At 43.4% G+C, this 57,671-nt stretch carries 55 protein-coding genes and 2 rRNA genes (1 of these 57 running past the window's edge); 3 read left to right on the top strand and 54 right to left on the bottom strand.

Annotation, left to right across the window (positions count from 1 at the left end):
* From G344_RS10610 to ftsL, 29 genes are all read right to left on the bottom strand, one after another.
* Positions 1–1,638: the 5' portion of an acyltransferase family protein gene (locus tag G344_RS10610; RefSeq protein ID WP_051245730.1), read on the bottom strand. 213 nt of this gene lie to the left of the window's left edge; only the first 1,638 of its 1,851 coding nucleotides appear in the window; its start codon is at positions 1,636–1,638; its stop codon lies off the left edge, out of view.
* 155 nt (positions 1,639–1,793) lie between these two features.
* Positions 1,794–2,075: a hypothetical protein gene (locus G344_RS0103705; RefSeq protein ID WP_028255021.1), complete on the bottom strand. Its 282-nt coding sequence runs from the start codon at positions 2,073–2,075 to the stop codon at positions 1,794–1,796.
* Between the two features lie 13 nt (positions 2,076–2,088).
* The gene (locus tag G344_RS0103700) at positions 2,089–3,036 is read right to left on the bottom strand and encodes a zinc-ribbon domain-containing protein (RefSeq protein ID WP_028255020.1); all 948 of its coding nucleotides are present in this window, start codon (positions 3,034–3,036) and stop codon (positions 2,089–2,091) included.
* Between the two features lie 141 nt (positions 3,037–3,177).
* A complete protein-coding gene (locus tag G344_RS0103695; RefSeq protein WP_244869486.1) occupies positions 3,178–3,459 on the bottom strand; it encodes a helix-turn-helix domain-containing protein in 282 nt (93 codons plus the stop codon).
* 208 nt (positions 3,460–3,667) lie between these two features.
* Positions 3,668–4,030 carry a hypothetical protein gene (locus tag G344_RS0103690; RefSeq protein WP_028255018.1) on the bottom strand — a complete coding sequence of 121 codons (363 nt, stop codon included), beginning with the start codon at positions 4,028–4,030 and terminating at the stop codon, positions 3,668–3,670.
* A 107-nt stretch (positions 4,031–4,137) separates the two neighbouring features.
* The gene (locus tag G344_RS0103685) at positions 4,138–5,082 is read right to left on the bottom strand and encodes a zinc ribbon domain-containing protein (protein ID WP_028255017.1); all 945 of its coding nucleotides are present in this window, start codon (positions 5,080–5,082) and stop codon (positions 4,138–4,140) included.
* A 354-nt stretch (positions 5,083–5,436) separates the two neighbouring features.
* A complete protein-coding gene (locus tag G344_RS0103680) occupies positions 5,437–6,435 on the bottom strand; it encodes a ferredoxin (protein ID WP_028255016.1) in 999 nt (332 codons plus the stop codon).
* Positions 6,436–6,455: 20 nt separating this feature from the next.
* Positions 6,456–7,271, bottom strand: a complete 816-nt coding sequence (locus tag G344_RS0103675; RefSeq protein ID WP_028255015.1) for a hypothetical protein — start codon at positions 7,269–7,271, stop codon at positions 6,456–6,458.
* A 16-nt stretch (positions 7,272–7,287) separates the two neighbouring features.
* Positions 7,288–8,754, bottom strand: a complete 1,467-nt coding sequence (locus G344_RS10605; protein ID WP_038154883.1) for a hypothetical protein — start codon at positions 8,752–8,754, stop codon at positions 7,288–7,290.
* Positions 8,754–9,734 (bottom strand): helix-turn-helix transcriptional regulator, encoded by a 981-nt coding sequence (locus G344_RS10600; protein ID WP_051245728.1) that lies wholly within the window; start codon positions 9,732–9,734, stop codon positions 8,754–8,756. The genes G344_RS10605 and G344_RS10600 overlap by 1 nt, the downstream gene beginning before the upstream one ends.
* Positions 9,735–10,112: 378 nt before the next feature.
* The gene (locus G344_RS0103660; protein WP_028255014.1) at positions 10,113–12,023 is read right to left on the bottom strand and encodes a SpoIVB peptidase S55 domain-containing protein; all 1,911 of its coding nucleotides are present in this window, start codon (positions 12,021–12,023) and stop codon (positions 10,113–10,115) included.
* Between the two features lie 13 nt (positions 12,024–12,036).
* Positions 12,037–12,339: a DUF2118 domain-containing protein gene (locus G344_RS0103655; protein WP_028255013.1), complete on the bottom strand. Its 303-nt coding sequence runs from the start codon at positions 12,337–12,339 to the stop codon at positions 12,037–12,039.
* Positions 12,340–12,403: 64 nt separating this feature from the next.
* Positions 12,404–13,795 carry a phosphodiester glycosidase family protein gene (locus tag G344_RS0103650; RefSeq protein ID WP_028255012.1) on the bottom strand — a complete coding sequence of 464 codons (1,392 nt, stop codon included), beginning with the start codon at positions 13,793–13,795 and terminating at the stop codon, positions 12,404–12,406.
* Positions 13,796–13,988: 193 nt separating this feature from the next.
* Positions 13,989–15,176: a rod shape-determining protein gene (gene mreB, locus G344_RS0103645; protein WP_275114265.1), complete on the bottom strand. Its 1,188-nt coding sequence runs from the start codon at positions 15,174–15,176 to the stop codon at positions 13,989–13,991.
* A complete protein-coding gene (gene murA / locus G344_RS0103640; protein ID WP_028255010.1) occupies positions 15,157–16,419 on the bottom strand; it encodes a UDP-N-acetylglucosamine 1-carboxyvinyltransferase in 1,263 nt (420 codons plus the stop codon). Before murA ends, mreB begins: the two co-directional genes overlap by 20 nt.
* A gap of 261 nt (positions 16,420–16,680) precedes the next feature.
* A complete protein-coding gene (gene glpX / locus G344_RS0103635; RefSeq protein ID WP_028255009.1) occupies positions 16,681–17,646 on the bottom strand; it encodes a class II fructose-bisphosphatase in 966 nt (321 codons plus the stop codon).
* Between the two features lie 63 nt (positions 17,647–17,709).
* Positions 17,710–18,354 (bottom strand): fructose-6-phosphate aldolase, encoded by a 645-nt coding sequence (gene fsa / locus G344_RS0103630; RefSeq protein WP_028255008.1) that lies wholly within the window; start codon positions 18,352–18,354, stop codon positions 17,710–17,712.
* Between the two features lie 82 nt (positions 18,355–18,436).
* Positions 18,437–19,711 carry a serine--tRNA ligase gene (gene serS, locus G344_RS0103625; RefSeq protein ID WP_028255007.1) on the bottom strand — a complete coding sequence of 425 codons (1,275 nt, stop codon included), beginning with the start codon at positions 19,709–19,711 and terminating at the stop codon, positions 18,437–18,439.
* 149 nt (positions 19,712–19,860) lie between these two features.
* Complete coding sequence (gene lysS / locus G344_RS0103620; RefSeq protein ID WP_028255006.1) at positions 19,861–21,405, bottom strand: lysine--tRNA ligase; 1,545 nt, start codon at positions 21,403–21,405, stop codon at positions 19,861–19,863.
* A 34-nt stretch (positions 21,406–21,439) separates the two neighbouring features.
* Positions 21,440–21,913, bottom strand: coding sequence for a transcription elongation factor GreA (gene greA / locus G344_RS0103615; RefSeq protein ID WP_028255005.1), 474 nt, complete (start codon positions 21,911–21,913; stop codon positions 21,440–21,442).
* A gap of 124 nt (positions 21,914–22,037) precedes the next feature.
* On the bottom strand, positions 22,038–23,033 hold the full coding sequence (gene dusB / locus G344_RS0103610) for a tRNA dihydrouridine synthase DusB (RefSeq protein ID WP_038154880.1): 996 nt from the start codon (positions 23,031–23,033) through the stop codon (positions 22,038–22,040).
* Positions 23,017–23,784: a type III pantothenate kinase gene (locus G344_RS0103605; protein WP_028255003.1), complete on the bottom strand. Its 768-nt coding sequence runs from the start codon at positions 23,782–23,784 to the stop codon at positions 23,017–23,019. The genes dusB and G344_RS0103605 overlap by 17 nt, the downstream gene beginning before the upstream one ends.
* A gap of 21 nt (positions 23,785–23,805) precedes the next feature.
* The gene (locus G344_RS0103600) at positions 23,806–24,780 is read right to left on the bottom strand and encodes a biotin--[acetyl-CoA-carboxylase] ligase (protein WP_028255002.1); all 975 of its coding nucleotides are present in this window, start codon (positions 24,778–24,780) and stop codon (positions 23,806–23,808) included.
* Positions 24,781–24,930: 150 nt separating this feature from the next.
* Complete coding sequence (gene ftsH / locus G344_RS0103595; RefSeq protein WP_028255001.1) at positions 24,931–26,844, bottom strand: ATP-dependent zinc metalloprotease FtsH; 1,914 nt, start codon at positions 26,842–26,844, stop codon at positions 24,931–24,933.
* A gap of 141 nt (positions 26,845–26,985) precedes the next feature.
* Positions 26,986–27,522, bottom strand: coding sequence for a hypoxanthine phosphoribosyltransferase (hpt, locus tag G344_RS0103590; RefSeq protein ID WP_028255000.1), 537 nt, complete (start codon positions 27,520–27,522; stop codon positions 26,986–26,988).
* On the bottom strand, positions 27,516–28,913 hold the full coding sequence (gene tilS / locus G344_RS11420; protein ID WP_051245726.1) for a tRNA lysidine(34) synthetase TilS: 1,398 nt from the start codon (positions 28,911–28,913) through the stop codon (positions 27,516–27,518). The genes hpt and tilS overlap by 7 nt, the downstream gene beginning before the upstream one ends.
* Positions 28,906–29,799 carry a Ppx/GppA phosphatase family protein gene (locus G344_RS0103580; RefSeq protein WP_028254999.1) on the bottom strand — a complete coding sequence of 298 codons (894 nt, stop codon included), beginning with the start codon at positions 29,797–29,799 and terminating at the stop codon, positions 28,906–28,908. The genes tilS and G344_RS0103580 overlap by 8 nt, the downstream gene beginning before the upstream one ends.
* 77 nt (positions 29,800–29,876) lie before the next feature.
* Positions 29,877–30,365 (bottom strand): S1 domain-containing RNA-binding protein, encoded by a 489-nt coding sequence (locus G344_RS0103575; protein ID WP_028254998.1) that lies wholly within the window; start codon positions 30,363–30,365, stop codon positions 29,877–29,879.
* A gap of 107 nt (positions 30,366–30,472) precedes the next feature.
* Complete coding sequence (gene ftsL, locus G344_RS0103570) at positions 30,473–30,787, bottom strand: cell division protein FtsL (RefSeq protein WP_051245724.1); 315 nt, start codon at positions 30,785–30,787, stop codon at positions 30,473–30,475.
* Positions 30,788–30,969: 182 nt separating this feature from the next.
* Between ftsL and G344_RS0103565 the strand changes: the two genes are divergently transcribed.
* On the top strand, positions 30,970–31,923 hold the full coding sequence (locus G344_RS0103565) for an L-lactate dehydrogenase (protein WP_028254996.1): 954 nt from the start codon (positions 30,970–30,972) through the stop codon (positions 31,921–31,923).
* A gap of 156 nt (positions 31,924–32,079) precedes the next feature.
* Here the strand turns inward: G344_RS0103565 and folK are convergent, their stop codons facing one another.
* The 6 genes from folK to G344_RS0103535 form a co-directional block, all read right to left on the bottom strand.
* Positions 32,080–32,571, bottom strand: a complete 492-nt coding sequence (gene folK, locus G344_RS0103560; protein ID WP_028254995.1) for a 2-amino-4-hydroxy-6-hydroxymethyldihydropteridine diphosphokinase — start codon at positions 32,569–32,571, stop codon at positions 32,080–32,082.
* Positions 32,572–32,579: 8 nt separating this feature from the next.
* Positions 32,580–32,942, bottom strand: a complete 363-nt coding sequence (folB, locus tag G344_RS0103555; protein ID WP_028254994.1) for a dihydroneopterin aldolase — start codon at positions 32,940–32,942, stop codon at positions 32,580–32,582.
* Between the two features lies 1 nt (position 32,943).
* Positions 32,944–33,777: a dihydropteroate synthase gene (gene folP, locus G344_RS0103550; RefSeq protein WP_028254993.1), complete on the bottom strand. Its 834-nt coding sequence runs from the start codon at positions 33,775–33,777 to the stop codon at positions 32,944–32,946.
* Entirely contained in the window at positions 33,755–34,336 is a 582-nt protein-coding gene (gene folE / locus G344_RS0103545) for a GTP cyclohydrolase I (RefSeq protein ID WP_028254992.1), read from the bottom strand. The genes folP and folE overlap by 23 nt, the downstream gene beginning before the upstream one ends.
* 39 nt (positions 34,337–34,375) lie before the next feature.
* Complete coding sequence (locus tag G344_RS0103540; protein ID WP_028254991.1) at positions 34,376–35,932, bottom strand: ABC-F family ATP-binding cassette domain-containing protein; 1,557 nt, start codon at positions 35,930–35,932, stop codon at positions 34,376–34,378.
* Positions 35,933–36,033: 101 nt separating this feature from the next.
* Positions 36,034–36,834 carry a hypothetical protein gene (locus G344_RS0103535; RefSeq protein ID WP_028254990.1) on the bottom strand — a complete coding sequence of 267 codons (801 nt, stop codon included), beginning with the start codon at positions 36,832–36,834 and terminating at the stop codon, positions 36,034–36,036.
* A 186-nt stretch (positions 36,835–37,020) separates the two neighbouring features.
* Between G344_RS0103535 and G344_RS0103530 the strand changes: the two genes are divergently transcribed.
* The gene (locus G344_RS0103530; RefSeq protein WP_028254989.1) at positions 37,021–37,866 is read left to right on the top strand and encodes a pyridoxamine kinase; all 846 of its coding nucleotides are present in this window, start codon (positions 37,021–37,023) and stop codon (positions 37,864–37,866) included.
* Between the two features lie 112 nt (positions 37,867–37,978).
* Here the strand turns inward: G344_RS0103530 and nadE are convergent, their stop codons facing one another.
* The 4 genes from nadE to G344_RS0103510 form a co-directional block, all read right to left on the bottom strand.
* Entirely contained in the window at positions 37,979–38,749 is a 771-nt protein-coding gene (gene nadE, locus G344_RS0103525) for an NAD(+) synthase (RefSeq protein ID WP_028254988.1), read from the bottom strand.
* A 15-nt stretch (positions 38,750–38,764) separates the two neighbouring features.
* Positions 38,765–40,219 (bottom strand): nicotinate phosphoribosyltransferase, encoded by a 1,455-nt coding sequence (locus tag G344_RS0103520; RefSeq protein WP_028254987.1) that lies wholly within the window; start codon positions 40,217–40,219, stop codon positions 38,765–38,767.
* Between the two features lie 184 nt (positions 40,220–40,403).
* Complete coding sequence (locus G344_RS0103515; RefSeq protein ID WP_028254986.1) at positions 40,404–40,997, bottom strand: HDIG domain-containing metalloprotein; 594 nt, start codon at positions 40,995–40,997, stop codon at positions 40,404–40,406.
* A 209-nt stretch (positions 40,998–41,206) separates the two neighbouring features.
* Positions 41,207–41,644 carry a MarR family winged helix-turn-helix transcriptional regulator gene (locus G344_RS0103510; protein ID WP_028254985.1) on the bottom strand — a complete coding sequence of 146 codons (438 nt, stop codon included), beginning with the start codon at positions 41,642–41,644 and terminating at the stop codon, positions 41,207–41,209.
* 398 nt (positions 41,645–42,042) lie between these two features.
* Here G344_RS0103510 and G344_RS0103505 point away from each other — a divergent pair, with 398 nt between their 5' ends.
* A complete protein-coding gene (locus tag G344_RS0103505) occupies positions 42,043–42,561 on the top strand; it encodes a DUF805 domain-containing protein (RefSeq protein ID WP_028254984.1) in 519 nt (172 codons plus the stop codon).
* 99 nt (positions 42,562–42,660) lie between these two features.
* Here the strand turns inward: G344_RS0103505 and G344_RS0103500 are convergent, their stop codons facing one another.
* The 15 genes from G344_RS0103500 to G344_RS0103430 all read right to left on the bottom strand — a co-directional run.
* Positions 42,661–43,845 carry a hypothetical protein gene (locus G344_RS0103500; RefSeq protein WP_028254983.1) on the bottom strand — a complete coding sequence of 395 codons (1,185 nt, stop codon included), beginning with the start codon at positions 43,843–43,845 and terminating at the stop codon, positions 42,661–42,663.
* Between the two features lie 161 nt (positions 43,846–44,006).
* Complete coding sequence (cydD, locus tag G344_RS0103495) at positions 44,007–47,660, bottom strand: thiol reductant ABC exporter subunit CydD (protein ID WP_051245723.1); 3,654 nt, start codon at positions 47,658–47,660, stop codon at positions 44,007–44,009.
* A gap of 131 nt (positions 47,661–47,791) precedes the next feature.
* Positions 47,792–48,811, bottom strand: a complete 1,020-nt coding sequence (gene cydB / locus G344_RS0103490; protein ID WP_028254981.1) for a cytochrome d ubiquinol oxidase subunit II — start codon at positions 48,809–48,811, stop codon at positions 47,792–47,794.
* Positions 48,802–50,193: a cytochrome ubiquinol oxidase subunit I gene (locus tag G344_RS0103485; RefSeq protein ID WP_028254980.1), complete on the bottom strand. Its 1,392-nt coding sequence runs from the start codon at positions 50,191–50,193 to the stop codon at positions 48,802–48,804. Before G344_RS0103485 ends, cydB begins: the two co-directional genes overlap by 10 nt.
* Before the next feature lie 23 nt (positions 50,194–50,216).
* Positions 50,217–50,675, bottom strand: coding sequence for an RrF2 family transcriptional regulator (locus G344_RS0103480; RefSeq protein ID WP_028254979.1), 459 nt, complete (start codon positions 50,673–50,675; stop codon positions 50,217–50,219).
* A 262-nt stretch (positions 50,676–50,937) separates the two neighbouring features.
* Positions 50,938–51,939, bottom strand: coding sequence for an inorganic phosphate transporter (locus G344_RS0103475; protein WP_028254978.1), 1,002 nt, complete (start codon positions 51,937–51,939; stop codon positions 50,938–50,940).
* Positions 51,932–52,561, bottom strand: a complete 630-nt coding sequence (locus G344_RS0103470) for a DUF47 domain-containing protein (protein ID WP_028254977.1) — start codon at positions 52,559–52,561, stop codon at positions 51,932–51,934. Before G344_RS0103470 ends, G344_RS0103475 begins: the two co-directional genes overlap by 8 nt.
* Before the next feature lie 78 nt (positions 52,562–52,639).
* On the bottom strand, positions 52,640–53,137 hold the full coding sequence (locus G344_RS0103465; RefSeq protein ID WP_028254976.1) for a MogA/MoaB family molybdenum cofactor biosynthesis protein: 498 nt from the start codon (positions 53,135–53,137) through the stop codon (positions 52,640–52,642).
* A gap of 179 nt (positions 53,138–53,316) precedes the next feature.
* Positions 53,317–53,646, bottom strand: a complete 330-nt coding sequence (locus tag G344_RS0103460) for a nitrous oxide-stimulated promoter family protein (protein ID WP_028254975.1) — start codon at positions 53,644–53,646, stop codon at positions 53,317–53,319.
* Between the two features lie 145 nt (positions 53,647–53,791).
* The gene (locus G344_RS0103455; protein ID WP_028254974.1) at positions 53,792–54,265 is read right to left on the bottom strand and encodes a GNAT family N-acetyltransferase; all 474 of its coding nucleotides are present in this window, start codon (positions 54,263–54,265) and stop codon (positions 53,792–53,794) included.
* 42 nt (positions 54,266–54,307) lie between these two features.
* Positions 54,308–55,504 (bottom strand): M20 metallopeptidase family protein, encoded by a 1,197-nt coding sequence (locus tag G344_RS0103450; protein WP_028254973.1) that lies wholly within the window; start codon positions 55,502–55,504, stop codon positions 54,308–54,310.
* A gap of 166 nt (positions 55,505–55,670) precedes the next feature.
* Positions 55,671–56,120 (bottom strand): peptide-methionine (R)-S-oxide reductase MsrB, encoded by a 450-nt coding sequence (msrB, locus tag G344_RS10590; protein WP_051245721.1) that lies wholly within the window; start codon positions 56,118–56,120, stop codon positions 55,671–55,673.
* A 325-nt stretch (positions 56,121–56,445) separates the two neighbouring features.
* Entirely contained in the window at positions 56,446–57,207 is a 762-nt protein-coding gene (locus G344_RS0103440; protein WP_028254972.1) for an EFR1 family ferrodoxin, read from the bottom strand.
* A 159-nt stretch (positions 57,208–57,366) separates the two neighbouring features.
* Positions 57,367–57,483 (bottom strand): 5S ribosomal RNA (gene rrf / locus G344_RS0103435).
* Between the two features lie 94 nt (positions 57,484–57,577).
* A 23S ribosomal RNA gene (locus G344_RS0103430) occupies positions 57,578–57,671 on the bottom strand; the annotation flags it as partial.

The following is a 57,671-nucleotide window of genomic DNA, read 5'->3' as shown; positions in this document are numbered from 1 at the left end:
TTCCCATTCTAACTTCGGTCCGTACACGTTTACCCAGAAAATCATCCGATCCGGTCCCAAGTAATTGACTAAGTCCTTCGTTTCATGTTCGTAGTAACCCGTAATCGGACCATTTGTGCCAAGACCGATAACAACAACATGGCCCAAACGATTCTGCTCCGCCAATCCTCTGGCAATATCAAGACCGGCCCCCACATAGCGCGATACCTTGGCATCAATATAGACACCGGGCAACACCTTGCGCATCGCCGGCGAAGCACCGAGCATGACCGAGTCGCCGATAGCCGACACACCGGTTAACGACGCTTCTACCTCAGACTGTTCCTCTGCCGTAAATTGCCGCGCCTTTTCATTTTCTGCCTGTTGCTCTTCTGCATTGGCTTGTAATCGCGCTTGTAACTCACTCATGTCTGCCGCCTTTTCATCGGATGCACTAAACACAGCCACCACCCCAAAGCACATCACCACACAGGCTACGGCTGTAACGAGCCGCATAGACACCCCGCGCAGCCAACTGCAAAAGGATCGAAGCGTAAATCCTTGGCTAAGTTTGCCTACCACGGAATCCGACCATACCGTCAAGGCAATAATCAGTGCGATGATACAACCGTTATACACAAAGGGATTGCCTACATACTCTGCCACCTTACACTGTTGGAATAAGTAGAGTACCGGATACTGCCAGAGGAAAATACCATAGCTTCGTTTCCCCAGCCAAGCGACCGCGGGCCAATTAAGGAAGCGGGCGACTGCTAAACGATCATATTCGCATAGCAGTATGAGCAGTCCAAAGCCAAAGGTAGCCGCCAACATCATGTATTGATATACGATGGGATTTTTGCCATCCAGCAAAGCATAGCAAGCAATCACTCCGGCCAACAACGCCAAAAATACAATAGAATTAATAGCTTGCCGAACCCGCGACCACTCATCCCCCTGCGTGTGCATGGAACGACGTATCCCCAAAAACGCGCCGAAGAGCAGCGCATATATCCGTGTATCGGTTCCGTAATACAGCCGCGTTACGTCATCTCCCGGATGATACTGAATGGTCATCAACAAAGAAGATCCTAAGGCAACAAACGCCAACACGGCCATGGCTACCCGATAGCTTAGCCGCCGACACAGCCATATAAATATACCGAATAGTATCGGCCAAATGATGAAATATTGCATTTCGATGCCCATAAACCACAAGTGGGTAAACGGCGACACATTAATGAGCCGCGTAAAATAATCGGCATCTTGTGCAATTTGCCAAAAGTTATTATAGCCGAATACAATCGACATCAATTCGGGGCGAATGCCATTAAGACTATTGGGCAATAACAATCCATTCACGCCTACCGTCACCAACAGCATAATGAGAAGCGGCGGATAAATGCGGCGAATACGATGCCACAAATATTGTGTAATACTATACGCATGCTGTCTTAGCCTGTTGCTGTCCGAAAAGGCCAATAAATAACCGGTAATGACAAAAAAGAGCGACACCCCCATGTACCCGCCCGGTACATCCTGCGGCAACATATGAAATAACGTTACCCCAATAATCGCTATCGCTTTTAATCCGTCAATACCGGATAATTTACCACGCCTGCGTTTCTTTAACCGCTGCTGATTTGAATTGCTGTCCATACCTATACTACCTACTTCACTTCGTCCTACTACTACAATCGTTTTACATACTTGTCCATTATAATCCTATCTACTTATTTTTTCTACACTGTTTATCTAAAGTGGGGAATATATTTTCGCCTCAGCTTCTACAACTTGCCTTACCTAACTATCGCCTACCGAGATGCATCATACGTAATCAAGCCATACAAACTCATGCCTATCATAAAAGCCGTGGACATCACGCCAATGATACTAACACCTACATACGCATCTGCTACTGCCATCATCTGCTGAAGTACACCCATGCATCCTTCGCTTGGCATCACCAACATCACGGCTATCACTACAGACCAAACAAGTGCCATTGCCAAGTATGACATGGCCCACCTTTTATTATTTCTTACCAAATGATAGCCGTCACTCCATCCAGTCACTAAAAAATTCTTTACCGCCATGATATGCTCCTTTCTACAATTTAATTCCATTTCTATCCGCCTCTAAAAACAGCGGTCGTATTTGAGAAACAACTAACCGAGCCAGATCAACATTCTTTTTCTCATTAATATACGCATGGAATCGATCCGGATTGGCTCCTCTGGCACTAAAATAACTTTTCAAGACACGGCTGCCATCACTGTTTCTATCATAAAAAGCACACACCTTAAAATCATGTTCGCCATTACCTCCCCAAGTACCTAACTTACTATCGGCACCTTCCGCATCACCGTGTATCCTTAATCTAAATACAAGTCGTTTGGATCTACCACTAGGCCCTGTGAGTATACCATAAAACTCTTCGGTCGAATCAAAACTAATTTTCCCGGCACGATGCGCCTTGTGATCAACAAAAGCATATACATATGTGTTTCCTCGCTGCAGTAGTGCCAAGTAACCATCTGGGCTAAGCCCTAACGTAGTAGCTACTACCTTTCCCGGAATTTCCCAAAGGCCCAGTTCTACTTGCACCTCTGCCGGTGTTTGCGCTCCCGTAGCTGCTATTCGTTGTGCTTCCGCTAGCTTTGACTCCTGTTCTTTTTTTGCTTCTTCCGCCTTTTTGGCCTCCTCGGCTTTCTTAGCCTCTTCTGCCTTCCTAGCTTCTTCTGCTTTAGCTGCTTCTTCTTGTGCCGCCAAGGCTGCCTCTGCTTCCAACTGCTTCACATGCATATAATAGGAGCCTCCGCCAATACCACCGCCGAGCACCGCTACCACCGCTATAACAGCAATCCACTTTTTCTTTTTAGGCCACTGCTGCCACTTCTCTATTATGGAAATGGATTGGATTCCTTTCTTAAACGTTTCAAATTTAGACAGTGACCTCTCCTGAAGCTCTTCTGTTAACACCTTGGAACCGCACTCGCTACAAAACTTTTGATTCACCTCTAACGGTGCGCCACATTGTTTACAAAACTTTGCCATACTAATCCCTCCTCGCTCATATTCTACTATGTTATAAGGACATCCATCTGTCCCTGTAAAATTTTTATATAAAAAGAAGCTACAACAGCTGTCATTCTGTTGTAGCTATCTATATCTCACAGCATTCTTCTATCGGTTCTGTTAGTCACCACCATGCCATACACGCTTTTCCTCTTCCGTAAACATCAACAGTACATACGCCTCTATGCCCAGACCAACGGCTATGTCCAATAATAAAGAAAGCGATATATTGTTATTATACTTGCCGCGCTCGATTCGTCCGATAGTATTCGTACTGACGTTGACACGTGCCGCTAATTGTTCTTGTGTCAGCTGCTGTGCCTTTCTATAATAGGTGATCTTAGCCCCAATCTGTCGAAATAATATTTCTTTATTACTATTACTGTCAATACGTTTTACCACCTTCACAAGCCTTCTTTCTACTCACTAATCTTTACTATTTAATTGTGACATAAAATCAAGTTAGTCAACATTGATAACTACGTCGGTAATCTTACTAAATAGTCCTTGTCCCCAATCTATGATGTTGTATCACTTTGTTTATTCATACATAGTTCATATTAGTATTGTATACAAGCAGGCCGACACAGTGGTGTCCCGGTAAAATTATTTACTTCCTTTCATATTCTGCTGAGATGAGCCGATAACTTTCCACATTATTATCGAGTACCAATCGACTCAGTACAAAATTTTGATTTACTCTAATGTTCTCAGCGTACAAGTTAAGATCCGATACCTTCGCACCATTTTCGGCATACAATTCTGCCGTTACCTTAACACTCTTTAAATTCTCTTTCGTATTGTTGTGCAACACTACATACACAGTTTGATTCCCTGCCCAGTCTTCCTGCAACTCATTTTGAACAATAGTAAACGGTGGATCCTTCATGACCGAACTAAATTTATACGTATCCGTTTTATAACTGGATACCGCTGCCAACAAAAGCAGAATAACCCCTATGACTTTCCACATAATTACCTCCACCTTTCATAATAAGCAACCATTATAAGAATAACTCTCCATACCATATATTGAATAAAATAGATTATATTAAAAATCCATATCTTACTTATAGAAGACTACAATAAATGGGCACCTTTATTCGTAATTTTCACTTCCTTCCATCCTAGAGCTGCAAGAATAATTTTGTCTTCTATAGGTTCTCCTAGAAATATTCGTATACCGTTTAATACTCCAAAGCTTTTAAAAGAGTCATAAAGGTACATAATAAACCCCGACATTATTAAGAACCCTTCTACTTGTTTTGCATCTAAAATATTTATAACAAACGCCACTAAGCAAGACATAAGTAATACTCTGCCGCAGATAATCAATATTAGCTTAAAATAGCTACTCCGTATGATATTAAGATATTCATTTTTAAAAAATTTCACATAAGAATTTAATCGCTGGATTAAAATAGTCTTCTCTTTTTTCGGGTAATAATTTAGACGATTAAACGTATCTAGAAATATATAACAATCCTTAATATTTAAATCATCTTCATCATTTTTATTAATATGATCAGAGCGAGCAATAGCTTTTAACGTATTTCGTGAAGACAAACTCGAAACATAATATGCAACCTCTTCATATCTCGTTTGTACTAACACCTTTTGATTCTCAAGATTATTTTTTTCTTCTTCTGTCAAAAAATTTCTACTTATTGAATGATAAAGTGACATACATTTATCATATACTATGCATAACGCCAGTATCTGTTCAAAGGATATTACACCTTCTTTTGCTTCTTCCTTTAAAAATTCAATGCCATAAATAACATCATTCCGCTTAGTCAATATATCATATAGATTATATTCGTCTTTCACTGTTATCTCATTTTGTTCACTACTAACTGCTATACAGTCCTCCCTAATAGGTACTTGGTTGTCTATCATGGATTTCTCCATATCATTTGTATGTATTTTTAAATCATCTTCTTCCGAAAATTTTTTGCCACACATTACACAAAATTTACTATCTTCATCATTTTTATATCCACATGATTTACAAACCTTTTCCACGTATAGCCCTCCCCTTAATAAATTAAATTATCCCTGTAAGTTTATTTTTATAAAGGCTTATTCATTGTCGCTCGTTAACACTTCTTATTATATTTAGTTTAATTGTGTCATAAAAAAAATTATATTAACAGGGATAAGTCTGTCGATATTCCTACTAATTTCTCCCCCTTCCATAATATCTAACACTTTCTTTTATTATTTTTCACATCCATCGCTTCTCCCTTGCTCCACATGATTACTGTAGAAAATACCAAAGGAGCCACAACTCTAATTGTAGCTCCTTCAGTATTTTTCATACTCCTTTAAAAATAGATACTATCCACTATAATCTTTTAATTGATTACAACTACCTATTCATAACAATCTTTCTAATTCCTTAGCTTTTTTTTGTAGCTCATTCTTAAATTGTGTTTCATATATTTTCAAGAGGCTGTTAACCTTTTCTTCTGGTTCTAAATCATATTTAAAAAGAGACATGATGGCATCTGCTAAATCAGTACAAAACTCATCGACACCCGATCCATAGAATGCCCAATAAGTTCCTTTTCGACTAAAAAATCCTCCGTCCGAATATCCATCTACTTCTAAGTCTGATAAGTAATAACTTTTATCTGAAAGCCACCCTTTCACTTCAGACATTACGCTTACATCGCCCTTCCAAAAATTAAAGTCTTCTACACTCTGAACTATATATTTATCTGGATAACAAGAAAATTCTTGCCATTCTTTTGTCAACTCATTATCCGGAAGTATATTTTTAATTTCTTCATACGTCTCACCCAGTTTTTTTCTAGCTGAAATATTATATATATAATATGCTGATTCATTACTATCTTCACGCGTATAATATGGTTTCATATGTTTTACAGTATAGTCAACCAAAACTTTTCTCACCACATTACGCCAAGCATTTTCTGAATAACAATAGCGTTCAAAGCATTCTTTAGCATTCGATCTTGCCTTACTTTCTGACGTTTGCCTACGCGTACCTCTATACATGCATTCATTTGATAATGATCGCGCTAGTGACTCTACCTCTTCTTTATCGGGTGGTCCAAATACACCTCTATCAAGCATAGTAACGCTTTGTTTTTCTATCCATAAATTTAAATCATCAATAATTTCACGAATACCCTCGTGACCTTTTTTAGTTGTTATCTGTTTATTTTCAATTAACAGTGCTTTTGTCGGACAAGAGGACACTACCTTTTTCACTCTCTCTTTATCTACATTTTTTATTGCCACGCCGTAGATAGGCTCCGCATTACCATCATCGTTTTCTTGAATATACATATTCAGTTGAAAGCATAGCCCACATCCATTGCATCTCTCGTTTACCTTAATATACTGCATAATACTCCTCCTATATAGTCTTATAAAAATTGATTGAGCTCTTTTAACTTACTAAGATAAACCTCTCCCGTTTTAATCATACAAAGAGCTTCTTTTGCAACTTTCCCATTTTTATCTAATACTGGAATTTTTATACTGTCTGCTACCGCTTTTGCAATATTAACACATGTCATAAGAACATGTTTATCATAGTCATTATATTGCTGAACATCTGTTCCATTGTTACTTATAATCCGCTTAGCTTCTTCTATCGACAAGGTAAATAGTTGATTTAATCCTACCAATAGATTAGCAATACGATCAGCCCGACTAATAATGGCATCTAATACAGTCTCCATATTTTTAGCCTGTTCACAAGCTACATTCGCCATTCTGTTTTGGCTACGAGCTGCTGAAAGATATCGTTCTGAATCTTTAACCATAGCTCCACTTCCATATAATAGAAGTTCACCTAAAGCCGCCATATCAGAAACTCCTTTCGTGAGTGATATACTCATAGAGTTTAAGTTATTAATTTCTTGAATGTCAGATATAGTTAATATCGGCAAGTTATTATTAGTATTATTAGTATTTTTAATATTTACTTTTTGTATAACTCCATATACCTCACTAAATTCTGGTACAGTATACTCGATAATCGCTTCCTTTTTTCGAATCACATTTTTTAAACGTTTTTCTAGTTTTTCTCTCTTTTTTTCTAATGCGTTTTCTGCTTCTGCTGATCTTTTAAACGCTTTCATATATTTTTGTCTTGCTTCTTCATCTAAATTACAAGATGTGTTAATATCTCGTATTCCTTTAATAACCATACCGGTAACCAATATTTCTGTTAACATAGAACCCCCCCTTTTTTTAAAAGGATAACTCTAAAGCAGTATCTAACCGCCGTTCATACTCCTCAATAGACTCAAACAATACTTTTCCACCTACTAAACTAAGAAGTACATTCAAACCTTCATTTACCTTATTAAAATCTGTATTTTCACCTGTCACTCCATCCATAAGCAATGAAAATCCCTTAGACACTGTACAATCAAATTTTTCATTATCAGCTTTTACTAAATAAATAAAGCGTTCTCTCTGTTGAGTCATCACTTTCATAGCTTCATCAGCAACTTTTCTGATAGCCGCTTCTTTATGTTTGTATGCTTTTGCTTCTTGAACTGCCATATATACTGTTGATATAGCCCCACAAACCACAGAAGCCAATACTGCCCCTATCACCTCTCCTGCCAATGTTCCTATAGTACCTCCGGTAACTGTTCCTAAACCAGGCAATAAGATAGTTCCGACCATACTTCCTAATGTAGCACCTATTTCTGCTCCCAGAGAGCTACCTACCATAGCTCCAGCAACCATGGTTCCTGATACACCTACTTCCTGAACAAACTCTCTAATACCAATCTCCCCATTAATTAAACGAACTGCTGAGTCCTTTACTAAATATCCCAAGGCTATAATTTTTGCAGGGCCATTATTCGCAATGATTTTATTGATTATAGGATTATCAGATAACTTTACCAATCCTTGCACACCCGTAAGTGCAACTTTTTGAGCACCACCAACAACAGCTACTTCTACGGAAAGTTTTGAGAAATCTGCTACACCTTCTTTCAATGTTTTTTCTCCTGACATTATCATTCTAAGTTCTTTCGCTGCTGCAATAGACAATGGGCCCTTGCTTGCCCCTAATGCCGAGACCACACCATGGCTAAACTCTTGACCAATATTTTCTGCAGTTCGTAATGTAAACTGTGTTGCAATGCTAACGTCTGCCTTTACTTTTTCTCTGGCCATAATCCCCCGAGACTTTAAAGACATATCTGAATGAGAATCAAAAATTAACTGCCAATCACTCTTATCCCCCTTTGATGTATTATCTTTTTTTGATAGAATTCGATAATTACTATCGGAATTCATAACCTCTCTAAAGTCTTTATCTGATAAAAATGGATTATATTTAACTATATCATGCGTATCTTTTAAGGCATTAATATGATCTGTTTCCGCCGTATGACTAGCCCATGCTGTTGATTTGTTTTTACCATCAGGTGCTTTCATCTTGTATTTTCGTTGCGCAGCTGCTTGACTTTTATGCAATACCTTATTACTTAAAGGGTCATGATATACTTTTTTCTCACCAAATATTTTTTCTTTAAATTCTTTCTTCCTTTTAGTAGAATCCCAAAGAACATCTCTATTGGTTTTAGAATATTCTTTTGTTATCCCCAGATCATCGTTAGCTTTCATCTTTTCAGAGCTTTCTACAATTGCGCCAATCTTCTCATAATCATATTTTCTTTCCTTCTCTTCACTCATTATTCCCCCTCCTCATACATAGCACTGAGCTTCCTAATCTCTTCTTTCATTTCCTCCACAAATTCCGGTGGTTCTAACGCCTTCACCTTAGTCCCCTGTGCCAATAGGTACATGATGATACCGGATCCGATAGTTTCTGCTTCAATAATACTTGTATCCCCATCCTTATCAACAACACGCGCCGTAGCCAAGCGGTCGAGTATGGCTTGTACCGAAGGGCCTGTATAAGAAAATTTAATTTTTCTTTGCTTTCCGGAAAACATAAATTGTATCTTATTACGTAGCTCGCCCTCATCAAAGGTACGTTCTCTTGGCAATGTAAAAAATTGTCGATGTTCCACAATATCCACAATACGATCAATGCGATAAAACAATGGCATCCAGTCCTCGGTATCACATCGGTAGCCGATAAGATAGAAATAATATTCCGAGAACATCACCGCAATCGGTCTAAGCCTGCGTTCCACTTTTTCTCGCTGCATTTTATAATAGCTAATCGTTATTTCCCTCTTATCATAAATACATCGCGTCAACTGCCACAGCGTATCAATAACACTTTTACAATCATGATTGACCTCGTTATAGTGAAAGATTTCTTTTAGAATAATTTCTTCCAACAACTTACGATCACTTACTGTCGTAAAGTGCTTGAGCTTTCCAATGATTTCCAGTAACTCCGTATGACTAAAGGCACGACTACCGATAAGTATCTTAATGATTGCCAAAAGTTCCTTGCTGAGTAAAAAATTATTAAACTCCAATCGATGTGATTTTGTCTTTGCCATATATTTCAATTCGACATTATCTACCAGATCTCGATTCTCAGCTAAAAAATTTCGTATATCACTAATGTCGCGAGAAATACTCTTCGAAGTAACACCATAGTCCTGTGCTAAGCTATGTACTACTATGTCTTCACCTCGCATAGCTCGAAAAAATATATCCAACAACCTATATCGTTTTGCATCGCTTACGCCCATTCGGTTTGCCTCCCTTCTTTGTTGATTGCATTATAGCAAACTAAACGGACACCCCTTTGTCCTATATAATAATTCAGCTACCAATGTTGGCTATCTACTCCATCTATATTCGTAAGATCCCCCCTATTATATTGTTTTCACCTTTTTGACAAACGACTATATATGTGTTTTTATCATTTTTATAATTTCATTTTATCATGATTACTAAAGGCATACTACCTACTTCACCAATAAATTTCATCTTCTCTTCATGTATTCTGTATGCAAAAAAGGCAGGTCAGTTCATTAGAACCAACCTGCCTCATCCGTTAGTATAATTTTCTCATAAGTATTTCAAATCGCATACTACTAACGGCGTAAGAAAAATAACGCATTAGGTTATTTTTCTGCTACAGTTTTTATTTTCTCTTTATCCTTTGCTTCCTGTACTGCTTCCTTTACTGCCTGCATGACATCCTTCTGATGTTCCTTCTTACGCTTGGCCAATTCTTTATCACGGTCTGCGGGGGACATAATGTGTAACACAAATTGTCCATCGCCGCGGATAACGTATTCCGTGTCCACTTTTGCTTCCTGCGGTTCCTTATCGTCCCCCAGTACGTCAGACACATCCGTCTTGGCTTTTGGCTTTTTCACGTCGCCCGGTAACGGAGTTTCTTCGATGTCTTCAATCTTCGCTTTCTTGCCGTTGCTATCACTGCCGTCATCAACCATGCTGACGCCATCCTGCAAAATTTCTACCACCAACTGATTGTTCGTGTCCGTCTTGCGCAAGTCATTATAGAATTCATCAAAATCTTTATAGGTTTTTAAGCGACGAATAATTTCGTCCGTCAAATTATATTTCTGCTTCTCCAATAAATACGGAAGCGGCACTACGCCACCGCCGCGCACTTCCAGCGTTGCCTTGCCCAGCGGCTGATCCTTGGGAATGGTGTAAAAAATTTCTTTTTCCACCGGCTCGCCTCTAAATGGCTGCAGCTTTACATTAACCACAATGGTATCTCCCGGCGAAGCCACGCCCGGCGATAAGGTTGCATCACCGATAACAGCCGTCTTCGTATCCTTGGTTACGTCCGCCTGTACGGCGATATCTGCAATTTCATACGCCTTAAAGCGATTATTCATCAGCACATCCAGCAGATTATAAAACTCATCCACACCTTTTAGCGTAATGGATTCGGAAGAGTAAAACATATTGCGACGCTCCAACGGTTCGATGGTGGCATCTCGCGGCGTAATGCGCACGTTAACCGTCGCCGATCCTTCACCGCTGCGGTCTACTGTTTTGTTCATAAGGCTGTACAGAGATGTAGCTGCCAAGGCCGGTGTCATCTCGTTGGCCTCAATGACTTTCAGTACCGACCGGCGCGATTTTCCCGTGTCGAGGTCGCGCACATCGACGGTAAGAGGAATCCCTTTGGCTACGACACCTTCCTTACCGGCAATGCCGGCACCGCGGTCTTCCGTAACCGATCCCACTTCGGCTCCCATGGACCCCAATTTAAATCCGGAGTCCACACTTTTTACTACCGTAAAAATATGAGCATTGTGCATGAAGTAGTCAACACTTCCGCGTTTTAAGAAGGGATGTCCAAAGGCCACGATATGATCGTTGTCTACATAGGTAACTGTACCGATGGCTCCCAGCTTCATATCGCCGGATACCAGCAAGGCCGCTACGGATCCGCCTGCTTCCAGCGGTTTCTTTACACCGTCACCGTCTGCAGCTGCCGTATCGTAAGTGCTGTAACCGTACTCCGGCAATTTTGATTTCATATAATCTAACGATGTTTTATCAAAGCCGTACGCCATAAGCGGCGTTCCTAAGGGGATTAATCGTTCATCGCGCCACGGATTGGCAACTTGCTTTTCATAGGGAATGTTCCACAGCGATACCATATCCGCAATCGGTGTAATCATGCCGATAGTTCCATCGGCAAAGCCCCATCCGTAGGCTACCGCTCCGGCCAGTTTACCGTCTAGATACACGGGACTGCCACTCATGCCGTGAACAATGCCGCCGGTTTGATCAATCACCGGTCCGGAAAATTTGGCAAGAATCAAATCGCCGGATGGGCCTCTATCTTTCATAACGCCCAGCACTTTCACATTAAAGCTGGTAATGGCATCACCGTCTACTACTGTTTTTGCATATCCTTCCATGCCGGTATGCACCGAGTCCACAGGCATAAAGTCTATCGCCTCGGCACCTGCGGTTACAGACCAACAAAAAAGGAGCGCCAGTACGCCTTTCCCGTACCGACGCATTGAACGAAATGACTTCATTCAAATCTCCTCTCTACTTACCATCGACAACCGCAACCACTTGGCCGCGCTGTATCGAATCATTTGCTTTTACATTTACCTGGGTAACTACACCGTCTACATTAGAACGAGCCGCTACCATAGGACCTGTAATTGTCTGTACCGTCACCAGTGTGTCACCTTCCTGTACGGACGTGCCCACGGAAACGGCGGAAACAACCTTACCGGTTAATACTGTTTCTTGATTTACATTTGCTGCGGAGGCCACAGATGCACTTCCGGCTAATATAGCAAAGCTAAGTGCCACCGGCAGTAATGCGAGTACTCTTTTTTTCATAAATACCTCCTCCTTTGTTCTCATTATATCATACAAAATTATTTTTCAATAGAAGAAACTATCCTTAGCCAACGGTAAGCACCTCTTGGTATTCCGTCGGCTGATTGGCAACGTATTCATGTACATAGGCGCCGTCACCGAATATATCGACTGCGCCCTGACCGATGAGTTCCATAGCGTTCACCGCTCCCAGCGAGCGCAACAGTTCCGCCCCTTCCGCTGCCGTAACACCTACCGAGTTGACATGACGGTCTACGGCCATAACCAATAGGCTGCCGTCACCGACTGTGCCTAACAGGGTACGCGCTTGCAGTATATCCGGTCCCTTCGCCATAATGCGTCCGTTTTCCAGTACCGCTGTACCGCCACGATACCATCGTGAACCGGCGGGCCCAACCGTTGCTATCGGCGCTTGCTTGGTAATCACTAAAGGCATCCCTACCAAGACCGACTCCAACAATTTTGCTTTGTCGCCGTGTCCGGACAGTACGATGCTGCCGGGAGTCAGCGGCGCATTTTGCTTGTAGGCACCAATGACAATGTTATTTTTTACGGCCACTTCAAAACCATATTGATTGGTTCCCGTCGACGGTCCGTTATCTACAGTATACGCAATCAGTTCGTTTTCATGCCGTTCTCGGTTGATTCCGTTAATCGTATATTCCATGCCATTGATTCGTGCATGCAGTACCGGCTCTTCACTATGTATGCTGTAGCCGCTGCCCGGTGTAAAGCAAAGCTCCGCCTGTGGTCTTAGGTCGTTTTCCTTTAGCGCACCGGTTGTCACCGCTTGGCTGCCTGCCGATAACGCTGCCTTGGCCCCGATATATACCGGCTGCGGTGTTGTCATCGCTTGGCCATCGCCTCGCACCACTACAACCTGCGGCTTAGCGGCCGCCACCTGTTGCAATGATTTTGCCGGCACAACGGTTTCCGACCGAAACGGTGTGTCCGCCGTGACTGTCACAACGCTTGCTTCCACCCGTCCTTCATCCGAGCTGGTGTGCCATTTTGTCAAAGCCACGCCGTCCGTAAGATGACGAACCAACTTTTGATCGTAATCCGTAAATAAATCCACTATCATCCGATCAGGATTGGCCAGCGTAATAATATGATGTTTTATACTTCTGTCTGCTTGCATCTCGATTGCCGTGCCGCCGGATTCCGGTTGCAAGCGAATACCTTTGAGTACACCTTCTCCCTGTCCACGACGTTCCATGGGAGAAGTCACCTTATTCGATGTATCATGTAAATGTATGGTCATTGTATGTGTGTCGCCGTGATACGCCGTACTATATGTATCCGGTAAACCATCCATATCCATAACCAAACGTGTATGTCCTACATTGTCTATGGCTGTTAATGCCGTAATATCTGCCGCCTCGGCTACGAGATGAGCCCAACAGCAAGCAGCTATTGTCATACCGCCAAATAACCAATGTCGCCAGTGCTTCATATGTCCTCCTGTCTGTATATTGCTACTATGTAGTATATATGATAACTATGAAAATTATATGATATACATTATGTTCTCTCGTTTATTATAGCATAGGAAACAAAAAAGGCGTGAAGTCAGCAATTGACTCCACACCTCATGTAACCATAACAACCGGCACATGTTAGATACACATGCCGAGGGCTTACGGATATTATTGTAACTCTTCCAGCGTATCCTGCAAATGCCCCATTTCGCGAAGGGCTCGTCCCGTTCCAAGGATAACAGAATATCTTGGGTTATCTACTAAGTAGGCAGCTATACCGGTAACGCGGGTGATCAAACGATCAAGACCGTTTATCATCGCTCCACCGCCGGTTAAAATAATTCCGTGGTCGATAATTTCCGCCACTAATTCCGGTGGTGTTTTTTCCAGCATGTCCTTAATGCCTTCGATAATTTTTCGTACCGGTCGTTCTAAGGCACGCTGCACATCCTTGGACGTAACCATGACAGCCTTCGGCAAACCGGTAACCGTATCACGTCCGCGCACTAGAGTTTCGCTTCCCTGTGCTTTGCGATCCACGGTACCGATCTGAATTTTCAGTTCTTCCGCTGTCACCGTTCCGATTAATAGTTTGCTGCGTCGACGCAAGTGATTAACGATGGCTGCATCAAACAAATCACCGCCTACGCGCAGCGATTCACTGAGAACCACACCGGTACTGCACAACACGGCAATATCCGTTGTACCGCCACCGACATCTACCACCATGGCGCCTTGTGATTTTGCTTTATCCAGTCCCGTACCGAGGGCAGCTGCCAGCGGTTCTTCTATAAGTACCGTTTTACGGGCACCGGCCTGCAGAGCTGCCTCCAAGACGGCACGCTTTTCAACCGGTGTAATGCCCGACGGCACGCAAACAACAATGCGCGGTCTAAACAGCATCGATGCCGGTAAAATACTTTTAATATAATAGCGCAACATAAATTCCGTTGTATCGTAGTCGGCGATAACACCATCCTGCAACGGGCGGATAACCTCAATATCCTCGGGAGTACGCCCCAGCATAATGCGGGCTTCTTCGCCTACGGCTACCACTTCATGCGTCTTGGTGTTACGCGCCACGTAACTGGGCTCATCAAGTACGATGCCCTTGCCCTTCACGTAAACCAAAACATTGGCCGTTCCCAAATCTATGCCAATATCATAGGCCGTCATCAAAGCTAACCGTTCGAAGAACGATGGCGAACGACGCTCCCGCAACGGTCGTTGTTTCACCGATGTATCGGAAATAGGTTTCGTTTGTTTTTTTCGTCGTTCTTCTCTTCGTTGCTGTACACTCGCCGCTGTAGGTTTCTGTTTTTGCTTCTGCTTTTTCTTATTCGTCCACCCGAACAATATCAGCACCTAACCTTTTTAATTTTCCCACCAAATCGTCATAGCCGCGATCGATATGGGACAACTGTGTTACCTTCGTTTCACCATCTGCTGCCAAGCCTGCACACACCAGTGCCGCACCGGCTCTGAGGTCTGTAGCTCGCACTTCGGCTCCGTGAAGTCGTTTTATACCATCCACAATGGCTCGACGATCTTCAATGCGAATCTGTGCACCCATCTTCTTGAGTTCATCTACGTGCATAAAGCGATTTTCAAATACCGTTTCCATAACCGTACTCGTTCCTTCGGCAATGGTCGTCAACGCCATAAACTGCGCCTGCATATCTGTCGGAAATCCCGGATACGGCAATGTTTTTATGTCCGCGGCCTTCAAGGTGCCGTCACTGATAACACGAATACCGTCAATGTGTTCTTCTACCGTCACACCGGCTTCTTTCAGTTTAGCCACCACCGGTTTTAAATGTTCCGACAACGCATTTTCCACATATACGTCACCGCCGGCCATCGCTGCTGCAATTAAATACGTACCGGCTTCAATGCGATCCGGAATCACCGTATGCACCGCACCTTTTAATTCAGGCACGCCTTGAATGCGGATAATATTTGTACCGGCTCCGCGAATGTTTGCCCCCATACTGTTAAGGTAGGTTACCAAATCAACAATTTCCGGTTCTTCCGCCGCATTTTCAATCACTGTTTTGCCTTCGGCCATGGAGGCAGCCATGATTACATTTTCCGTAGCGCCTACACTGGGAAAATCCAAATAGATTTGATTGCCCTTTAATCCATTAGGTGCCTTTGCATGTACATAGCCATCGCCCATTTCAATGGTAGCCCCCAACGCTTCGAAAGCTTTCAAATGTAAATCAATCGGACGGCTTCCGATAGCACAGCCGCCGGGCAAGGAAATACGCGCTTCACCGCAACGAGCCAATAACGGTCCCATCACTAAAAAGGACGCACGCATGCGTCGTACCAATTCATACGGCGCTTCCGTAGCTGTCAGCGTAGCCGCATCAAATATAATTTCTTGTTTCTTATCATCAACGGTTACCTTCACACCTAAGGATGAAATGACTTCACAAATCGTATGCACATCCTCTAAGTGGGGAACCTCTAATAAACGACTGGGTGTCGAAGCCAGCATCGTTGCTGCAATAATAGGCAACACCGCATTTTTAGCACTGCTGACACGTATACGTCCGTTCAACGGCTTGCCACCGTGAATAACAAGCTTTTCCAACAATATTCCTCCCATAACGCTACGTTAACAGGAATCGTAGCTGCTAATGTCATCATAAATTCTCATTCCTTAGTATACTATTAAAGGCCCGTTACTAGCAAGGGGGCTTTGCCAATTTTAGCAAAGTCGCTTCCCCATTCCCCGCCTATAATCGCAAAAAGGCCTGACTACCGGTTGCCTTGTCACTCTCCTTACAGGTGAGTCTACAATGCATGTCAGGTAGCAGACCTTTTAGGGATTTACATCAATCGCTATTGCAAATTAGCGTGCCTTCATAGATTTCAATTTACGATCCAACCGATGAATGGTATCAACAAAGCGAACCGTACCGGTGCGATAACGCATAACTACGGATTCCGTACGAGCACCGCCGGCAAAGTATTTAATGCCGGACAAGATATTGCCTTCCGTAATAGCCGTAGCTGCGAAAATAACATCTTCGCCATGTACTAAATCATCAATGGTCAATACTTTGTTCAAGTCCGTAATGCCCATGGCATGACAACGACGTACTTCTTCGTCTGTTTCCGGCAACAAGCGAGCCTGCATGTCGCCACCGGTACATTTCAAAGCAGCAGCTGCCAATACACCTTCCGGTGCACCGCCGGTACCGATAACCATGTGAATCCCGGATCCTTCAAGACCACATTCCATAGCCGGATTCACATCGCCGTCGGTAATGAGGCGAATGCGGGCACCTGCTTCACGGCATTCCTTCATAATATCCTGATGACGTTCACGATCGAGCATAACAACCGTTAAGTCATCAATACCACGTTCCATTTTTTCTGCTACACGGCGCAGGTTTTCCGTTACGCTGGCATTAAGATCAATAACACCTTTTGCTCTAGGACCTACACACAGCTTTTGCATGTACATATCGGGAGCATGCAGAAGACCGCCTTTAGGCGCAATGGCCAATACGGCAATAGCACCATTTTGCCCTTTAGCAATCAGATTCGTACCTTCGATCGGATCTACCGCAATATCTACCGCTTCTCCGCCGGCACCTACATGTTCACCAATATACAACATCGGCGCTTCGTCAATTTCACCTTCTCCGATAACGACCGTACCGGAAATAGGCACTGTGTCAAAGGTTTGGCGCATAGCGTCAACTGCTAACTGATCCGCATCATCCTTAAGTCCGCGACCCATTAAACGACCACTGCGCAATGCGGCGGCTTCCGTTACTCGTACAAATTCTAATGCTAATGTTCGATCCACTGTTGTTCCTCCTTATCAACGCCCGTTATTCGGGTGATTCGGCTATTGTAACTATGAAACAGCTTATTTATTAGCCGCTTCCCAATCGGCTAGGAATCGTGCCAAGCCGGCATCCGTCAACGGATGTTTCATGGATGCCATAAGTACCTTGTAAGGTACCGTAGCGATATGCGCACCTGCCTTAGCACACTGCGTCATGTGCATCGGAGTACGTACGCTGGCTGCAATGATTTCAGTCTTAATATCATGTACCATGAAAATTTCTGCAATATCTTCGATTAAAGTAATTCCGTCCATACTGATATCATCAATACGACCTACGAAGGGGCTTACAAACGTAGCACCGGCACGAGCCGCCAACAACGCCTGATTAGCAGAGAAAATCAAAGTTACATTTGTTTTAATGCCTTCTTTGGCCAATACCGCTACTGCCTTCAAGCCTTCCGGCGTCATCGGTACTTTAATGACAACATTGTCACCCAATTTTACTAATTCATGGGCTTCTTTAATCATTTCCGGCGCTGTCGTAGCAATCACTTCGGCACTTACAGGGCCGTCTACGAGAGCAGCAATCTGCTTGATGACTTCCTTCAAATCACGTTTTTCTTTAACGATGAGAGAAGGGTTCGTAGTAACACCGGCAACAAAGCCCATTTCATAGGCTGCCTTGATTTCATCAAAATTAGCGGTGTCGATAAAAATCTTCATACTGTCACCTCTTTATTTTTTAACTTCTCTATGTCTTACAATTTCTTTATTTATTGCAACTTTACTATTTGCTGCAACATCTTTATTTTTTAATAACTTCTAAACCGCCCATATACGGTTGCAATACTTTTGGAATGCGTACCGATCCGTCGGCTTCTTGATTGTTTTCCAAAATAGCAGCTACCGTACGACCTACGGCAAGACCGGAGCCATTCAACGTATGTACAAATTCCGGTTTTGCTTTTGCTTCACGGCGGAATTTGATATTTGCACGTCGTGCCTGGAAGTCTGTCATGTTAGAGCACGACGAGATTTCACGGTAACAATTTTGGGCCGGCATCCATACTTCCACATCATAGGTCTTAGCCGAACCAAAACCGATATCACCGGTGCAAAGTGTAATAACGCGATGCGGTAATTCTAACAAGCGAAGCACTTCTTCGGCATTATCCGTTAGCTTTTCCAATTCATCATAGGAAGTTTCCGGTGTAACAAATTTAACCATTTCAACCTTATTGAACTGATGCTGACGAATCAAACCGCGTGTATCTCGACCGGCCGATCCTGCTTCCGCACGGAAGCAAGCAGTGAATGCAGTATAGTATTTCGGTAAGTCTTCTATGCTCAGGATTTCGCCGCTATGGAAATTAGTCAACGTAACTTCCGCTGTCGGAATCAAGAAGTAATCAAGTCCTTCCAGCTTATACATGTCTTCCGCAAACTTCGGTAATTGTCCCGTATTTGTTAAGGTCTGACGAGTCACCATGTACGGCGTCATCATTTCTGTATAGCCTTGTTTATCCACATGCAAATCAATCATAAAATTAATTAACGCACGTTCCAAACGAGCACCTACACCCTTATAAAAAGTGAAGCGCGCGCCGCTTTCCTTAGCAGCACGTTCCCAATCGAGGATATCCAAGCTTTCGCCTAAATCCCAATGCGCTTGAATTGGAAAATCAAATTCACGGGGTGTTCCCCAGCGACGATTTTCCACATTATCGTTTTCATCTGCCCCTACCGGTACAGATGCATCGCACATATTCGGCAGCATGTAAGCAATTTTATCAAGAGCCGCTTCCGTTTCCTTTACCTTTGCATCCAATGCGTCAATTTCATCGCCGACTTTTTTCATTTCCGCGATTTGCGCATCCGCATTTTCCTTATTGCGTTTTAAACGACTGATTTCGGCTGTCACCGTATTGCGCTGCGCCTTTAACTGTTCAACGGCCTGAATCAACTCTTTGCGTTCATCATATAATTTTGCAAAGCTGTCTAAATCGCCTGTATTATGACGATTTTCAAGGTTTTGTTTTACCGCGTCGAGATTGTCTCGTACAAATCGTAAATCTAACATATACGTAACCCCTCATCTTCTAATCTTAGCTGCCGTGTAGCTATCTACATAGCCTTTTATTTATTTACACCTTATCATACCACAGTTATCAATTTTTTTCTACAAAAAGAGCCGCCGTGCCAACTAACACGACAGCTCCCTATTGTTACTTATTCTTTTTCGTTTGTTTCTGCGTCTTCGGTAGTTTCCGTCGATGCATCCGTTTCCGGTTTCATCAACGGGAAGAGCAATACATCACGGATCGATGCCGAATCGGTAAGGAACATAACGAGACGATCAATACCGATACCGAGACCGGCTGTTGGCGGCAAGCCATATTCCAAAGCAGCTACGAAGTCTTCGTCCATACGATGTGCTTCATCATCGCCGGCTTCGCGTTCCTTCAACTGATTTTCAAAACGTTGTTTCTGATCGATCGGGTCATTCAATTCCGAATAGCCATTAGCTAACTCGCGACCATAAATGAATGCTTCAAAGCGTTCCGTTGTTAACGGCTTTTCGCGATTCTGTTTAGCCAACGGGGAAATTTCCAGCGGATGACCATATACGATAGTCGGCTGAATCAAGTTTTCTTCTACATAATCTTCGAAGCAAAGATTAATAATTTTGCCGATACCGTCATTCGGTGTGTATTCTACATTCAAGCGATCCGCAATGGCTCTCGCCTGTTCAATGGTTTCTACAGCATCAAAATCTTCACCGGTATATTTCTTAATGCCTTCCTGCATCGTAATGCGATTCCATGGCGGCGTTAAATCGATTTCCGTACCCTGATAATTAATCGTTGTAGTACCTAATACTTCTTTAGCACAATACGCTACGATATTTTCCGTCAACGCAATGGCATCTTCAAAGTTACCATACGCCTGGTACGATTCCATCATAGTGAATTCAGGGTTATGACGATTATCAATACCTTCGTTACGGAAGGAACGGTTAATTTCATAAACGCGTTCCAAACCACCTACGATAAGGCGTTTCAAATATAATTCCGGAGAGATACGCATATAGATGTCAATATCCAAAGCATTGTGATGCGTAATAAACGGACGAGCCGCTGCACCACCCGGAATAGCATGCATCATCGGCGTTTCTACTTCCATGAATTTATGACTGTTCAAATATTCGCGAATCTTAGCCACAATTTTCGTACGTTTTACAAATGTATCGCGTACATCCGGGTTCACGATAAGGTCAACATAACGCTGACGATAACGCAATTCGGTATCTTTGAGACCATGCCACTTTTCCGGTAACGGACGGAGAGATTTAGAAAGGAGTGTTAATTTTTCTACCTTAACCGTGATTTCTCCCATATGAGTGCGGAAGACATGACCTTCAATACCGACAATATCCCCCATATCAAGCATCTTCACATGCTTGTATTCGTCTTCGCCAAGAATGTCCTTGCGGAAATATACCTGGATATCTCCGGATAAATCGCGGATGTTAGCGAATGCCGTTTTACCATGCGAACGAATCGTCATAAGACGACCGGCTACGGTAACCGGCTGATCTTCAAAATCGCGGAAATTATCCTTAATATCCTTTGCATGCTGCTGTACAACAAAGCGCTGACCGAACGGATAAATACCGTCTTCTTCATACTGTGCCAGCTTGTTGCGGCGAATCAACATCTGATCGTTTAAATCCTTAAGCTGCTCCTGAGCAGAAGCTTGTTTAGTATCGCTCATTACAGTGCCTCCTCGTCTGTGTCTCACCAACTGATTAGCTGATTTCCAATACTTCAAAGATAACCGGACCATCCGGCGTGCTTACTTCTACTTCATCACCTTTTTTGCTACCGATGATAGCACTGCCGACCGGAGATTCGTTAGAAATACGGCTGTTAAACGGATCGGCTTCGGAGGAACCGACAATTACATATTCAACTTCTTCATTGTATGCCTTATCGAGCAAGCGTACCTTACTACCTACCTGCACTGTATTACGGCGTGTAGTTTCATCAATAATCTTAGCCGTATTAATTTTATTTTCCAAGTCAATGATATGACCTTCGATAAAGGCTTGTTCATTTTTAGCATCATCGTATTCGGAGTTTTCGCTGATATCACCTAAAGCGATAGCTGCCTTCAAACGTTCGGCTACTTCCATACGACGAACGGATTTAAAATGTTCCAATTCCTGCTTAAGCTTTTCTAAGCCTTCAGCAGTTAACAGTGTTTCTTTAACTTCTGCCATGGTACTTCTCCTTTAATTTATCCGGTTATAAAGAAAAAGTGTCAATACCATGACACCTTTGCTCTATAATCACATATTTTCATGTAATTTGCAGGTAATATTATACCGTCTTTGTCTTTGACTGTCAATTTTTCGTTATATCCCGACGATATTCGCCAATAGCCGTTTCAAAGCTTTCTGCGGTATGCACCATATTAATGCGATTGCGCCACTTCGCTGCTTCCGGCAGACCTTTTATATACCAACCTGCATGTGTTCTGATTTCACGAGCCGCCAAGCTTTCACCTTTATAGTGGCACAGAAGATGGAAATGGCGTAGCAACATAGTCAGTTTCTCATCAGCCGACGGCTCCTGTATGATTTCACCGGTTGCTAAATAATGATTAATGCGATTAAAAATCCATGGATTTCCCTGCGCACCGCGTCCTACCAGTACCGCATCACAACCGGTTTCTTCCAGCATAGCCTTCGCGGAAAGAGGATCGACCACATCGCCGTTCCCTAGCACCGGAACCGACACAGCTTCCTTCACCGCCTTAATATAACTCCAATCCGCACTGCCGCTATACATTTGCTCGCGGGTGCGCCCATGCACAGCAATAGCCGCAACTCCCACCGATTCCATGCGCTTAGCCATATCAACGACATTTTTATGTGCCTCATCCCATCCCAGTCTCAATTTAACCGTAACGGGAATCGTTACCGCCTTTACCGCACTCTCTGCTACGCGCACGGCCAAATCAGGTGTCTTCATTAACGCCGATCCGTCGCCGGATGAAACAATTTTTTTTACCGGACAGCCCATATTGATATCTACAATATCTGCACCGGCTCGTTCCACAGTCTTTGCCGCCAACCCGATGGCTTGCGGATCAGAACCAAAAATCTGCATCGATACCGGATGCTCCGCGGCTTCCATAAACAACAAATCCTTCGTATGTTCATTCTCATACTTAATGCCCATGGCACTTACCATTTCCGTGCACACTAACGCAGCCCCATATTCCTTTGCCAGTAGTCGATATGCTATATCACTGACTCCGGCCATAGGTGCCAATACAGCACGCCCGGTAATGGCAACATCGCCGATATACCAAGTATCATTATTTATTTTTTTCATAGAGTAATCGTAATCCCTCCAGAGTTAACATCGGTTCAATATGATCAATTACATTTGTTTCCGCATTAATTAAATGCGCCAAGCCACCGGTAGCGATGACTTTTACCCCTTCAGGCAACTCCGCTTTCATGCGGGCTACGATACCCTCTACTTGACCTACATAACCGAAAAGTACCCCGGATTGCATCGAACTTACCGTGGTTCGGCAAATCACCTGCCCCGGATTTCTTACCTCAATACGCGGCAATTTAGCGGCTCGTTGAAATAATGCTTCCGCGGAAATTTGAATTCCCGGTGCGATAGCGCCTCCGATATAATCGCCGTTTTCCAAGATCGCACAATACGTGGTAGCCGTACCAAAGTCGATAACGATTAACGGCCCACCATATTTTTCGTAAGCTGCTACTGCATTGACAATACGGTCTGCCCCTACTTCTCGCGGGTTATCGTATTTAATAGCCATACCGGTTTTAGTTCCCGGACCGACAATAATCGGAGCCACATTAAAATAGCGTAGGCAAACACGTTCCAGGGTAGGCATCATGGGCGGTACAACCGAAGAAATAATGATTGAATCAATATCGCTTACATTTACCTTGCGATCATGGAAGAATAAGTTCATGATAAGCACGCCGTATTCATCCGTCGTGCGCACTCTATCCGTAGAGATTCGCCAATGACCAATTAACTTCTTCTTATCATACACACCTAATACAATATTCGTATTGCCTACATCAATCACCAGTAGCATACTTGCCCTCCTAAATTACTCTTATACCGGTCGAATCGACACATCGCCGGCTACTACGCGTTCAACTTGGCCATTATCTGCACGTTCTACAATTAAGTTTCCGTCCCGATCTAAATCAACAGCGTGGCCAATATAATCTTCTCCCGGTGCTTTTACCGTTACATCCTTATTAAGGGTAATACTATATAGTTTCCATTCCTCTAATGTGCTGTCAAAGCCTTCGGTGCATACCTTTTTATACTGCGTTTCCAAACAGCGCAATATCACATCTAACGCATGCCGTCTATCTACCTGCACACCTTCCACTGCAAAAGATGTGCCTATCGATTGTAACTCTTCCGGGAAATCCTTTAATTGTGAACTTATATTAATACCTATGCCCATCACGATATAATCGATGGCTTCCATGGAACCACTCATTTCCGTCAGGATTCCTACCAGCTTACGTCCATGAACCATAATATCATTCGGCCATTTAATCCCTGCCGTCGTCAGTCCCAATTCACGAAAAGCCTTGATCAAGGCCACTGCTGCCATCAATGTGCACTTTGGTGCTTCAATAGGCGGAAAGGTTGGGCGTAACACAACGCTAAACCACAGCCCCTTTGCGTATGGCGAAAACCAACCGCGATTCAAACGTCCCCGTCCGGCTACCTGTTCCTCGGTAATAACCACGGTTCCCTCCGGAGTTCCTTCCTCCGCCAACCGACGTGCTTCCCGATTCGTAGACTCTGTCCGTTCAATATATTCATAGGTTCGTCCAAACGTTTCAGTAGTTAATATATCTTCCATTTCCAGAGGACTCACCAAGTCCGGTTCTTCCAATAAACGATACCCACGCTTAGTAAAGGACTCTATTTTATACCCCTTGCTACGCAACACCTCGATATGCTTCCACACCGCTGTACGCGACACTTGACAAGCCTCGGACATACTCTGTCCCGACGTAAAGCTGCCCTTGTTTTTCCGCAAGAATTCTAAAATCTCATCCCTCATGGTATCTTAGTCCTCCTTCATTAGCACCAAAGTTTACATTACGATTGTACAGGTCGCGTCGTTAAAAAGCAAGTGCGAAAGCATAAAAAAGGAAGGCCTTTTATAGCCTTCCTTTTTAGTATTAACTCTATTCAACACTATGCCAACGCATTATGCCTTGGGTTCGTCATTCGTAGCAGACGGTTCCGCCGGAATGGAATCCGGCACAATGATACCGGCCGCTTCCAATGCTGATTTTGTTTCGTCCTTGCTTTCTTCTTCCGGTGCATGGACAGAACCGTACTTATAAAGATTTTCAATCTGTTTGTGATCAATGGTTTCTTCTTCCAGCAACGCATTGGCCATATTATGCAAGAAATCGATGTTTTCAGCGAGCATCTGCATAACATCATTATAGGCATCGGCAACAATAGCATGCATTTCTGCATCTATCTTTTCGGCTACCGCTTCGCCATAGTTGCGTTCATGACCCAAGCTACGTCCGAGGAATACTTGTTCCTGATGTTCGCCGAAAACCATCGGTCCGAGCTCATCACTCATGCCGAGACGGGTAATCATATGGCGAACAATATTTGTTACTTGCTGCAAATCACCGGAGGCTCCGCTACTGATTTCCTTCAATACCAAGGCCTCTGCACAGCGACCGCCCAACGCTACACGAATTCGCGCTAACAACTGCGACTTCGTCATGTAGTTTTGTTCTTCCGTCGGCAACATCATGGTATAGCCGCCGGCACGACCGCGCGGAATAATCGTTACCTTATGTACCGGATCTGCATCAGGCAACAAATGCGCCACAATAGCATGACCCGATTCGTGGTACGCCGTCAAACGACGTTCTTTTTCGCTTACAATATGACTGCGACGTTCCGGACCATAACTTACCTTTTCACTGGCTTCTTCCAGATCGTCCATCGTCACTGTTTTCTTGTTCTGGCGTGCTGCCAATAAGGCTGCTTCATTAAGCAAGTTGCTTAAATCGGCTCCCGTAAAGCCCGGTGTTTTCTTCGCAATTACCTTCAAGTCCACATCATCGGCTAACGGTTTATTACGTGCATGCACCTTCAAAATCGCTTCTCGTCCGCGTAAGTCCGGTTTATCTACGGTGACCTGACGGTCAAAGCGTCCCGGACGGAGCAATGCCGGATCAAGAATATCCGGTCGGTTAGTAGCCGCAATCGTAATAATTCCTTCGTTAGCACCAAAACCATCCATTTCTACGAGCAACTGATTCAACGTTTGTTCACGTTCATCATGTCCCCCGCCAAGGCCAGCACCACGTTGACGCCCTACCGCATCAATTTCGTCGATAAAGATAATGCAAGGCGCATTCTTCTTTGCTTGATTAAACAAATCACGTACACGCGAAGCACCTACACCGACAAACATTTCTACGAAGTCAGACCCACTGATACTAAAAAACGGTACGCCTGCTTCACCGGCTACGGCACGGGCCAATAAGGTTTTACCGGTACCCGGAGGTCCAAAAAGCAAAACCCCTTTAGGAATTTTCGCTCCGATAGCATTAAACTTACCGGGATTGCGCAAAAATTCAACAACTTCTTCCAACTCTTGTTTTGCTTCATCTGCACCGGCTACGTCTTTAAAGGTAACATTTACCTTGCCTTCACCCTGCATCTTGGCGCGACTCTTGCCAAAGTTCATTACGCGTCCGCCCCCACCTTGGGTTTGCTGCATAATGAAGAACCATACCCCGATTAACAATATAATCGGTAATATGGAAGTGAGCATGCTCATCCACCACGCCGGCTGTTCCGGCGGTTTTGCCGTTACTTCCACACCATTCTGCACCAATTGCGGAATCAGATTAGCATCCGTCGGCGCATACGTAGTGAAATCCGGTCCATTCTTAATCTTACCTACAATCGCATGGTTATCCGTTATCGTTACACTTTCAACCTTCTTTTGCGAGACCTGTTGCAGGAAGCTGGTATAACTCATTTCCGACTTCGCTGTATTAGAGCCTGAGAAAGAATCAATAACCGTTACTGCCGCTACGATAATAAGCAAGTATAGCAACATGTTCTTTACAAATCGACTCAATCTATTACCCCTTTCAATATTCTTATTACTGTTATTTCATTATCTAAGTGTACGAATATACACCTAGATAATATAGTATCACATTTTTATCTTGCACACAATATATCTTCGCCCATTACAGTCATCTCGGTCTACACGCGCTTATTGATATACTTCTTCTTTCAAGACACCGACATAAGGTAACTGGCGATATTTTTCATCATAGTCAAGACCGTAGCCTACTACAAAGTAGTCCGGAATTACAAACCCTTGGTAATCCACGTGTACATCTACTTTACGGCGATCCGGTTTATTAAGCAATGCTGCCAAGCGCACGCTCTTCGCATTACGTGATTTTAAATTCTTAAGTAAGTAATGCAACGTTGTTCCCGTATCAACGATATCTTCTACGACAACAACATTCTTTCCTTCCACCGGTCGATCCAAATCTTTCAAAATTCGGACAACACCGCTGCTAACCGTACTGCTTCCATAGCTGGAGCAAGAAATAAAATCAAGCGTTACATTGCCTGTTATATGGCGTGCTAAATCGGAGAAAAACATAACGGCTCCTTTCAAGACACATACCAATACAACATCCTCACCACGGTAATCTTCCGAAATTTGCTTTCCTAATTCCGCTACGCGTTGTTTTAATTCTTCTTCAGAAATCAATACTTCTTTCACTACGTCTAACATGATTCTACCTCCTTGAAGGCGCCTATAATATAGGTCGCTTCACTTTCGCTCCGTATACAAACGGGCCTATCTGCCGTAGCCGGGCCAAATACAGTATTACTATCCTTAGCCGCCAAGAACATAATCGTATCACGCTCTTGCCGTGGAATTTTTCTGTCAATGCACCAGTCCTTTAATTTCTTCCGACCTCTGCATTGACCGGTAGCATCCACTATATAAATACGATCACCGGCTCGGCGCGTTCTCACTTCTACGCCGTCCAGAGCCATTACTGCCGGCACCATAAATAATGTATTGGTCCGGCAATGCTCCATTAAGGCAGCACCATTCCCCGTAACGCATTCTACGGTCTCAATACACACAGTACGATGCAACTTCGTTTGTGCATCTTTTGCGTGATTGGCAATAAGTCGTTCGACTTGTATTATATCATATTGTACGCTAACCTTCACCTGACCCACGGAAAATTGTTTATCCCCGCCGTTATGTGCCATGCGCTCCACTATCTCCGCGTGTGCTGCTGAAGGTATCTGCGATGCAATCATCCAAAACCAACGGCGCCACAAACGATAACGAACCGCAGCCGATTCTTTAAGAAACGCTTGTCGATTCACCTGAATACCATTTTCCACTACCCGTTCCAGCTTAGTTGCACGCCGCGCTACCTCAGCCCTTAGAAAATCTTCATCCATGGCTGCGGCTTCGCCTAGTCTCACCAATGCCTCTGTTACAGCCGGATTTATTTGTTTGAGCATCGGTATGATCTCCAATCTCAAACGATTTCTGGCATACATGGGTAATTCATTGGTTTTATCATGGGCAACCGTCAGTTGTTTATCAGCCACATAAGTCGCGATTTCTTTCTTTGTCACACCTAAGAAAGGACGCCACAATTCTCCGTCCAATACCTTCATTCCCTGCAAGCCTTTAGTGCCGCTGCCACGCAGGATATGCGCCAAAATACTTTCCGCTTGATCATCACGATGATGTGCCGTCGCTATATATGTGTACCCATGAATGTGTGCTGTCTCATAAAGAAATGCATAGCGTCGTTCACGACTTACCGTTTCAATGGATTGTCCACTTGCTTTTGCTGCCTCTTTTGCATCAAAACGCATCGTATAGCAGGGTATATGTAAATGATCGGCATGTGCCTGCACCAGTGCTACTTCCTCTACACTTTCCGGACGCAACGAATGATCGACGACAGCTACCGCCAAGCGACCTCGACCGCTGGATTCACTGGCTTGCCACCATGCCAGCCAATACAGTAATGCCACCGAATCAGGTCCTCCCGAGCAAGCCACCAAAATGTCCGCTTGCGGATTCAACCGGCCATGCCGCTTCACATAGGCTGCTACCCGTTTCTCGAAAGCGGCTCTTTCAGACATGTTTGTTCGCCACCAATTCTGCTTGCATTCCTTCCATGCCGTCGCGATCGCTGACGACTAAATAACCAATGTCGTAAGCATCCATGAACGATGTAACAATCTCTGCACCGGCTACGATAATATCCGCACGTCCCGCCGGTAATCCGGGAACATGGCTTCGCTCTTCTGCTGTCATATACCGTAGCTCCATAACCATGCCTTCGATTGCTTCTCGCGTAAGACGATGCCCTTGTACCTTCATCGGGTTGTATGCATTTAACTTTAGATGAATCGCTGCCAAGGTCGTAATCGTACCGCCAATTCCAATATATTCTCCAAAAGGGCCGGCAATAGGCATAGGGTCCCACAGGAAGCGTGTTTCTTCCCACACAGCTTGAGGTCCTTCCTCAGCTATTGCTTGTAGGCGCACTGCCCCCACCGGATACGACCGCCGCCAATACACCTCATGAATATCACCTAACGCAAGTTCTGTACTACCGCCGCCAACATCAATCAAAGCGTAATGTTTTTCATCCCCTAAATAGTCACCGACGGCTCCACGAAAACCATAATAGGCTTCCTCTTCGCCGGTTAAAATTCGACCTTCCATGGGACATACCTTTACGGCATCTTTCATAAAGTCTTCTCCGTTCGGCGCTTCACGAACAGCACTTGTTGCCAATCCGCTAACCTTCTCAGCACCATATGCCTGTACCGCTTCCTTGATGTCCCGCAAAGCGTCCAAGCCTTTTTGTATTGCTTCTTCCGTAAGATAACCGTTGGCATCGCGTTTCCCTAATCGCGTTGTCCACAATCGTTTTGGTTCATTATGCCACTGTCCATCAATATATGTTCCCAATAATAAGCGAAATGAATTTGACCCAAGATCGATAATCGCTGCTTTCATAATAACTCCTTTCCACACACTGTTATGTGCTGTAGATGAAAAAAGATGATGCGAGCTGTTCGCATCATCTTTAAGATTTAATCTCTGCGACCGCCTCGACCGCCGCGTTTTGATTCTGTATTACGTTTTAAATCTGTTAACCGTTCTTCGCTGTCCTTAAGAAAACGGCTCATTTTATCTTCAAACGATAAATTGCTATGTGCTTTTCGCTCAAAGGATCCTCTGTGATGACCTTCAAAGCTTCCCTTACCGCCATCCCCATTACGACGACCGTGGAATTCCTTATGCTCTTTGAATTCACGCTTACCCGAACGTTCTGCCTTTTCCGGCTTCGGCTGCGTTTGTTTAATTGATAAACTAACCTTGCCCTTTTCGTCTACGCCGAGAACCTTAACCTTTACTTTATCCTGTTCTTTAAGGAAATCATGAATATCTTCTACATATTCATTGGCAACTTCCGAAATATGAACTAATCCTGTTTGCTTGTTACCTAAATCTACAAACGCACCAAATTTTGTAATACCCGTTACCGTGCCTTCAAGAACACTACCGACTTCAATGGCCATGCTAAACGATGCCCTCCCAAATTAGTTAAAATTACGTATGTGTCATATATACTTATACACATACGATAATTATAAGGGGGCGCGAAAAACCTTGTCAATATGTCAATTTATTTTATATAGGGTACCTCACCGGGACGTACTAAGCCCAATTCGTCACGAGCCACGCTTTCAATATATTTAGGATCGCTCAGCTTTGCCTTCTCCGCTTCCAACTCCTTGTTGCGTTGCTGCAATTGCTCTAGCTGTTGCTGTACATGTTGTTGCTCTTGATAAATCTGCATCATTTCATACCCTTGTACAATAAGGATACAAAAAAAGATAACAGCTACAATAACTGCGCCTACCGTCGTGTAACGTATAACCTGTCGTTGCTTTCTGCGACTTTGGGCGCCTGGTGCCGTGATTCGTTTTTTTTGTGCCATGCCGGCCACCTCACTCCGTTAAATGTCAGTCTCATTATAGCATAGAAATCCTACCTTCAATAGTATATAATGAGTGTATTATTAGTGCGCAACCATACATGTTGTGCGTACAGATTCAACAGTCCCCTATAGGATAGCTTAAAGCAGTTATCTTACTCATTATCATAACCAAGGAGGTATATATGTCTGTTCAAACACGAAAAGTAGCTATTATAGGAACCGGCCATGTAGGTTCTCACGTAGCCTTTGCACTTGCTACACAAGGTGAGGTTGATGAACTCTACATGTCGGATATTGATAAAGAAAAAGCGCTGTCGCAAGCCACCGATGTAAACGATGCCGTCAGTTATCTGCCGCACCACGTAGAAGCCAAAGCCTGTGATATCGAAGACATCGGTACATGTGATATTCTCGTAATCTCTGCCGGACCATTGCCCGATCCCAATAAGGATAGACTGGAATCCCTTGGCGATACAGTAGCTATTCTGAAAGATGTCCTTCCGCGAGTAAAAGCATCCGGCTTCAACGGATGTATTCTCAGCATTTCTAATCCGGCTGATGTCGTAGCTGCTTATATACAACGTGTACTTAATTATCCAAAGCATAAAATTATCTCTTCCGGTACTGCCTTGGATTCGGCTCGACTTCAACGCTTATTATCCGAAACGTTGCAAGTAAATCGTCGTTCGCTCACTGCATTCGCTATGGGAGAGCATGGTGGCAGTGCTATGGTTCCATGGTCACATGTGACTGTAGGCGGTAAGCCTTTAATCGATTTACAGACCAGTATGCCGGAACGCTTTCCTTCTTTTGATCACGATGCTATGACTGAAGCTATGAAATATGGCGGTTACCTGGTTCTCAAAGGAAAGGGCTCTACCGAATTCGGCATTGCTTCTTCAGCGGTAGAAATCATACGCGCTATTTTTCATAATGAGCACAAAATTCTACCCGTGTCCTGTCTATTGGACGGTGAGTACGGACAGCACAATGTCTTCGCATCTGTACCGGCAATGCTGGGCAAAGACGGGGTAGAACTCATTGTAGAGTTAAACTTAACTGCTGATGAACAGGAGCGCTTTGCTGCTTCTTGTAATCGTATTCGCGAATACTTAGCCAAAGCTGATACGTTCTAATTTCTAAGTGATGCATGCTCTTTTTCATAACACAGCTATTATCGGATAGCATCCGACAATAGCTGTTATCCCCATACTGCTTTATTTATTCTTGTCACTGACTACCAAAAAGGACTGTAATGAAATGATATTTACACCGTTTCATTACAGTCCTTTTCAGTTATCTGTTTTTAATTGTCTAATGCGCTCATATATATTCACGCCGTTATATGCTAGTTGAGGATACAACTCTGACAAAGGCTCCAACACAAAAAGCCGATCCCAAAAATACGGGTGTGGCACTTGAAGTGTATCGGTATGCCACGTAAGTGGTGTTGAGACCTGCAAGAGTTCCTCCATCTTCTCCGCCCAAACAATGTCGAGATCCAAAGTGCGCGGCCCCCAATGAATTTCACGAGTACGACCGGCCTCTTGTTCTAATGTATGTAAATAATCCAACATGACCTCCGGTTGTAAGGAAGTGCTTACCTTAATGACACCATTTAAAAAGCGCTCTTGATGTACATTCCCCCATGGTGGAGTATCATACCACGACGATCTGTGAACACGATATATATCCGGATGCCGAGCCAGCCCCGTTACTGCTGCTTGTAAGTAGCCGTAGCGATCACCTATATTTGATCCTACACCAATATAATATGTATACATATGCTACCTCAAATCTGACCTCGTGTAATCGTCACTTCCACATAATCCAACATACCACTAATAGGCACAGAAGGCTTGCGTACGGTAACTGCCAAGCCTACAATACCTTTATTAGAATTCCACAACTCGTCAGCAATGAGAGATCCTACTCGTTCCAGTAATTTACACGGCGTTTCCGTCATAATGCGTTCTACTGTATCGTAGATATCTACATAATTGATAGAATCCTCCAGCTGATCCGTCTGTCCCGGCTTTGTCAAATCAGCCAACACCGTAACATCTACAAAAAAGCGTTGTCCTTGTGTTGTCTCGGAAGGCAAGTTACCATGATACGCGTAAAATCCCATATTTTTAAGAACTATTTTATCCATACTACTCACCTCGCAGTAATACATCTGCTACGGTTAAGGCCTTTTTATGCATATCCACATTGTGAACCCGCACCATATCCACGCCTTGAATAATCCCCGTAATACATGCGGCTACCGTACCTTCATCACGTTGATCCGCAGGTATATCATTCAATATGGTGCCAATAAATCGCTTGCGACTGGGTGCCAACAAGACGGGATATTCATAGGCTGTAATTTCTCCGAGTCTTTGCAGGACCTCAATATTTTGTGCGCCAGTTTTACCGAAACCAATCCCCGGATCGAGCCAAATATTTTGTGGCTTAATGCCTTCCTTCAGGGCAATATCTACAGACGCAAAAAAGAATGCCTTCATATCCTCGATAATGTCTCCGTAATTAGTGTCATTCTGATTATGCATGATAATGACCGGTACATTGTATTGTGCTGCCACTGCAGCCATATCTCGATCGTAACGAAGCCCCCAAATATCGTTCAGAATATGAGCTCCTTTACTCAAGGCATATTCCGCAGATTTGGCCCGATACGTATCTATCGATACCGGTACCGTCGAAACAGCTAATACCGGTTCTAAGATAGCCTTCATCCGTTCTATTTCTTCGTCTACGGAAATTTGTGTATGTCCCGGTCTGGTAGATTCTACACCTACGTCGATGACATCAGCCCCCTGTGCAATCATCTCTTTAGCATGCGCCACGGCCGCTTCCGTGGTATTATACCGACCACCATCGGAAAAAGAATCCGGCGTCCCATTAAGAATCCCCATGATAAGGGTGCTATCATCCAGCTGTAATTGTTTTCCGTCACTCCACTTATAACTCCGGCGTTTGAACATAGTCTGAACCTCCCAATATGGCCAGCGCTTCTTCACGCAAGGCTCCTGTTTTACTCAGTATACCGCGACTTTCCAATGTCGTCACCTTAGTGCCCGGCTGCAATTCGCCTTTCATCAGCATACACAGCTGTGTACCGGTTACCCGTACCATAACTCCGTCCGCCAATAAATCCCGTTCAATGGAATCCGCAATTTCTCTGGTCAATCGTTCCTGCAACTGCGGTCTGCGCGCATATAAGTCTACGATATCACCAATTTTACTCAGTCCCGCTACGCAACCTTCATGAGGCTGATAAATCACATCAGCTACACCGAAAAAGGGCATTAAGTGATGCTCACATACCGAATAATAAGGTATATTGGTAACCGCTATCAAGCCTTTATATTCCGTGGAAAAAATCTCCCCCCATACAGCTCTACTGGACCCCATTCGTCCGCGAAACAACTCTTCGAACAAGGCCACCACTCGTTCCGGCGTTTTCTCCATGCCTTCTGCAGTTAAATCTATACCCAAGCCTTCCAAGAACATAGTCATACCCTCTACGGCCTGACGATTCATAGCTAGGACCTCCTACATCATTCCTTCAGCTGCACAACACTATACTATTTTTGTCGTCCAGTCCTCAACATTCCAAATATCCGTCACCCATGATTCATAAAACTCCGGTTCGTGGCTGACTATAATAACCGTTCCTTTAAATGCCTGTAAAGCTGCCTTTAATTCTTCCTTGGCATCCACATCTAAATGATTCGTCGGTTCATCTAATACCAATACATTATATGATTCCTGCATCAGCTTACATAATCGTACTTTTGCATTTTCGCCGCCGGATAACACACGCATTTGACTTGTAATATGCTCGTTTGTCAATCCACATCGTGCTAATGCAGCGCGTACCTCCGCATTAGTCATCGCCGGATAAGCATCCCAGATGTATTCCAATGCTGTTCTGGTATTCTGTGCCGTATCTTCTTGAGCAAAATAACCAATTTGTAAAAATTCGCCTCGCTCAATCGTGCCCTCTATTGACGGTTGCATACCAAGCAATGTTTTTAAGAGCGTTGTCTTCCCCAGACCGTTTACACCGCGAATAGCTAGCTTTTGCCCTCGCTCGATAACTACGTCCACAGGTCGTGTCAACGGTTCGTCATAGCCTAACACCAATCCTGTCGCCTCAATAATATAACGACTCGGTGTACGCCCTTCTTTAAATCCAAAGGATGGTTTAATATGTGTTTTCGGCTTACTCAGAAGTTCCATCTTCTCCAACCGCTTAGCTCTGGAATTAGCCATCCCTCGCGTAGCAACGCGCGCTTTATTCCGGGCAATAAAGTCCTCCATGCGCTCGATTTCCTGTTGTTGTCTTTCATAGGCTTTAATGGCTTGTTGCCGCTGTACTTCGTAGGCAGCTAAAAACTGATCATAGTTGCCTGTATAGCGAGTTAATACGGCCTGTTCAATATGGTAAATTACATTCACCACCGCATTTAAAAATTCCATATCATGCGAAATGAGAATAAATGCATTTTCATAATTCTGCAAATATGTTTGTAACCATTGAATATGTTCCGCATCAAGATAATTGGTCGGTTCATCCAATAATAAAATCGTCGGCTGTTCTAAGAGCAATTTCGTTAACAATACCTTGGTGCGCTGTCCGCCGCTTAGCTCCGTAACATCGCGATCGAGTCCGATATCTACAAGGCCCAGCCCTTGCGCCGTCTTTTCGATGGTAGCATCGATCTCATAAAAGCCTCGTTGCTCCAATAGTTCTTGCCATTCACCGGTCTGTTCCAGCAATTCGTTCATCCGCACTTCATCGCAGTCTGTCATTTCATTGTAAGCAGCTTGCATCTGCTCTTCTATTGCGAACAGCTCTTTAAAGGCATCGCGCAATACATCGCGAATCGTTTGCCCTGCCGTAAGCACACTGTGCTGATCCAGATAACCTACGGTTACCTTATTCGACCAGGTTACAGTTCCTTCATCCGGCATTAGCTTACCCGTAATAATATTTAAAAAGCTCGACTTGCCCTCGCCATTGGCACCTATCAAGCCTACATGCTCTCCCTTTAACAAGCGGAACGATGCATCATCTAAAATTTGACGAGCCCCGAATCCGTGGGTCACGTGAGAAACAGTTAATACGCTCATTCTTACTCTCCAAACACAGTATAGGTATTTGAAAAGCCGCCTTCAACAAGACGGCTTTTCTTCAATTTATTCTCTTATTTTACCTTTATTTCCACGGTATGTCAAAAAGCTCCGTTTTTCGGCATAATCAACAATGTATTGGCAATGCCCCTAAAAGTAATGCACCTGCCTATAGGAAGAGAGAAATAATTGTCCGATCCTGCGCCTGTGACATAACAAATTATCGGCTCCGTATCATCATGTCGGTGGGCCTTCTCTAATCCGAAAAGTAACTTCTCGGTAAGAAGTGCCCACAAGTCCTCTTCGTCGCCTGCCTCTTCTTCACCTATTGAACCATCTACACAAACGGTAGCATAAGGCAGTATCACACCGGATACCCATTTTCCCATGGATCCGGAAGTGACTGTCTCTACCCATCGATTGGTATGAGCCCAATCACCGTAAAAATCTATTGGCAAAATCATAACCGCCTGCCGTTCACTCTCTATAAACTCGCGCCATTGATACTCCAGGCCATCTAATGTCCCCACCACCAGGCGCCCACCTTCATGCAATGCCGATATATAACCATGCGGCGGTGCCGGTAATGGTTCAAGAGCACGTACCCGGTCAAAACATACTTGCTGTAATTGCCATTGCGCCATTGGATATGTCTCCAATGTCGCCACATCGGTAAGTATTACCTCTCTATGATAATGATATTGTACATACATTCCTACATCAACTAGCGAAGTGTCAACCAATAACAAACCTTCTTTCACCATGTGTAATTCATTATACAAAGCTTCGGCCCACAGCCCGATATGCTCCGGTGAAATTGTTTGATCCGTCAAAAAAATCCAATGGTCACCTATTCTTTTTCGATGCAAACGTATGGTGGCTTGTTTATTATGATTTCTCACTGCTTCATCCTCTTTACTGCTTACTCTGTCCTATGTATTTTATTGTTTCTGTATATTTACGCCCATCCACTTTATCAGTACAATACGAACCATACCGGTTAATACCTTGTATAAATTTCAAATTTTCACAAGGTCCTTCGCGATATTTTTACATTATTATATATTTGTTATACAGGATGTGGTAGTATGAATCAATCTCCGGTACCTAATTTACTAACGATACAAGACATGAGCTCGGTAGGTCGTTGCTCCCTAACGGTAATGCTTCCTATTGCGGCCGCTTTAGGTTGCCAAGCAATCCCCTTGCCGACAGCCGTCTTATGTAATCACTTAGAGTACCCACGCTATGAACTGGTAGACTTTACGGATTCCATGACACCGTTTATGAATTGCTGGCAAGCCAATGGCATCACCTTTGACGGAATACAAAGCGGCTTCCTTGCCTCGCCTGAGCAAATTCATCTGGTCATCGATGCCATCGATCGCTTTGCTACACCGTCAATGCCGATTATTGTAGACCCCGCTATGGCAGACCACGGTCGACTGTACAGCGTATACACCTCAACTATGGTGGAAGAAATGAGAACCCTGATTAGTCGTGCTACGATTATAAAGCCTAATTTTACGGAAGCCTCGTTCCTTCTTGATCGACCGTATAGCACGGATGTTTTATCGCAAGAAGCCGTAGCCGACTATTGCCGTGCTTTACACGCTATGGGGCCGCGCTATATTATTCTGTCCAGCGTTCCCGCCGAAAGCGATGCCTTGGTGGCCGTGTATGATGGTAAGCTCGATTTGCTTCGCTTTGTTCGTACGCCTTTACTACCGGTAACACCGCACGGCTCGGGTGATATTTTTACAGCTGTTCTCAGCGGTGCCATTCTGAAAGGTGCCGACGTATATGATGCGGCCCGCTTAGCCTCCGTCTTCACCACCGACGCATTACGCTATACCGTTGATTCCATCGGTTCTCTTCGCGATGGCCTTCTATTTGAGCCTTTACTCCATCGTTTGACAAATCAACAATGGTAGGAATAAACGATAAGACCCTTACAGCCGGGTACCTCCCGGATGCAAGGGTCTTTTACTATGTATTAGTTACAACTTCATTTCTATATATCGACAGCTATATGCGTTATATGTATTACCGTTCCTGTGTCTGTAGTTCATAGGCCGGCATTAATTGTAACTTGTGAAGATTCATCCTATGCAACCGATCAATGCGCTCCTTCGTAGCCGTACTTTCACATTCACCGGTCAGTATATAGTGATCAAGCTCAGCATAGGTAAATCCTAATTTATCCTCATCGGACAATCCACTTAAACCATCGGAAGGGCATTTGTATACTAAGTCATGCGGCACTCCCAATACTTCGCCCAACTGCCGTACTTCATGGACCAACAACTGTTGAAGAGGGCTGAAGTCACCGGCTGCATCACCGTATTTAGTGGAATAACCAACATAATCCTCCGATGCATTGCAGGTATTTACTACTCTTGCTCCACCGGGAAGCGATTGTGCTACCGCATATAATGTAGCCATCCTAATTCTAGCGGGCAAGTTAATTTTACTATCGTCGGAAATACCATTGCTCAGTACATCATAGCCCTCTGCCGTTGCAACAGCATGCAGCAAACTATTGACTGCCTCTGCTATATTTACTGTTACAGTGCGAATTCCCAAATGACGAGCTATTTGTTTAGCATCCTCAATATCCTTTTGTACTCCGTTGGGCATTAATACACCAATAACACATTCACAGCCTAACGCTGCTACACATAACGCAGCCGTCACCGATGAATCCTTACCGCCGGATAAACCAATAACAACCTTTGTCGACTCTCCGGCTGCTGCCATATAGGTACGAATCCATTCACATAACGAAGCCGCTGTCTTTTTTGCATCCCGTAACATTGTAACTCCTACCTCTCAGTGCTTATCCATGGCATCCAATAAATCCATCTTCATCTCATAATAGGCCGGACTCATATCCAAATAATGTACATGCGGATTTGAGAAGCGTTGTTCTTCCGGCCAAATCTCAAAGTCCAACTGATGCGTGACATAATCGCGTATTTCATCTAAGGTAGGCAACGTACCTACACGCTTACCATCACGGATAACCGGTACTTGCAATTCTCTTGCCGTGCAATTTTCATAATACATCGTCTTCCAAGGCTTCCGCGGATCCACATAGCGATACGGGGACTTGACATTAGGCGGTGCTTCCGTCGCCAACGTAATCAAATCGGCAATCGCATTCCCCGCTTCATTATAAATGCGATATAATTTCTTTTTCCCCGGATTCGTAATTTTTTCTACGCTTTCCGATACCTTAATGCGCGGTTCGCAAACGCCGTTCTTTATGACACCGGCAATTTTATATACACCGCCAAACACGGGATCCGATTTTGCCGTAATCAATCGTTCACCGACACCAAATGCGTCAATCTGTCCGCCTTGGCGCAGAATCGATCCGATAGTATATTCATCAAGGCTGTTGGAGGCTACGATAATGCAATCCGTCAAACCGGCTTCATCTAACATTAACCGCACCTTTTGCGACAAGTACGCTAAATCACCGGAATCTAGGCGCACTCCTTTTAGGCGCTTGCCCATCGGTTCCAATACTTCTTTTGCCGCTTGAATCGCATTTGGAACACCGGACCTAACCACATCATACGTATCTACCAACAACACGGCATTATCCGGATATATACGGCAAAACTGAGCAAACGCTTCATATTCGCTGTCATAATACATTACCCAGCTATGGGCCATCGTTCCACTAACGGGAATATTAAACATTTTTCCCGCCAGAACGGTAGCTGTATTGGCCGCCCCTCCAATGTACGCTGCCCTTGCGCCATACACGGCTGCATCGACATTATGTGCCCGCCGAGCACCAAAATCGGAGACGCTGCGCCCCTTGGCAGCCCGTACTATACGACGTGCCTTAGTAGCAATCAATGATTGATGATTAATTTCTGTTAATATTGCTGTTTCTACTAACTGTGCATCAATAAGAGGGGCCGTAATCGTCAACAACGGTTCATGAGGATACACGATGGTTCCTTCCGGCACCGCATCAACAGATCCCGTAAAGCGATAGTTTTTTAAATACGTTAAAAACGCTTCACTGTATAATCCAAGCGAGCGCAGATACTCCATTTCTTCCTCATCAAAATGAAGATTTTCTATGTATTCAACCACCTGTTCCAACCCGGCAAATACGGCAAAGCCTCCCTTATCGGGATTTTTTCTGTAAAATACATCGAATACTACTTGCTCTGAACAATCGCGATCTGCATAATAGCCATTCGCCATAGTCAGTTCATATAAATCCATGCACATGGATATATTTCTTTGACTGCACTGAGGCATGTCCGCACCTCCTTAAAATGCCGCATGTACACACTATACGGTTTATTCTATTATAATAGGATTCAAGAAAATGAGCCATATATTTCTATGCAATCAGCCACTTAATGAACAAAATTCATCAAGTGGCTGTCATACATAAGCACACCGGTCTTACGGGACTCTCGTCTCTGTCTCATCCGGTGCATTAACCTATATGCTGTTCACACTCCTTGGTAATACGGTCTTCACTGGCCTGCATTGCTTGCAGTGTCTTTATCAATAACTCATCAAGCTCCCAACCGAGCATCTCCGCACCACGCTTAATTACATCGCGCGAACAACCGGCAGCAAATTTTTTATCCTTAAATTTTTTCTTCAGACTTTTTAATTCCATGTCCTTCGTCGATTTTGAAGGGCGCATCAAAGCAGCGGCACCGATAAGCCCTGTTAATTCATCGGCTCCGTATAACACCTTTTCCATGAGATCCTTCGGTTCCCAATCATTGTGAAGTTCATAGGCATGACTGCAAATAGAATAAATCATATCTTCTTCTACACCGGCGGCCTGTAATAATTCTATAGCCTTTACGCAGTGTTCCTCCGGGTACATTTCAAAGTCGATATCATGAAGCAAGCCTACCATCCCCCAATAGTCTACTTCATCGGCACGTCCCAATTCTTCAGCAAACCAACGCATCACTGCTTCCACTGTCAAACCGTGTTGAATATGAAAGGGCTCTTTATTATATTGTTTTAAAGCATCTATAGCCGCTTCTCTAGTAATCGTACAAGTTCTCATGGGACTTTCCTCTCTTTCTTTTATACATAACTTTTCTTGCCATTGTATCACACACCAATCGTACTTTCAAGGTAGACACCTAGACACTTACCCGACATAATAAAGTACTTACTAAAGAAATCGATTAAAATACCACTACCGTAAAAAGGGGGCTGTAACCGAAATACGAGTAAAAAACTCAATTTCGTTACAGCCCCTTATCCTATTAATTATTGTTGTCTAGATTCATATTTTTTTAACAAATCCAACAAGCGTGCCTTATCATTGGCACTCCATGAAGACATCGCCTCTATAACAAACTGGCGACTACTGGGCAAAGCTTCTTCGATAACTGCTTGTCCTAACGGCGTAGTCAGGTGAAGCATAGAGCGACGTCGATCCTTTTCATCCGTATACCGTTCTATATATCCTCTTTTTTCTAAATTTCGAATAATAAGGGGAATCGTTCCGGTAGTACTGAAAATTTTGCGTTGCACTTCACCTACCGTCAAATCACCTTTTACATATAACGCTTCTAATACACCGTACTGACCTATTGTTAAGCCGTACTTCGCCAATACGCGAGCCAGCTGACGATCAATATCATTGAGTACTCTATTTAAGCCAATGAGCAGCTGCAACTCTACCGGTTTTTCTGCTTGATTCATACATATTACCTCCATACACAACTCTCACAATGATTGCCTGTGTTCATCAGTGCCACCGACAGTATACGGCAATGGTCACTTGCCCCTCGCAATCAATACAACACGGGACTTACGCCCTCTCTCCTTATCCCAATCCCAACCACCTGTTACGTGCTGCTATCGCACACGACCAGATTGCACCCTCCCGACAAGTACAATCTTTCCGTAATGAACTCCACTAAAAAAACTCGATAGTTATCGTTAATTCTTCAGGTTATACTTATGAGATTGTTTAATTATAACATATATACTCATGTAATTCACTTGCCTTTATCACCAAAATTTAAAATTTTATATGCGTTCATTTTCATGCTATAATAAGGAACAAAGTTTAATGAAAAGGAAGCGTACTCATACTCATGGACGTGTTATTTATCATCGGTCAAACCTTTATCTTGGGCATTATCGCTCTGTTCATCATAAAATGGGGACATGCTCATTCCGTAACTATTTTACGTCTGCGCGGACGCCTTAATCGCTTGCAGTTTGTATTGGGATTGTTCGCACTTTATGCGTTATTGATTTTATTCTCCATATTCACCAAATCGCTAATGGAGAGCGTTGTCATTCTTCCCGCTTATTGGGGCGTACGGCTTTTGATATATGCCGGTCATATTCTTCTGTTACCCTTTTTTTATGTCCTGTACGTACGACGTTTACACGATTTATCCCTACCGGGATTGCCCGGCATTCTTTGGAGCGTCTTTATTATTTTTACCCATTCCTATTTTTCCGTAAAAGCCACCATGATTCTTTTTAGCGTCATTATGATCTTAGTTAATTTACTACTCGCTTGTATTCCTGGATCATCACGACCTAATAAGTATGGCCCGCCTGCTATATGGCCTCGCAAAGCGCGTCGTGTTACTACGCCGTAATGTCTATCTAACAAAAGGCGATATTGCTCTCATAACCTAGAGAAGCAATATCGCCCTTTATTTTTTTCTTTTTCTATGTTTATTATCTAAGCCTTCTTATCAATGGATGAGTAACATCCACTCTAATAATGTACAGCCAATATACGCAATAATAAATTTAACCTTTTGCTTGCGATCACGATCTTCATCGGCAATCTTCAGGCGTTGTGCCAAGAATCGCTTATCTCGAATTTGCAACAGCAAATCCCTTATACGCTCTTGTCCTTTCGCATCCATTTCATGACCGTCATTTAACAGCGCCGCTTGTTGGATAAAAATTCGTCGGTGCAGCTTACGCATTTGAATTTTTATATTATTATGAACAAACGCACTTTGCCACTTCTTCCGATTATCAAAATACATATAAATGTATCGTGGAATATTCATAACTATAAAACTAATCATCAATATCCCCAAGGAAATCAAGAAATAGGTCGAAAATGAAAATTCAATGGTCTCTGTCGGCAAATAATGATGAAGTATGACAAAACTAATCCATACGCCGATAGGCAAAAGCAATGCCGCTGCCATATCAATAGAACGCACCCAACTTGTTTTAACCGGAATATCTTTCATGCTGTAGGTTTCTACCGGTTCATGGAATGCATAGTATTCCAACTGTAATACGGACTGTTGCGTCTTAGCATTCGTCAGCAAAATGGGACCTTCACTATTCGCCGGTCGTTCCGGGAAAGGTATTAATCGACGAATCTCACTGTCCGGAGATAAATCAAAACGAATGATTCCTTTCTTTTCAAAACGGAATCCTGAGCCGTCATTACCTATGATAAAGGGATTAAAAAATGTTCCCAACAGGCTCAAGCTCCAATTACCTAATAAATGAACGATTGTATTTAATACAAAGCCGCCCATATCTACATCAGCCATATTTAATTTAACTTCAAAACCTGAAGAATAATCATCAAACCACAAATCTTCAATGGTAAATTCCGCGTTAATCACATTGCCTAAGGTTGTGATAATACCTAAGTACACTTTATTATTCGGTTCAAATTCAAAAGTAACAGAATGAAATAACCAGTGATTTCGTAAGCGCGCCCGAAGAATTCGATTAATGACATCCTCTTCGATTGTAATCGTGCCGTGATCATATAAACATTTAGGATTCACCAAATCACCATTCGGTATCGAGTCGGCCACATTATGATGCGGTGCTTCCTTACCGGACGGTTTGTTGGTAACTCCTTCGGCCAGTTCTAACAATCGTGTGACTATTGTATTCATAGACACCCCCTATGGGTGAAATTACCTGATTAACAGAACAATTATATCACAATTTATCCAACTTTAAAACCGAGGTTCCTCTAACGAAGAACCTCGGTTCTATTCTTGTCTTACTGTAGTAAGCTTTCAGTTGTATGGAATACCCTACAAGTGATTTCCGATTATACCTGTTCCATGGATAGCCGTCGATATCGATAGAATGCACCGCGTTGTTTCATAAGATCGGCATAGGTTCCTTCTTCTGTAATACGACCATCTTCCATAAATATAATACGGTCCATGGTTTCAAGTCCGTTTAAATCATGAGTAATATACAATACGGTCTTACCTTGCATCCCTTCTTGCAATGACTGTTGTAATCGATTGCGAACTAATTGATCTAACCCTTCAAGCGGTTCATCCAACAACCAAATAGAAGTATTGCGCAAATATAAACGCGCTAAGGCAATACGTTGTCGTTCGCCACCGCTTACATTAGCACCTCCACTGCCAATCATAGTTTTTAAACCGTTAGGCAACGAAGCAACCCAGTCGGTCAGTTCTGCTTTATCTATAGCTGCTACTATCTCCGCCTCATCGGCACTAGGCTTCGCTAATCGTATATTATCTTCCAAGGTAGCATGAAACAGATATGTATCTTGAGTAAGCGCGCTTATTTCACGTCGCGCATCGTCCGGCTTCATGCACCGTATATCTTGTCCATGTATTAAAATGCGACCGCTGTATTCATAAAATCGTTCCAGTAGAGAAAACAGAGTCGTCTTGCCTGAACCACTCGGTCCAACAATAGCTACATGTTCACCTTTCCTCACTCGTAACGAAAGTGATTGGTAGATTGACTTTGCATCATAAGCAAAAGATACACGATCAACTAGTATGGAATCTGTTTCATCATCTTTTGTACGCTTGTCGTCACTTTCCGCCGGAGCAGCAACTGCCATGGTTGGCTCCATGGCTAATGCCTGCAGTCGCCTTACCGCCGCATAGCTTTCCTTGCCGTGATGAAACGCTGCCATCATGGGCGAGGTTGCTTCAAAATACGACTGTAACGCGATGGCTACAACAGCAATATAAATTCCCGTCACCGGCGATGCACCATACAAAGGGATCATGACTAGCGCACCGGCCACCATAGTTAGCTGTGCAATGCCGGTAAATACACTATCACCGACATTGTTCCCGCGATGAATGATTTCCTGTTCAGACTGCAACGCTGCAAAATCTTTTTTTATACGTTGACTAAATTGCGTTTCCTGACGGTATAACAAAATATCCATCATGCCACTCAATACGTCAACTACAGTTTCTTTCGCTTCACCGCGCTTGGTCAGCGCCGCATCAACGGCTCTACGATTATGGCGATAAACGAAAAGCGGTAAGATAATAGCCGTAAGAACAAAGGCTACCACTAAAATCATAACTGCCTTATAGCTAAATTGTTGCAAGAAAATAACACCGATAATCGTCAACAGCAACGCACCCACCGGAGGAATAAGAACTCGTAAATAAAAGAACTGCAGTGTTTCAATATCCGCCATGATGCGTCCCAGTAAATCACCGCTCCCCCATCGACTAAATATAGCCGGAGCTAACGGTTCAATGCGTTCATACAACCACACGCGCAGTCCGTACAATCCTTGGAACGCCATATGATGAGAAACATAGCGTTCCAAATAGCGACAAACCGCACGGCTGATACCAAAGAAACGAACGCCTACAATAGCTATACTCAACGCCGCCAGTTCCGGATGCAATGCCGCGGTTGTAATCAACCATGATGAGGTTGTCAGCAAACCAACGTTCATAAAAACAGTCAAGAACCACAGTGCCATGCTCAACCATAATAAATGCTTTGCCGGTCCCAACACAGTAAATAATAATCGTAATGCTGCTGATACCGATAAAGCAGAAGATGTCGTTAACACCTCCGGCTGTGTCGGTTCCAATTCGACTTGCTCCTTATGTACACACGCAGAGGGGACTATGCCTTCACATGATTTTTTGTTTTTTACGTAGCCCGCCTCTTCGCTATGCAATCCATCTGCTATATGCAACGCATGCGTTGTATTAGCTTCGGGTCGTCTTAGCAAGTCACGCATAGCAGTCTCTCCGATGCCGGCCTTGACCAATTCATAGAAATATCCTTTGTTTGCCAGCAATTCATTGAAGCTACCTTGCTCCTCAATACGGCCATGGCGCATAACCAATAGCGTATCGGCCCAGCGCATAGTTTCCAACCGATGTCCAATCAGTAAAACAATCTTCCCTTTCATCAATCGTCGCAGTGCCCGTGCCAAACTTTGTTCCGTTCCTACATCAAGATGAGCTGTAATCTCATCAAGAATAAGAACCGGTGCCGATTTTAGAAAAGCCCTTGCCAGGGCAATGCGTTGTCGTTGTCCTCCGGATAGTCCAAGACCACCTTCGGCTAACACGGTATCATACCCATTCGGCAGTGCCTCAATAAATTCATCCGCTTCGGCTGCCCGTGCCGCCGCTCTCATAGTTTCCTCATCCGTTTCTCTACCAAAACAAATATTTTCACGAACTGTTCCTTTAAACAGATGGGGCTTTTGCGGTACATAGACAATGGATTCACGCCAATGATTTCTTTCTATATCCATTAAATCCGTATCATTAATAATGATGCGCCCTTCTTTCGGTGTAAGCATACGCATGACTAACTGGGCAATCGTACTTTTCCCTGCACCGCTCTGACCGACCAGCATGGTTACCTTATCGGGCAGTAATTCGGCAGATATACCACATAGCGCATTTTCCTGACGCTGCTCGTAACGATACCCTACATTCTCCAGCGCAATCCGTCGTATCGGCTGTGACAAGACAATGCTGCCATTGGCAGGTTCATCCGATGTTAACGCCATAAATTCTTCTATACGTTCAAGGCTGACATGGCCGGCCATTCCTGTATGAAAGGCGGCCCCCAATTGACGAAGCGGCGCATAAAATTCCGGTGCCAGTAGCAACACAAAGAACGCCGGCAGAAATTCAACTTCGCCGTACAGCAAGGCAACCCCCATATAGACGGCTACCAATGCCGTACTGATTGTACCGATTAGTTCCAGCACCAATGCGGATAAAAAAGCTACGCGCAATACACGCAGTGTAGAGTCCCTAAACTCCGCCGACAGCTTGGCGATAACCTCCCGTTGCTCCACTGCACGGCCAAATAATTTCAACGTCACCAAACCTTGCAGTACATCCAAAAAATGACCGCTTAAGAAACTCATGCGTTCCCATTGCCGAGCATTCATTTGCTCTGCTTTTTTCCCAATTAAAATCATAAAAAAAGGAATCAAAGGAAAGGTAATCAATAAAATAATAGAGACCCATGGCTCGGAATCAATAATAGCAAATGCCATCATCAACGGAACCAAAATAGCATACATCATCTGCGGAATATAGCGAGCTATATAGGACTCTACATTTTCCAATCCGTCCGTCAGTAAATGAACCACATCTCCGTGACGCTCTCGAAGCCCCGCTCCCAGAGCAAACAGCTTATCCAAAATCATATCACGCAAATGCTTTTTTGAAGCAGCGGCTAACGAGCCTGCTGTTTTTTCTTGGCAATACATTGCTATCATTCGTACACCGATGGATACCAATAGCCAAGTAATAATTTCCGTAACCTCAGTAATACCTTTACCTGCCAAAAAAGTTTCATCAATAAGTCGCGCAAAGAACCAGGCCTGACCGATAATGGATCCTGCCTGAAGTACCGCGAACAAAACAAGTAAAATCAATTTTGTCCGATACAATAGTAATTCTTTGCGTGCCAGTGAGTTAAACACAATATACCTCCTTTAGCACTGTAAACGTATATCTCTTATACCATATGTTTTAATTTTACTACACTATCACGCATTCGTATATAAAATAAAAGGCGCGCCTTAAGGCACGCCTTTTACTGCTAGTGCGATGATTAGTAATGTAAATCCTTTTCGCTGATACGATGACGGAATGTCCAGTATGTCCATGCCTGATAAATCAAAACAATCGGCACGAAGATAAGAGCAACAATTGTCATCAATGTAAGAGTGTACTGCGACGAAGCTGCATTAGTAATCGTCAAGCTCCACGCCGGATCCAAGCTGGATACCATAATGCGCGGGAACAAGCCTGCAAAGTAAGCTACGGTTACCAAGATAACAGTCAAGCAGCTAAAGAAGAAACCTTTACCGGTAGAACGAGTACGAGCAAAGGCCCAAGAAATCAAGAAGCAAACGATGGCCAAGCCAAACGCTACTGCTGCTAACGTGCTGTTAAACAAATCAGTGTAATAGTAAGTAGCACCTACCAATACAAGTGCGCCTACAGCAGTAATAACACCTTCCACCAAAGCCGTGGCACGTGCTCTTTCAGAAATAGCACCTACCGTTTTAATAGATGTATACAACGCACCATGATATACAAATACCAAGATGAAAGCAATACCGCAAAGAATTGTATACGGGCTCAACAAATCAAAGAAACCGCCTACGAAATTCATATGCGCATCAATCGGCGTACCTTGAATCAAGTTTCCCACCGTAACACCCCATAAGAGTGCCGGTATCAAGGAACCAAAGAAAATACAATAGTCAAAGGTCTTACGCCATGCCGGTGCTTTATCTTTGCTGCGGAATTCAAAAGCAACACCGCGCGCAATCAAAGCTGCCAACATCAAGAACAATGCCAAGTAAAAGCCGCTGAACAAAGTAGCATATACCTGCGGGAACGATGCAAACGTAGCACCGCCGGCTGTAATCATCCAAACCTGGTTTCCATCCCAAACCGGGCCAACCGTATTAATCATCTGACGGCGTTCCGTATCACTTTTACCGAGGATCGGCAACAAGATACCTACACCGTAATCAAAGCCTTCCAACATGAAGAACCCACAGAAGAGTACACATACGAGGATGAACCATACCACATCTAAATGTTGCATAATTATTTCCATAATGTAGCCTCCTCTTTCACTTCTACCACATCATGGGCATCATTGCCTTCCGGCCCTTTCTTAATGTGTTTTACAGCTAAGTAAAGAGCAGCAATGGCTACCAAGATGTACACGGCCGTAAAGCCGAGAATTGTCGTCCAAATTTCCGGAGCCGTAACAGTGCGAGACGCACCATCAAATGTTTTCTGTAAACCGTATACCAACCACGGCTGACGACCTGCTTCGGCCACATACCAACCGGTAGAGTTAGCAATATACGGTAACGGAAGCATCCAGAATACCCACTTAAGCATAGCGCGGGAATTTTCCAATTTACCTTTCTGATGCATGAAGAGAGCAATGATTGCTACTAAGAACATCAAGCTACCTGCTGCAATCATAGCACGGAAAGACCAGAACACAGACGTTACATGCGGAGTATAATCGCCAGGGCCATACTGAGCTTCCGCTGCTTTTTGAAGATCTTTAATACCTTCTACCTTCCCCTGTGTAAAGCTATTATGAATCATAAGGCTCAAGCCACCGGGGATTTCAAGCGCACCGCTGTTCTTCTGTGCTTTTTCGTCAATACCTGCAAATACCGTAAACGGTGCCGGTTCAGCAGTTTCCCAAAGGGCTTCCATAGCAGCCATCTTCATCGGCTGAACTTTAGCTACGTACTGCCCTTGCATATGACCGGCGCCCATAGCCAAGATACCGCCTACCAAGGTTACCACAAGTCCCCAGCGGATGGAGCGATTGTAGAAATCGGTAGCATTTTTGCGGAGCAAGTGCCATGCACTGATAGATGCAATAATAACACCGGCTGTCATAATGCCGTCAAAGAAAATATGAGAGTACTGTCCCGGAACATATCCGTTGGAAAGAATATCAGCAAAGCTATTCATTTCCGCACGGCCGTTGCGGAGCACGTAGCCCACCGGATGCTGCATAAAGCTGCTGGCCACCAAAATCCAAAATGCAGATAAATTAGTACCGATAGCGACCAACACAGCTACGATAGCATGTGCCTTTGCGGACAATTTGTCCCAACCGAAAATCCAAGCTCCCATGAAGGTTGATTCCAAGAAGAACGCCGTCAAAGCTTCCAATGCTAGCGGTGCCCCAAAAATATCCCCCATGAAGCGGGAATATTCTGCCCAGTTCATACCGAAATGGAATTCCTGTACGATACCGGTTACAACCCCCATCGCAAAGTTAATCAAGAACAGTTTGCCCCAGAACTTTGCCATCTTTTTGTACACTTCATTCTTTGTCGTTACATAGGTAATTTCCATAATCGCAACGACGACTGTCATACCCAGTGTCAATGGTACAAACAGCCAATGGTAGATCGATGTTAACGCAAATTGCCATCGAGCTAGCAGTACTGCATCCATCATGTGTATTCCTCCTCACTTTTAAACTACGCCTGAGCGGCCTTGGATGGACTGGTATTACGAACATGTATTTCTCGTTCACGCTTCGCCAAGGTTTCAAAATCCACAGCATCTAACTCTTTTACCAAGTTGTATTGTATGGATCCAAAAGCTTTCTGTACGGAACAACGACCATGACAGCCGCGCGAGCAGCTTTCGCTATCATATAAGCAGCGCTGCAGATATGTTTTCCCTTCTACAGCTTCGATGACAGATAATAAAGTGATATCCTTTGGCTTCTTCGCCAATGCAAAACCACCGTCGACCCCACGGAAGGACTGCATAATCTTTCCGGCAATCAAATTGCGCATGATTTTGAGCAAAAAGCGGTCCGGAATATTCTGAGCCTTTGCCAATTCTCCCCCTGTGATTTTTGTACCATAAGGCAGTAAAGACATGTGCAATACCATTCTAAATGCATAGTCGGTTGCCTGGTTCAGTTTCATATGTTTCCTCCTGTAATCTAAATTCATGGGTATCCCATAATTTCGATGCCCATGGCGCATCCCGCGTACACTACAACATTAGTATACATTATTAGCATAAAAAAATGCTCAGAAATACGAGCATTCCTTCATTTCACCTTCATTATAGAGTATAAAGAGATGAATTGCAATAGTTTATTTCTCAATTAGCAAACTCTTATGCACTTTCAATCATAATAAAAAAGAACCGATACCTGCTATAAATTGGTATCGATTCTCACTTTTATAAAATTGTTGCTACACCATCCATTATCAAGTAGATAATACCCGAAGCTAATGCACTTAAAGGAATGGTAACAAACCATGCTAATACCATAGATCGAGCAACGCCCCAGTTAACGGCTTTTATTCGTTTCGCCGAGCCTACCCCCATAATAGAGCCGCTAACCACATGCGTAGTCGATACCGGCAAGTGTAAGAAGGTAGCCGTAAAAATAGTAATCGCCGAATTTAAGTCCGCCGCAAAACCATTTATGGTTTCCAATTTAAAAATCTTAGTGCCCATTGTGGAGATAATACGCCAACCACCGGCTGCTGTTCCCAATGCCATTGCCGTCGCACATCCCAGCTTTACCCACGTCGGTACATCCAAGGTATCAATATAACCACCGCTGAGCAATGTCAGTGTAATAATCCCCATTGCCTTTTGCGCATCGTTGGAACCGTGAGAGAACGCCATCAACGTTGCCGACAACAGCTGCATGGTACGAAAACGATCATTTAACGCAATCGGAGAAAATCGGCCGAAAATCATCAATAGCACATGCATAACAATATAGCCGAATACCATGGCAATAATCGGTGACAGCACCAAGGATAAGAAAATTTTTCCGATACCGCCGTAATTTAAAGCCGTGTGACCTACCGAAACAATAACGGCTCCGATAACACCACCAATCAATGCGTGGGAAGAAGAACTGGGAATACCAAACCACCAGGTAACCAAGTTCCATATGATAGCGCCAAAAAGGGCCGCACTGATAACTTCCGCATTAATCAAATCGGCAGATAACACCAAATCACCGCCGATAGTCTTGGCCACCCCGGTACTCACCATAGCGCCTAAAAAGTTTAATACTGCCGTCATCATAACGGCCTTTTTAGGATCGATAGCCCTTGTGGATACAGATGTCGCAATTGCATTGGCCGTGTCATGAAATCCATTAATATAATCAAAGGCCAACGCCAATAATACTACCAGCCATACCATCCAATGATCAAGCATACTTCAATACTACCCGGCGGAATGTACCAACCAAATCTTCGCAACCGTCGATAACTTCTTCGATGGAGTTGAGGATTTCCTTCCATTTGATAATTTCGATAGGATCTTTACATTCACTGAAAAGCTTAGCCATTTCTTCATGGTACACTCCATCGGCTTCTTCTTCCAGACGTAGCACTTCCAAAGCACGACCTTCCACCTTAATATAATTTTTCTTCAGGCTACCCATATACGAAATAGATTTCGTAATATGCTTCAAACATTTCGCCACGATTTCCGATAAGCGGATGGCCCCCGGCGTAGGCTCGCCAACTTGGTACATACACATTTTGTCCATGATATCCTTCATGCTATCAATCGTAGTATCTAATTGATCGATTAACAGCTGAATATCTTCGCGATCCATCGGTGTAATAAATGTCTTACGAAGACGCTCTACCGTCTGATTTACTAACTCGTCCGCGCGCTGTTCTTTTTGATCGATTTCCGCCAGCGCCTCTTGCTTTTCAATCTCTCCCTTAAAAGCTTTTTCCATTACTTGTCCCGCTTCATGGCATAAATGAGCGTGACTGTTCAAAATACTAAAAAACTTCTCTTCTTTGCCTTTTAAATTGAAAGCCATAACTTCCTCCAATATATCAATATGTGTGTTATCATTCAAAAGAACGAATCAGTAACATGTAAAATAATTATATCATACCTATTTGTGTATTTCATAGACTAAGTGACGCACTTCCGGCAAGATTAATTTTGTCATTCCCAAGGTAACGGCACCTACCGATCCGGGTAATGAAAATAACAAGACATCATCAGCCACACCGGCAATAGCCCTGGATGCCATTGCTTTTGTTCCAATATCTTCGGTAAAACTCAAATAACGGAATAATTCTCCGAACCCGGGAATCTCCTTATACAATAGACTTGCCGTGGCTTCGATAGTAACATCTCGCTTTGCAATTCCCGTACCACCAGTCGTTATGATTGCATCTAAATGTTCAACAGCCAACCATCGACGCATAACATCGGTGATTTGATCGAAGTCGTCCTTTACTATAGTACGCACCTTAATCATATGACCGGCTTCATCTAACAAACGAGTCACCGTATCACCGCCTTTATCTGTTTCCGGCGTGCGAGTATCCGAAACGGTAATGACTCCAAAAATCAGAGGTCTGTCCTGTACCTCATTCATTGACATACTCTCATCAGCTCCTATCCAATCCGCTGTAATTATATTTCATTGAATATAACGCATTCATATAAGTTTATTATATAGCACTTTCACTATACGTCCAACCGCTTTGCGACATATATCACGCTACATACTATGCCTATTTATACATTACAGTATGCATATATGAAAAGGAGAAGCCACTCTTACTGAGCGTGCTTCTCCTTCCATTTAATAAACATATGACGTAATACCATCATCGGAGAGTCAAACAATAAACGAGGCCCGCCGTAACGCATAATTTCACGAATGCGTTCACGGTACGTTGTCTCATAACAATGTGTTTTGCAGGTACTGCAAAATGTTTTATGTGCCATATGCGGACACGCATTGATGCGTTGCTGCGCATACTGCCACACATCATTACAAGCGTCACATAATGTTCCATCACAATGTGAATGCTTCTTCCGACAATAAATATGAATAATTTTCTTCATTGTTACCAACTCAAGCTGGCGTTTTTCCTCTGTTGTCACCGCGGCACTATCCTCCGTAGTATCTAGCATGAATTATGAATATTGTCCTGACAGTGTATAATTAGTAATCTTATTTTCTATCACACAATAATCATAGCAAACTACTATGAACAATACGGTATCCATGGCTACATAACACAGGAATCTAAAATTTTAGTAAGAACCAACGATTCATAGCACTATGCTCTGAACCTTCAATAGGCGATTCCAGCAGAGTAAAGCCATATGTTGGATATAACTGATTGGCTCTATCGAGAATATCTGTTGTTTCTAGGTAAAGTGCCGGAAAATGCCGACGCACAAATGCTATTGCTACTTTCATCAACGCATGACTGTATCCTTTTCCTTGCGCCTCCGGCATGATGTATAATTTTTGTAATTCACCAACTGACGGATTTCCCACAAAAGGGGCAACACCAACACCGCCAACAACATGACCGTCTTCTTCTACTACCCAATACTGCCCTTTCTCTTCTTGTTCATAAAATTCATACAGCGCTCCCAGTTGAGGATCAAAATAGGCCGTGCCGGGTATATCTAAGCCGTAGCTTTTCAACACGTGCTGAATAATTTGATGCATTACGGGATTATCCGCTTTTTCTATAGGCCGTATAATCATCTTACTATTGCCCCCCCTAAATAAAAAAATTCTCTCGCTTTTTTATTGTGCCGACGGATCTTCATTGGCATGCTTATCTAACCAGCGCAATGCAAATTCGGCATATACTGCCGAAGCATCGGATAAAACAGAATCATCCATATTAAAGTTATTATTGTGATGTGCATATACAGCTCCAACCTCCGGATTGGCGATACCTACAAATGCAAAGCTACTAGGCTTATCTAATTGATATGTTGCAAAATCTTCTCCGGCCATAATTTTCTCCATCGGTGCCAAGGCATCTTCTCCCAATACGGCCGCCACAGCTTCCACACCGACCTGACTAGGTTCTTCTTCATTAATAAGCGGCCAAGCCACATGTTGGTATTCGATGGTAGCCGTAGCACCATATGCAGCAGCCGTATTTTTTACAATGCGCTCAAACTTCTCCATAATATCGGGACGAACTTCACGGCGAAAGTATCTGGATGTCCCTTCTAATTCTGCTTCTCCCGGTACGACATTCCACGTGTTCCCGGAAGTGATGCGAGTAACACTAAGCACTACACTGTCCAAAGCACTATAGTTCCGAGATACAATACTCTGCAAATTCATAACGATAGCGGAAGCTACCAAAACAGAATCAATACCTTCATGCGGCCGTGAGCCATGTGCATTTTTCCCGGTAATTTTTACTGTCCATTTATCGGTTGCTGCCATGCGTGGACCGGCTTCAATATTCACCTTTCCTGCCGGCAAATCAACCCAAACATGACCACCGAAAATACAATCCGTTTTTTCATACCAATCCCCGTATGTACGCATAAACTCTGCTCCGGTGCCTACTTCCTCTGCCGGTTGGAATATCAAATACACGCGACCTTGAATTCTATTTTTTACCTCCAACAACATTCGTGCTGCTCCTAATACAATTGCCGTATGTCCGTCATGACCGCATGCGTGCATTACTCCATCCTGTTTTGATGCAAAATCAAACGTATTTGTTTCCTGTACCGGCAATCCATCGATATCCGCTCGTAACGCTACCGTTTTCCCCGGCATGTTACCATCGATCCACGCTACAATACCTATATTCCTATCTGTAATTTCATAGGGAATTCCCATATCATCTAATTCACGAGCAATCCGTTTTGTCGTTTCAAATTCTTGATAGCTCAACTCCGGTTGTTCATGAAGCTCCCGTCGTAATCGCTGCACATAACCTTGATACGAATCCTTAATATCTCTTATTTCCATTTTGTCACCCCATCATCGCATATAGCTAAAAAATATACACACCTGTTGGTATCACACGAAATACTATTTGTTATAACTATTTTGTAGTCTACCTATTATTGCCCCGTTTATTATTCCGTGATAATTACGACGCAATAGTTACGACGCAATCACTACTTCACTATCATTACTCCTCGACGATTGGTAAATATTCTCCGTATCCGGCCTTCTCCATTTCTTCCTTAGGGATAAAACGCAAAGCCGCCCCGTTGATACAATAACGTAATCCACCTAATTCTTTTGGGCCGTCTGTGAACACATGACCTAAATGTGCCTTAGATAACGTCGCTGTTACTTCCGTTCTAATACGATTAAGGCTTCGATCTTTATGTTCCGACAACAACTCCTTACTAATAGGCTGTGAAAAAGCCGGCCAGCCACAACCTGAATCAAACTTATGCGTTGAAGCAAAAAGCGGTTCACCACTAGTACGATCCACATAAATGCCTGCTCTAAATTCATGATCCAACGGACTACTAAAGGGCAATTCTGTTCCTTTATTTTGCGTTACCTCATATTCCAACGGCGTAAGCTGTTCTTTCAATTCTTCTTTCGATAATACTTTATACTTATTCATATTTCCTCTCCTTTTTTCTCTCTTATAATGATAAAGCTACCCTCAATATAGACTTTCAATTATTTAGGCATATAGTATTTAATTATCTCTCTTACGAGCAACTCTATTCAATCATAAACATAGCTCTATAAATTCTAGATAAATTAATACCTACTATATAAAAAGGATTATAACACACCCTTTATTATCTCTACAAGAAAGCAGGGATGACACTTCACCCCTGCTCTTATCGCTGCATATATACTAATTAAATCTGAGAGTCTTCTATTCGTTTACTATTCCCTTCTAATTCTTGCTGAGCTAACCACATGTTTATGATTGACCCTCATATAAACAACTCGTTATTTTTTCGTACCTCACAAATAGATCTAATTCGTTCTCGCAGTGCCTCATAACCTTCAAAGTCAATCTTTCTTGCTTCATGCGGACACAAGCTAATACATCTCATACAGAAAATACATTTACTACTATCTACCGTATCTGTATTTTCTACGGTAATAGCACCCGTCGGGCAAGCAAAGGAACACATGCCGCATTTTGTACAATTTTCTGTAACATAGGGAATTAAAGGTCGTGCACTACCTTCCTTATATGGATACTTTCCGGGAATGGCAGGCTGCTGTACTACACCTGCATGTATTTTTTCTATGATTGTCTTCATAAACGACTGTAGTTCTGTTTTGTCTTCTTTATCCGGACGATTTGCTGCAAACTCTCTAATTATTGAGTGTTCGGCTATAGCTGCCACACCTGCCACAACAGTAAATCCGGCTTGAATAGCCGTATCACGCAATTCGATAAGGGTATCCTCATAATCTCTGTTGCCGTAAACAGCAACAATAACTGCACTCGCTCCATTACCATGCATCTGTAGTAATCGTTCTACCGCTACTTTAGGAACACGGCCACTATATGAAGGCATCGAAATTATACAAACATCGTCTTTAGTAAAATTATATACTGAAAAATCAGTAGTTCGGTCAGTCGTATCAATTTCAAAAAATTCTGAACTTAGCTCATTAGCCAATATATCCGCTACACGTTTTGTTCCACCTGTTGGACTAAAAGTGATGTTATATATACTCATATATATCGCCCCCTATATCGAAAACTTTGGGTATATTTGTATTGTAACATGATACACAAAATTAATCTATGTATTATGCTAAACTTACATATATCTTATTTAATTTTCTTTATACAGAAATAACAAAAGCGCCAACCTTTCGGTTGACGCTTTCTTTCCAATCAGCGACTTCCTATCCTCCCGGGCCGTCTCCAGCCAAGTACTTTCGGCGTTTACGAGCTTAACTACTGTGTTCGAGATGGGAACAGGTGGACCCTCGTAGCTATCGCCACTGAATCTGTCAGAGCTTGCACTCTGAAAACCGCATAGAAGCTATTGTATTTGTTTCACATTAGTCATTGTACTTTTGTACATCCTCTTCCTTACTTCTTAAGTAAAGCCCTCGATCTATTAGTACCAGTCAGCTCCAAGCCTCACAGCTCTTCCACATCTGGCCTATCAACCATGTCGTCTACATGGGATCT

The organism is Veillonella magna DSM 19857 (assembly GCF_000428745.1).
Taxonomy (GTDB): domain Bacteria; phylum Bacillota; class Negativicutes; order Veillonellales; family Veillonellaceae; genus Veillonella_A; species Veillonella_A magna.
Note: the sequence above shows the minus strand (reverse complement) of the source record. Positions and strands in the feature narration are given on the sequence as shown.

Excerpts from the sequence above, each read along its gene's own strand:
- G344_RS0103705 (WP_028255021.1), bottom strand. The coding sequence starts at position 2,075 with ATGGCGGTAAAGAATTTTTTAGTGACTGGATGGAGTGACGGCTATCAT.
- G344_RS0103700 (WP_028255020.1), bottom strand. The coding sequence starts at position 3,036 with ATGGCAAAGTTTTGTAAACAATGTGGCGCACCGTTAGAGGTGAATCAA.
- G344_RS0103690 (WP_028255018.1), bottom strand. The coding sequence starts at position 4,030 with ATGTGGAAAGTCATAGGGGTTATTCTGCTTTTGTTGGCAGCGGTATCC.
- G344_RS0103680 (WP_028255016.1), bottom strand. The coding sequence starts at position 6,435 with ATGCAGTATATTAAGGTAAACGAGAGATGCAATGGATGTGGGCTATGC.
- G344_RS0103675 (WP_028255015.1), bottom strand. The coding sequence starts at position 7,271 with ATGTTAACAGAAATATTGGTTACCGGTATGGTTATTAAAGGAATACGA.
- G344_RS10605 (WP_038154883.1), bottom strand. The coding sequence starts at position 8,754 with ATGAGTGAAGAGAAGGAAAGAAAATATGATTATGAGAAGATTGGCGCA.
- G344_RS10600 (WP_051245728.1), bottom strand. The coding sequence starts at position 9,734 with ATGGGCGTAAGCGATGCAAAACGATATAGGTTGTTGGATATATTTTTT.
- G344_RS0103660 (WP_028255014.1), bottom strand. The coding sequence starts at position 12,023 with ATGAAGTCATTTCGTTCAATGCGTCGGTACGGGAAAGGCGTACTGGCG.
- G344_RS0103655 (WP_028255013.1), bottom strand. The coding sequence starts at position 12,339 with ATGAAAAAAAGAGTACTCGCATTACTGCCGGTGGCACTTAGCTTTGCT.
- G344_RS0103650 (WP_028255012.1), bottom strand. The coding sequence starts at position 13,795 with ATGAAGCACTGGCGACATTGGTTATTTGGCGGTATGACAATAGCTGCT.
- fsa (WP_028255008.1), bottom strand. The coding sequence starts at position 18,354 with ATGAAGATTTTTATCGACACCGCTAATTTTGATGAAATCAAGGCAGCC.
- serS (WP_028255007.1), bottom strand. The coding sequence starts at position 19,711 with ATGTTAGATTTACGATTTGTACGAGACAATCTCGACGCGGTAAAACAA.
- lysS (WP_028255006.1), bottom strand. The coding sequence starts at position 21,405 with ATGAGCGATACTAAACAAGCTTCTGCTCAGGAGCAGCTTAAGGATTTA.
- greA (WP_028255005.1), bottom strand. The coding sequence starts at position 21,913 with ATGGCAGAAGTTAAAGAAACACTGTTAACTGCTGAAGGCTTAGAAAAG.
- dusB (WP_038154880.1), bottom strand. The coding sequence starts at position 23,033 with ATGAAAAAAATAAATAATGATACTTGGTATATCGGCGATGTTGCCATT.
- G344_RS0103605 (WP_028255003.1), bottom strand. The coding sequence starts at position 23,784 with ATGCTACTGGTGATTGATGTAGGCAATACGAATATTGTATTAGGTGTG.
- G344_RS0103600 (WP_028255002.1), bottom strand. The coding sequence starts at position 24,780 with ATGAGGGATGAGATTTTAGAATTCTTGCGGAAAAACAAGGGCAGCTTT.
- hpt (WP_028255000.1), bottom strand. The coding sequence starts at position 27,522 with ATGTTAGACGTAGTGAAAGAAGTATTGATTTCTGAAGAAGAATTAAAA.
- tilS (WP_051245726.1), bottom strand. The coding sequence starts at position 28,913 with ATGTCTGAAAGAGCCGCTTTCGAGAAACGGGTAGCAGCCTATGTGAAG.
- G344_RS0103580 (WP_028254999.1), bottom strand. The coding sequence starts at position 29,799 with ATGAAAGCAGCGATTATCGATCTTGGGTCAAATTCATTTCGCTTATTA.
- G344_RS0103575 (WP_028254998.1), bottom strand. The coding sequence starts at position 30,365 with ATGGCCATTGAAGTCGGTAGTGTTCTTGAAGGCACGGTAACGGGTATT.
- ftsL (WP_051245724.1), bottom strand. The coding sequence starts at position 30,787 with ATGGCACAAAAAAAACGAATCACGGCACCAGGCGCCCAAAGTCGCAGA.
- G344_RS0103565 (WP_028254996.1), top strand. The coding sequence starts at position 30,970 with ATGTCTGTTCAAACACGAAAAGTAGCTATTATAGGAACCGGCCATGTA.
- folK (WP_028254995.1), bottom strand. The coding sequence starts at position 32,571 with ATGTATACATATTATATTGGTGTAGGATCAAATATAGGTGATCGCTAC.
- folB (WP_028254994.1), bottom strand. The coding sequence starts at position 32,942 with ATGGATAAAATAGTTCTTAAAAATATGGGATTTTACGCGTATCATGGT.
- folP (WP_028254993.1), bottom strand. The coding sequence starts at position 33,777 with ATGTTCAAACGCCGGAGTTATAAGTGGAGTGACGGAAAACAATTACAG.
- folE (WP_028254992.1), bottom strand. The coding sequence starts at position 34,336 with ATGAATCGTCAGGCCGTAGAGGGTATGACTATGTTCTTGGAAGGCTTG.
- G344_RS0103540 (WP_028254991.1), bottom strand. The coding sequence starts at position 35,932 with ATGAGCGTATTAACTGTTTCTCACGTGACCCACGGATTCGGGGCTCGT.
- G344_RS0103530 (WP_028254989.1), top strand. The coding sequence starts at position 37,021 with ATGAATCAATCTCCGGTACCTAATTTACTAACGATACAAGACATGAGC.
- nadE (WP_028254988.1), bottom strand. The coding sequence starts at position 38,749 with ATGTTACGGGATGCAAAAAAGACAGCGGCTTCGTTATGTGAATGGATT.
- G344_RS0103520 (WP_028254987.1), bottom strand. The coding sequence starts at position 40,219 with ATGCCTCAGTGCAGTCAAAGAAATATATCCATGTGCATGGATTTATAT.
- G344_RS0103515 (WP_028254986.1), bottom strand. The coding sequence starts at position 40,997 with ATGAGAACTTGTACGATTACTAGAGAAGCGGCTATAGATGCTTTAAAA.
- G344_RS0103510 (WP_028254985.1), bottom strand. The coding sequence starts at position 41,644 with ATGAATCAAGCAGAAAAACCGGTAGAGTTGCAGCTGCTCATTGGCTTA.
- G344_RS0103505 (WP_028254984.1), top strand. The coding sequence starts at position 42,043 with ATGGACGTGTTATTTATCATCGGTCAAACCTTTATCTTGGGCATTATC.
- G344_RS0103500 (WP_028254983.1), bottom strand. The coding sequence starts at position 43,845 with ATGAATACAATAGTCACACGATTGTTAGAACTGGCCGAAGGAGTTACC.
- cydB (WP_028254981.1), bottom strand. The coding sequence starts at position 48,811 with ATGGAAATAATTATGCAACATTTAGATGTGGTATGGTTCATCCTCGTA.
- G344_RS0103485 (WP_028254980.1), bottom strand. The coding sequence starts at position 50,193 with ATGATGGATGCAGTACTGCTAGCTCGATGGCAATTTGCGTTAACATCG.
- G344_RS0103480 (WP_028254979.1), bottom strand. The coding sequence starts at position 50,675 with ATGAAACTGAACCAGGCAACCGACTATGCATTTAGAATGGTATTGCAC.
- G344_RS0103475 (WP_028254978.1), bottom strand. The coding sequence starts at position 51,939 with ATGCTTGATCATTGGATGGTATGGCTGGTAGTATTATTGGCGTTGGCC.
- G344_RS0103470 (WP_028254977.1), bottom strand. The coding sequence starts at position 52,561 with ATGGCTTTCAATTTAAAAGGCAAAGAAGAGAAGTTTTTTAGTATTTTG.
- G344_RS0103465 (WP_028254976.1), bottom strand. The coding sequence starts at position 53,137 with ATGTCAATGAATGAGGTACAGGACAGACCTCTGATTTTTGGAGTCATT.
- G344_RS0103455 (WP_028254974.1), bottom strand. The coding sequence starts at position 54,265 with ATGATTATACGGCCTATAGAAAAAGCGGATAATCCCGTAATGCATCAA.
- G344_RS0103450 (WP_028254973.1), bottom strand. The coding sequence starts at position 55,504 with ATGGAAATAAGAGATATTAAGGATTCGTATCAAGGTTATGTGCAGCGA.
- msrB (WP_051245721.1), bottom strand. The coding sequence starts at position 56,120 with ATGAATAAGTATAAAGTATTATCGAAAGAAGAATTGAAAGAACAGCTT.
- G344_RS0103440 (WP_028254972.1), bottom strand. The coding sequence starts at position 57,207 with ATGAGTATATATAACATCACTTTTAGTCCAACAGGTGGAACAAAACGT.